Source organism: Idiomarina sp. 28-8, assembly GCF_000320945.2.
In the GTDB taxonomy this organism is placed as follows: Bacteria; Pseudomonadota; Gammaproteobacteria; order Enterobacterales; family Alteromonadaceae; genus Idiomarina; species Idiomarina loihiensis.
Map to the genome: position 1 here is coordinate 301,865 of NZ_DF266791.1, position 53,324 is coordinate 355,188.

General features: G+C 46.4%; 40 protein-coding genes, 2 tRNA genes and 1 pseudogene. 15 read left to right on the forward strand and 28 right to left on the reverse strand.

Features of this window, described 5'->3' with window-relative positions; translation table 11 throughout:
* Positions 1-114: 114 nt before the first annotated feature.
* Positions 115-2,568: an acyl-CoA dehydrogenase FadE gene (fadE, locus tag RJ32_RS09390; protein ID WP_034821602.1), complete on the forward strand. Its 2,454-nt coding sequence runs from the start codon at positions 115-117 to the stop codon at positions 2,566-2,568.
* A 103-nt stretch (positions 2,569-2,671) separates the two neighbouring features.
* Positions 2,672-4,240: an AbgT family transporter gene (locus tag RJ32_RS09395; RefSeq protein ID WP_034821604.1), complete on the forward strand. Its 1,569-nt coding sequence runs from the start codon at positions 2,672-2,674 to the stop codon at positions 4,238-4,240.
* Between the two features lie 5 nt (positions 4,241-4,245).
* Here the strand turns inward: RJ32_RS09395 and RJ32_RS09400 are convergent, their stop codons facing one another.
* The 4 genes from RJ32_RS09400 to rnhB form a co-directional block, all read right to left on the reverse strand.
* The gene (locus tag RJ32_RS09400; RefSeq protein WP_034821606.1) at positions 4,246-5,448 is read right to left on the reverse strand and encodes a multidrug effflux MFS transporter; all 1,203 of its coding nucleotides are present in this window, start codon (positions 5,446-5,448) and stop codon (positions 4,246-4,248) included.
* A complete protein-coding gene (locus RJ32_RS09405; RefSeq protein ID WP_034821609.1) occupies positions 5,448-7,253 on the reverse strand; it encodes a bifunctional UDP-sugar hydrolase/5'-nucleotidase in 1,806 nt (601 codons plus the stop codon). The genes RJ32_RS09400 and RJ32_RS09405 overlap by 1 nt, the downstream gene beginning before the upstream one ends.
* A 12-nt stretch (positions 7,254-7,265) precedes the next feature.
* Positions 7,266-8,201 (reverse strand): isopenicillin N synthase family oxygenase, encoded by a 936-nt coding sequence (locus RJ32_RS09410; RefSeq protein WP_034821613.1) that lies wholly within the window; start codon positions 8,199-8,201, stop codon positions 7,266-7,268.
* Positions 8,202-8,267: 66 nt separating this feature from the next.
* Positions 8,268-8,942, reverse strand: a complete 675-nt coding sequence (gene rnhB, locus RJ32_RS09415) for a ribonuclease HII (RefSeq protein ID WP_201029212.1) — start codon at positions 8,940-8,942, stop codon at positions 8,268-8,270.
* Here rnhB and RJ32_RS09420 point away from each other — a divergent pair.
* The gene (locus RJ32_RS09420) at positions 8,934-10,505 is read left to right on the forward strand and encodes an AbgT family transporter (protein ID WP_082815457.1); all 1,572 of its coding nucleotides are present in this window, start codon (positions 8,934-8,936) and stop codon (positions 10,503-10,505) included. The two genes, rnhB and RJ32_RS09420, sit on opposite strands and share 9 nt — an antisense overlap.
* Before the next feature lie 41 nt (positions 10,506-10,546).
* Here RJ32_RS09420 and RJ32_RS09425 read toward each other — a convergent pair whose 3' ends face one another.
* On the reverse strand, positions 10,547-11,842 hold the full coding sequence (locus RJ32_RS09425; protein ID WP_034821616.1) for a PAS domain-containing methyl-accepting chemotaxis protein: 1,296 nt from the start codon (positions 11,840-11,842) through the stop codon (positions 10,547-10,549).
* Positions 11,843-11,992: 150 nt separating this feature from the next.
* Positions 11,993-12,406 carry a VOC family protein gene (locus tag RJ32_RS09430; protein ID WP_034821619.1) on the reverse strand — a complete coding sequence of 138 codons (414 nt, stop codon included), beginning with the start codon at positions 12,404-12,406 and terminating at the stop codon, positions 11,993-11,995.
* A gap of 70 nt (positions 12,407-12,476) precedes the next feature.
* Between RJ32_RS09430 and RJ32_RS09435 the strand changes: the two genes are divergently transcribed.
* Both RJ32_RS09435 and RJ32_RS09440 read left to right on the forward strand, forming a co-directional pair.
* The gene (locus RJ32_RS09435) at positions 12,477-12,890 is read left to right on the forward strand and encodes a DUF3293 domain-containing protein (RefSeq protein WP_034821621.1); all 414 of its coding nucleotides are present in this window, start codon (positions 12,477-12,479) and stop codon (positions 12,888-12,890) included.
* 60 nt (positions 12,891-12,950) lie between these two features.
* Complete coding sequence (locus RJ32_RS09440) at positions 12,951-13,811, forward strand: DMT family transporter (RefSeq protein ID WP_268766516.1); 861 nt, start codon at positions 12,951-12,953, stop codon at positions 13,809-13,811.
* Here RJ32_RS09440 and RJ32_RS09445 read toward each other — a convergent pair.
* From RJ32_RS09445 to RJ32_RS09485, 9 genes are all read right to left on the reverse strand, one after another.
* The gene (locus RJ32_RS09445; protein WP_034821627.1) at positions 13,801-14,856 is read right to left on the reverse strand and encodes an endonuclease/exonuclease/phosphatase family protein; all 1,056 of its coding nucleotides are present in this window, start codon (positions 14,854-14,856) and stop codon (positions 13,801-13,803) included. The two genes, RJ32_RS09440 and RJ32_RS09445, sit on opposite strands and share 11 nt — an antisense overlap.
* A 412-nt stretch (positions 14,857-15,268) precedes the next feature.
* Complete coding sequence (locus tag RJ32_RS09450) at positions 15,269-16,846, reverse strand: dihydrolipoyllysine-residue acetyltransferase (RefSeq protein ID WP_034821628.1); 1,578 nt, start codon at positions 16,844-16,846, stop codon at positions 15,269-15,271.
* A 12-nt stretch (positions 16,847-16,858) separates the two neighbouring features.
* A complete protein-coding gene (locus tag RJ32_RS09455) occupies positions 16,859-17,836 on the reverse strand; it encodes an alpha-ketoacid dehydrogenase subunit beta (protein WP_034821629.1) in 978 nt (325 codons plus the stop codon).
* Positions 17,836-19,023 carry a thiamine pyrophosphate-dependent dehydrogenase E1 component subunit alpha gene (locus RJ32_RS09460; protein WP_034821630.1) on the reverse strand — a complete coding sequence of 396 codons (1,188 nt, stop codon included), beginning with the start codon at positions 19,021-19,023 and terminating at the stop codon, positions 17,836-17,838. The genes RJ32_RS09455 and RJ32_RS09460 overlap by 1 nt, the downstream gene beginning before the upstream one ends.
* Before the next feature lie 157 nt (positions 19,024-19,180).
* Positions 19,181-20,212 (reverse strand): succinylglutamate desuccinylase, encoded by a 1,032-nt coding sequence (gene astE / locus RJ32_RS09465; RefSeq protein WP_034821631.1) that lies wholly within the window; start codon positions 20,210-20,212, stop codon positions 19,181-19,183.
* A gap of 12 nt (positions 20,213-20,224) precedes the next feature.
* The gene (locus tag RJ32_RS09470) at positions 20,225-20,935 is read right to left on the reverse strand and encodes a DUF599 domain-containing protein (RefSeq protein WP_034821632.1); all 711 of its coding nucleotides are present in this window, start codon (positions 20,933-20,935) and stop codon (positions 20,225-20,227) included.
* Between the two features lie 129 nt (positions 20,936-21,064).
* The gene (locus RJ32_RS09475; RefSeq protein ID WP_034821633.1) at positions 21,065-24,241 is read right to left on the reverse strand and encodes an efflux RND transporter permease subunit; all 3,177 of its coding nucleotides are present in this window, start codon (positions 24,239-24,241) and stop codon (positions 21,065-21,067) included.
* Between the two features lie 5 nt (positions 24,242-24,246).
* Positions 24,247-25,476, reverse strand: a complete 1,230-nt coding sequence (locus tag RJ32_RS09480) for an efflux RND transporter periplasmic adaptor subunit (protein WP_034821635.1) — start codon at positions 25,474-25,476, stop codon at positions 24,247-24,249.
* Positions 25,477-25,596: 120 nt separating this feature from the next.
* Positions 25,597-27,564, reverse strand: a complete 1,968-nt coding sequence (locus RJ32_RS09485; protein WP_034821637.1) for a monovalent cation:proton antiporter family protein — start codon at positions 27,562-27,564, stop codon at positions 25,597-25,599.
* Positions 27,565-27,731: 167 nt separating this feature from the next.
* Between RJ32_RS09485 and RJ32_RS09490 the strand changes: the two genes are divergently transcribed.
* Positions 27,732-28,637 (forward strand): GGDEF domain-containing protein, encoded by a 906-nt coding sequence (locus tag RJ32_RS09490; RefSeq protein ID WP_034821640.1) that lies wholly within the window; start codon positions 27,732-27,734, stop codon positions 28,635-28,637.
* Here RJ32_RS09490 and tilS read toward each other — a convergent pair.
* The 9 genes from tilS to dnaQ form a co-directional block, all read right to left on the reverse strand.
* Complete coding sequence (tilS, locus tag RJ32_RS09495) at positions 28,603-29,949, reverse strand: tRNA lysidine(34) synthetase TilS (RefSeq protein ID WP_034821642.1); 1,347 nt, start codon at positions 29,947-29,949, stop codon at positions 28,603-28,605. The genes RJ32_RS09490 and tilS overlap by 35 nt on opposite strands.
* Before the next feature lie 6 nt (positions 29,950-29,955).
* A complete protein-coding gene (gene accA, locus RJ32_RS09500; protein ID WP_011234924.1) occupies positions 29,956-30,912 on the reverse strand; it encodes an acetyl-CoA carboxylase carboxyl transferase subunit alpha in 957 nt (318 codons plus the stop codon).
* Positions 30,913-30,927: 15 nt separating this feature from the next.
* The gene (dnaE, locus tag RJ32_RS09505; RefSeq protein ID WP_034821645.1) at positions 30,928-34,404 is read right to left on the reverse strand and encodes a DNA polymerase III subunit alpha; all 3,477 of its coding nucleotides are present in this window, start codon (positions 34,402-34,404) and stop codon (positions 30,928-30,930) included.
* Positions 34,405-34,482: 78 nt separating this feature from the next.
* Entirely contained in the window at positions 34,483-35,778 is a 1,296-nt protein-coding gene (locus RJ32_RS09510) for an NAD(P)/FAD-dependent oxidoreductase (protein ID WP_034821648.1), read from the reverse strand.
* Positions 35,779-35,878: 100 nt separating this feature from the next.
* Positions 35,879-38,068: a M3 family metallopeptidase gene (locus RJ32_RS09515; protein WP_034821651.1), complete on the reverse strand. Its 2,190-nt coding sequence runs from the start codon at positions 38,066-38,068 to the stop codon at positions 35,879-35,881.
* 207 nt (positions 38,069-38,275) lie between these two features.
* Positions 38,276-38,352 (reverse strand) — tRNA-Asp (locus tag RJ32_RS09520).
* 26 nt (positions 38,353-38,378) lie between these two features.
* A tRNA-Asp gene (locus tag RJ32_RS09525) sits at positions 38,379-38,455 on the reverse strand.
* A 140-nt stretch (positions 38,456-38,595) separates the two neighbouring features.
* The gene (locus RJ32_RS09530; protein WP_034821655.1) at positions 38,596-39,930 is read right to left on the reverse strand and encodes a TIGR03503 family protein; all 1,335 of its coding nucleotides are present in this window, start codon (positions 39,928-39,930) and stop codon (positions 38,596-38,598) included.
* Positions 39,915-40,622: a DNA polymerase III subunit epsilon gene (gene dnaQ / locus RJ32_RS09535; protein WP_011234929.1), complete on the reverse strand. Its 708-nt coding sequence runs from the start codon at positions 40,620-40,622 to the stop codon at positions 39,915-39,917. The genes RJ32_RS09530 and dnaQ overlap by 16 nt, the downstream gene beginning before the upstream one ends.
* A 51-nt stretch (positions 40,623-40,673) precedes the next feature.
* On the opposite strand from dnaQ, the gene rnhA reads away from it, so the two are divergent.
* The gene (gene rnhA / locus RJ32_RS09540) at positions 40,674-41,147 is read left to right on the forward strand and encodes a ribonuclease HI (RefSeq protein ID WP_011234930.1); all 474 of its coding nucleotides are present in this window, start codon (positions 40,674-40,676) and stop codon (positions 41,145-41,147) included.
* A 1-nt stretch (position 41,148) separates the two neighbouring features.
* Here rnhA and RJ32_RS09545 read toward each other — a convergent pair whose 3' ends face one another.
* Positions 41,149-41,538 carry a rhodanese-like domain-containing protein gene (locus tag RJ32_RS09545; RefSeq protein WP_011234931.1) on the reverse strand — a complete coding sequence of 130 codons (390 nt, stop codon included), beginning with the start codon at positions 41,536-41,538 and terminating at the stop codon, positions 41,149-41,151.
* Positions 41,535-42,305: a class I SAM-dependent methyltransferase gene (locus tag RJ32_RS09550; protein WP_034821659.1), complete on the reverse strand. Its 771-nt coding sequence runs from the start codon at positions 42,303-42,305 to the stop codon at positions 41,535-41,537. Before RJ32_RS09550 ends, RJ32_RS09545 begins: the two co-directional genes overlap by 4 nt.
* Before the next feature lie 74 nt (positions 42,306-42,379).
* Between RJ32_RS09550 and gloB the strand changes: the two genes are divergently transcribed.
* The 3 genes from gloB to RJ32_RS09565 are packed head-to-tail and all read left to right on the forward strand — an operon-like array spanning position 42,380 to position 45,339.
* Positions 42,380-43,141 carry a hydroxyacylglutathione hydrolase gene (gloB, locus tag RJ32_RS09555; protein WP_034821660.1) on the forward strand — a complete coding sequence of 254 codons (762 nt, stop codon included), beginning with the start codon at positions 42,380-42,382 and terminating at the stop codon, positions 43,139-43,141.
* A gap of 48 nt (positions 43,142-43,189) precedes the next feature.
* The gene (locus RJ32_RS09560; protein ID WP_034821661.1) at positions 43,190-44,824 is read left to right on the forward strand and encodes a LysM peptidoglycan-binding domain-containing protein; all 1,635 of its coding nucleotides are present in this window, start codon (positions 43,190-43,192) and stop codon (positions 44,822-44,824) included.
* A gap of 8 nt (positions 44,825-44,832) precedes the next feature.
* A complete protein-coding gene (locus tag RJ32_RS09565; RefSeq protein ID WP_034821663.1) occupies positions 44,833-45,339 on the forward strand; it encodes a hypothetical protein in 507 nt (168 codons plus the stop codon).
* On the opposite strand, the pseudogene ligA reads toward RJ32_RS09565, so the two are convergent.
* Positions 45,336-46,202: pseudogene (gene ligA / locus RJ32_RS09570) on the reverse strand (NAD-dependent DNA ligase LigA); the annotation flags it as partial. The gene RJ32_RS09565 and the pseudogene ligA sit on opposite strands and share 4 nt — an antisense overlap.
* 114 nt (positions 46,203-46,316) lie before the next feature.
* Here ligA and RJ32_RS09575 point away from each other — a divergent pair.
* From RJ32_RS09575 to RJ32_RS09595, 5 genes are all read left to right on the forward strand, one after another.
* Entirely contained in the window at positions 46,317-48,458 is a 2,142-nt protein-coding gene (locus RJ32_RS09575; protein ID WP_051018770.1) for a hypothetical protein, read from the forward strand.
* A 1-nt stretch (position 48,459) separates the two neighbouring features.
* A complete protein-coding gene (locus RJ32_RS09580) occupies positions 48,460-50,460 on the forward strand; it encodes a hypothetical protein (protein WP_034821665.1) in 2,001 nt (666 codons plus the stop codon).
* Positions 50,460-50,990 carry a hypothetical protein gene (locus RJ32_RS09585; protein ID WP_034821667.1) on the forward strand — a complete coding sequence of 177 codons (531 nt, stop codon included), beginning with the start codon at positions 50,460-50,462 and terminating at the stop codon, positions 50,988-50,990. Before RJ32_RS09580 ends, RJ32_RS09585 begins: the two co-directional genes overlap by 1 nt.
* The gene (locus RJ32_RS09590; RefSeq protein ID WP_034821671.1) at positions 50,990-52,369 is read left to right on the forward strand and encodes a site-specific integrase; all 1,380 of its coding nucleotides are present in this window, start codon (positions 50,990-50,992) and stop codon (positions 52,367-52,369) included. Before RJ32_RS09585 ends, RJ32_RS09590 begins: the two co-directional genes overlap by 1 nt.
* A gap of 236 nt (positions 52,370-52,605) precedes the next feature.
* The gene (locus RJ32_RS09595) at positions 52,606-53,019 is read left to right on the forward strand and encodes an antitoxin Xre-like helix-turn-helix domain-containing protein (protein WP_051018772.1); all 414 of its coding nucleotides are present in this window, start codon (positions 52,606-52,608) and stop codon (positions 53,017-53,019) included.
* 21 nt (positions 53,020-53,040) lie between these two features.
* Here the strand turns inward: RJ32_RS09595 and RJ32_RS09600 are convergent.
* A partial coding sequence (locus tag RJ32_RS09600; protein WP_034821676.1) for an ATP-binding protein occupies positions 53,041-53,324 on the reverse strand: 284 nt, incomplete at its 5' end.

Here is a 53,324-nt window from a genome sequence, read left to right on the forward strand (position 1 = left end):
TTTATATTGACAACAAAATTCAAACGCCCGTTCAATTTTTCCTTGAAAATATACTCCGGTTGATCTAACTTGCACAGTATCACTGGTCAGACCTCCAAATCGGAGTATTACATTATGAGTATTGCACTTTGGATTGTCGCTACTGTTATAGTCGCGGCTGCATTAATCTACAAACGAGCCAGCCTGGCTATGTTCAGCGCCGGTCTGGTTATTATGTTCGCTATTGGTAGCGCAATCGACATTGTTGGCCCGGTGCTTTGGGCTATTCTGGCAATTGTTCTGGTTCCGCTTAACATAGCGCCAATTCGTTTAAACCTGCTGACTAAGCCTATTCTTAGCGCATATCGCAAAGTAATGCCAGAAATGTCTGATACCGAGCGTGATGCACTGGAAGCCGGTACGGTCTGGTGGGACGGCGATTTATTCAGTGGTGACCCTGACTGGTCAAAACTTCATAAGGTACCTAAAGCCGAGCTAACGGCTGAAGAAAAAGCCTTTTTAGAAGGCCCATGTGAAGAAGTCTGCAAAATGCTGGACGACTGGGAAGTGACCCACGAATTAACAGACATGCCTGAGCACGTCTGGCAGTATCTTAAAGACGAGAAATTCTTCGCCATGATCATCAAGAAAGAATACGGTGGTCTGGAGTTTTCTGCCTACGCACAGTCTCGTGTTCTACAGAAGCTTGCCGGTGTCAGCACCGTGCTGGCCTCAACCGTCGGCGTACCTAACTCATTAGGCCCGGGCGAATTGTTGCAGCATTATGGTACCAAAGAACAGCAAGACCATTACCTGCCACGCCTAGCCAGCGGTGACGAAATTCCCTGTTTCGCACTAACCAGCCCGGAAGCCGGTTCTGACGCAGGCGCTATTCCTGACTCAGGTGTGGTGTGTAAAGGTGAGTGGAACGGCGAAGAAATTGTCGGTATTAAACTGAATTTCAATAAGCGCTACATTACCTTAGCACCAGTAGCTACTGTTTTAGGTCTGGCATTTAAAATGTACGACCCTGACAACCTTATTGGTGAAGAAGAAGAGCTGGGTATTACCTGTGCGCTTATTCCTCGCGACACCAAAGGTGTTGAAATTGGTCGCCGTCACTTCCCGCTGAACGTGCCGTTCCAGAACGGTCCTATCCGCGGTAACGACGTCTTCGTTCCATTAGATTACATTATTGGTGGACAGAAAATGGCCGGTAAGGGCTGGCGTATGCTGGTTGAATGTCTGTCAGTCGGCCGTTCAATTACCTTGCCTTCAAACAGTGCCGGTGGCATTAAGCAAATGGCTCTGGCAACTGGTGCTTACTCACGCATCCGTCGTCAGTTCAAATTACCTATTGGTAAAATGGAAGGTGTTGAAGAGCCAATGGCTCGCATAGGTGGTAACGCGTACCTGATGGATGCGGTGACTATGTTATCCACCAAAGGTATTGATTTAGGCGAGAAGCCTGGCGTTATCGGTGCCATTGCGAAATACCACATGACTGAGAAGCTACGTGCTTGCATGGACGACGCTATGGACGTTCACGGTGGTAAAGGTATCTGTTTAGGACCGAATAACTATCTTGGTCGTGGTTACCAGGGTGTTCCGGTCGCCATTACAGTAGAAGGTGCCAACATTCTTACCCGCAGTATGATGATATACGGCCAGGGCGCTATCCGTTGCCACCCATTTGTTTTGAAAGAAATGGAAGCCTCGGCTGAAAAAGGCCCGGATGCCTTGAAGAAATTTGATAAAGCCGTGTTTGGTCATATTGGCTTTGCCATCAGTAACTTTGTTCGTTCACTGTTCTATGGTTTTGGTGGTCACCGCCTGAGCTCTGTTCCGGCTAGCGACGAAACCCGTAAATACTACCAGCAGATGAACCGCTTCAGTGCCAACATGGCATTATTGTCAGACATTGCTATGGGTAAACTGGGTGGTAGTCTTAAACGCAAGGAACGAGTTTCTGCGCGCTTAGGTGATATGCTCAGCTACTTGTACATCGGTTCTTGTGTGCTGAAGCGTTATCACGACCAGGGTCGCATTAAAGAAGACTTACCGTTAGTTCACTGGGCTATGCAGGACACTCTGCATAAGTTACAGGAAGCACAGCTGGAAATGCTGGCGAACTTCGGTGGTGTTGGCAGCTTCATGCGCGCCGTTATGTATCCGTTAGGCCGTATTGCTAAACGTCCTACAGATAAAAACGATCATGAAATTGCCCGTATGCTTATGTCACCAAACGACGTTCGTACGCGTTTAGGTGAAGGCCAGTTCCTGAGCCCTGAAGGTCACTTTGGTTTCCTTGAAGAAACCCTGAAAAACGTGATTGCCTCAGAGCCACTGTACGACAAAGTTTGTAAAGCAGCCGGTAAACGCTTCAGCTTTACTCAATTAGACCAGCTGGCCGCTAAAGGTAAAGAGCTGGGCGTATTGAGTGACGACGAAGTTGCTCTGCTTGAGCGCACGGAAGTTGGTCGCCTGCGTACCATTAACGTTGATGACTTTGCTCCGGAAGATTTATTAGCCGGTCAGGCAGCATTCGATTATGCCCTGAAAAACCTTAAGAAAGACGAAGCTGCATAACAGCTGAAGGTTAACCTGCAAACGGCGCCCCTGATTTCAGCGGCGCCGTTTTTTTATGCTAGAATCCTACGCTGGTCTAAAACTTATAATAAAGGCGCGAGTTATGCAGTCTCCCAATAATGACTATAACGCGACCAGCAAACGAGGCTGGTTTACCCGTTTTCTCGACGGCGTTGAGTGGCTTGGTAACCTGTTACCCCACCCCATTACCCTATTCGCCGTTTTCTGCTTATTCATTATTTTCATTAGTGGCATCGCTGCTTATTTTGGTGTCAGCGCAGTAGACCCCAGAGATGGTGAAACTGTTATCAAAGCGGTCAGCTTGCTGAATGCTGAGGGAATACAACGCATTGTCACTAACCTGGTCACCAACTTTACCGGCTTCACGCCTTTAGGGACTGTGTTAGTTGCTCTTTTAGGTGTTGGTGTTGCTGAGCGCTCAGGCTTAATTTCTGCGGCTATGCGCGGGCTGGTCATGAAAGCCCCGCGGCGCCTGGTAACCGTAACCATTGTCTTTGCCGGTGTTATTTCTAACACAGCAGCAGAACTGGGCTATGTTGTACTGGTACCACTTGCTGCCATGATTTTCTACGGTCTGGGGCGTCACCCTTTAGCCGGTTTATCGGCCGCTTTTGCCGGGGTTTCCGCAGGCTACAGTGCCAACCTGCTAATTGGTACAGTAGACCCTTTACTGTCGGGTATTACTGAAGAAGCCGCTAAAATTATTGACCCAGCCTATACCGTTGGCGCAGAAGCCAATTGGTATTTTATGATGGTCAGTACCTTCTTAATTGCCATTATGGGCGCGTTGATAACCGACAAAATTGTCGAACCTAAACTCGGTAAATACAACAAAGACGAAGCCTCTATTGATTTGTCCGATCAATCCTCAATGGACCCTCTGAACAAACAGGAAAAACGAGGATTAATTTACGCCGGGTTAAGCGTTCTGGTTCTTGCCGGTATTCTGGCATTAACCGTTGTACCTGAGTGGGGTATTTTACGTCACCCGGAAACCGGTGATGTTAAAGGTTCGCCGTTCCTGAAAGGCGTGGTTGTTTACATCTTCTTCTTTTTCGCCATTCCCGGCTTCGTCTATGGTCGCACGGTTGAGACCATGCGAAACGATCGCGATGTTATCGATGCGATGTCGCACAGCATGAGCACTATGGGCATGTATATTGTGCTGGTATTTTTTGCGGCTCAATTCGTTAACTTCTTTAAATGGACGAATTTCGGGACTATTTTTGCCATTAATGGCGCGGAGTTTCTGACCAATATTGGCATGACCGGACCTATCATTTTCTTGTTCTTCATTATGGTCTGTGGCTTCGTTAACCTGATGCTGGGATCGGCTTCTGCGCAGTGGGCTATTACCGCTCCTATTTTTGTGCCGATGCTGATGCTGGTTGGCTACTCACCAGAAGTAATTCAGGCGGCGTACCGCATTGGTGACTCAGTCACTAACGTTATTACCCCAATGATGAGTTACTTTGGCTTAATATTGGCCGTTGCGGCTCGTTACAAGAAGGATTTAGGCATTGGCACTCTGGTTGCCATGATGTTGCCTTATTCTATGTTCTTCTTTGTTGGCTGGTCGGTGCTTTTCTTCCTTTGGGTCTTTGTCTTTGGATTCCCTGTAGGACCAGCCGCACCGACTTATTATAACTAAAAAGCTTATTCCGGCCGGCGCATTACGCGGTATGCAATTACTGCGAGTAAGCCGGCCACACCAATGACCCAGGCCATGGCATAATCAGTAAAGGAGCCTGCCTGACTCACCCCGGCAGAAACCAAACCCGCAATTAAAAACTGTAAGCTACCGGTTACGGCAGACGCCGAACCTGCGCGCTCTTTCTGTTCAGCCAAAGCCCCAGCCATAGCATTTGGGAAAACCATGCCTAAAGTCGAAATATAGGCAAATAACGGCAGCAATATTCCCCAGAAGCCGGCATTAAAATACGCCATAACGCACATTACAATGGACACCACGGCCAACACCGGTAAGGAAAAATTAAGGATCTTGCGTGAGGAGTGGTACTTTAGTAACCAGCCATTAAGCTGCGAAAAACCAATAATACCAATAGCGTTTAATCCAAACAGCCAACTGTAGTGCATGGGCTCAAGGCCAAAAACCTCAATAAACATCTTCGGTGAGCCGGTGATGTAGGCAAACAACCCCGACTGAGCGATAGCGCCCGTTAACGAATAACGCAGAAAAGAAGGGTCTCGCAAAACCGCCCAGTAAGTGCTGCCCGTATTTCGCATGCGCACGTCGTAGCGGCGCCCGCGGGTTTCCGGCAAAACAAAATGGATAGTCACGGCTGAAGCCACACCTAAGCCGGCGACAATTAAGAACAGAGCACGCCATCCCATCCATTCGGTTACATAGGCACCAAACAGAGGTGCCAGAATAGGCGCAACTCCCATTACCAGTATCAGGAATGAAAACACACGAGCCGAAGCCTGCGGGGTATACAAATCACGCACTACAGCCCTTGCAATAACGATACCGGCACAAGCCCCTATCGCCTGCAGAAAACGTAAAGCAATAAGCCACTGAATATCCGGCGCAAAAGCACAGCCAATGGATGTCACCACGTATATAGCCAAACCGATATACAGCGGGTTCTTACGCCCAAACTTATCGGTCGCCGTACCATACAATAACTGGCCAATAAAAAGCCCAAAGAAAAAAGCCGTCAGCGACAGTTCAACATGATGTGTATCGGTCGCATAGTCCGACGCAATAGCGCTGAAAGCAGGGAGATACATATCAATGGAGAGTGGCGCAAAGGCCGTCAATAACGCCAGAATAACAACTATAAAATCGAATCTGGCGTTATCGGAAACAGGGGCTGGCTCGAATGATCGAGCCATTATTTATCTCCCACAGGAACATACGACTGCGTGGCAAATTCTTGCGGACGCTTCAGAACCTCCTGCTCTCTGGCATAATCTACCAGTGACTGAGCATAATCTATTCCCGTATTGCGGGCACGTCCGCGCTCACTGACTCGATAAAAGGTGTCATAACCGTCCTGACCGCCTGCAATAAAGCTGTTTGTCACCATCACGTAGGTGGCTCTGGCGGTCATTGGCTGCCAACTCTTACTGCCTTTATCCCACACTTGCAGGTTAGACACGCGGCTGCCTTTCTCTTTAGTTAAGTCCACCGAGTAACGAATACCGGCACCATAGGGGTAAGCTCGAGTTGAACCACCATCAGAAATAGAATAAGCCAGCGCTTCCTCCATTGCCTGTTTGAACTCAGAGCCGCTCAGTTCCAGCTTAACCAGAGTATTCGCAAAAGGCAGCACATTGAAAGCGTCGCCCACTGTGAAGTCTCCCTGGCTAATACCAGAGCGGACACCACCACCATTTTGAATAGCGAAGTCAGCTTCCGGCACTGAGTTCAGGAAAGCTTCAGCAACCAGACGGTGAGCACCAGAACTCAGGATGTCAGCACAACCATCGCGTCTCGGCAGATCAATTTCCTGACTGCAAATTTGCTGTGGCACCTGCGCCAGCACTTCGGCAGAAAACTCTTCAACTTTGCCTTGATACTCCTGCAACATGCTTTGCAGCTCAGCGTCAGGTTCAACAAAGCTGAATACGTCACTTTCTTCCAGTGCGGTTTTAATCGGCTCGTAAGTTGTCACAATGCCGTCGCTGACCTGAATGTCGTCACTCAGCAGGTAATGCGGACGTCCGCCGCACTCTGCAATTTTGTCACCTTCAAATACCGCCTGCATCTCGCCAACCACCAATGAATATTGGTAAGCATGGCCAATACAAACTTTGTCGCCGTCAGCATTGGTCAGTTCGGTTGGATAAGGCCCGTCAGACTCCATACCAAAATCACTGAAATCGCCTAACAGCGTATGCGAATCACCACCAATAACAATATCCACGCCCGGTAACTGCTGCACCAGCTCTTTGTCCCGCTCATACTGGATGTGCGTTAGCAGCACTATTTTTTCGATACCCTGCTGTTGAATTTCCGCAATATACTTGCGCGCCGTTTCCAGCTCGTCTAAAAACTCAGTCGATTCATCGGGCTGCGATGACTTCTTCGTTTTACTGGCAATATCCAGACCTATAATGGCAATTTCTTCACCGCCACGTTCGACTATTGTGTAGGGCTGAAACATTTGCCATTCGCGCTCGGGGGTTAGAGCCGACTGCCCAACTTTTGGCTTAATATTTGCTCCAAGCTTCACGGTGGGACAGCTTTCAGTCCCCAACTCCTGCAGGAACTCGGCCAGTCCGGCATCGCCAGTGTCAAACTCATGGTTACCAATAGTGAAGGCATCGAAACAGACGTTGTTCATCATGCGGGCGTCGGCTTCACTGCCAAACAAGGTGAAATATAAGCTGCCTGTCAGGGCGTCACCGGCATGCAATGTCAGTACATTTTCGTTAGCCGCGCGTAGCTTTTTGATTTGCGCGCCAACACGAGGGAAACCGCCGGCTTCCACTTGCCACTCCTGCTCTCCCCACACTAAGGTTTGCCGTTTGGCGTCCAAATTAGAATGGTGGTCGTCAATGTGCAGCAACGTCAACCGAAACTCATTGCTTTCAGGCTCCTGCGGAGCAGATGCGCAACTGATTAATAATGCAGAAACAGTGACAGCAGCCACACCCCGAACTATGCGTTTTAGATTAAACTCGCCTGTTTTCACCAGCTGTTCCTTTTAGTCTTTTATCAAACCAATTTCACGTAAGCGCTGCATTAGATAGTCATCAGCTGTAATAGGTTCATCTCGCTGAGGGTTTTCATCTGAAATACAGCTTTCCAGCGGCGTGATCATCACATCCGGATTAAAATGTAAAAAGAAGGGTATTGAGTAACGCGACTTTTCATTAAATGGTGCCGGAGGATTAACCACTCGGTGCGTTGTCGATGGCAGTACATGATTCGTTAAGCGCTGCAGCATGTCACCCACGTTACAGATAATAGCACCTTCAATAATAGTTACCGGCACCCAGGTGCCGTCTTTCGCTAACACTTCTAAGCCAGGTTCACGTGACCCCACCAATAGCGTCAGGACGTTGATGTCTTCATGCGCACCAGCACGAACCGATGGCGTATCTTCATCAATAATAGGAGGATAGTGTAAAGGCCGCAAAATTGAATTGCCGTTATTCACTTTGTTGCGGAAAAAGTCTTTTGGCTGCCCCAAATAAACGGACAGAGCTTCCAGCACCTGATTACCAAGGTTATCCAAAGCCGCATAAATAGCCAGCATATCGTCTTTAAATTTAGGCAACTCTTGTGGCCAGACGTTTGGCAATAGCTGCGAGTACGGCGGCTCGCCTTCAATTTCACGACCCACATGCCAGAACTCCTTTAAGTCGACATGTTTGGCGTCTTTAGCCACTTCAGTACCAAAGGGCGTGTAGCCTCTGGCACCGCCCTGACCCGGGCGATGATATTGTTTTTTCACGTCTTCAGGTAAGGCAAACAATTCGCGACAGGTATCCAATGCTCGTTCAATAAGCGCGGTATCGACACCGTGCTGGGTTAAGGCAATAAAACCGTATTTTTCATAACCATTACCGACATCTTGAGTAAAAGCATCAAAATCATTCTGGTAACGGCGCATATCAACGTGCGGGATAGACTGCATGGCGAATTCCAACTTCCTGAAAGAGCTTAATGAATAGCCGTCTATTGTATGAATTTCCGGGTTAAATCACAAGTTAGCAAGGACCCGCTTAACCGGGTTAAAGCCTTTACGGTGTATAGGACACGGCCCGTACTTCTCTAATAATTCCAGGTGTTTGGGCGTACCATAAGCCTTGTGTTTATCAAATTCATACTGTGGGTACAATTCATGCCACTTGAGCATCTGCCTGTCCCGCTCTACTTTCGCTAAAATTGAAGCGGCAGCAATGCATTGTTCGCTGGCATCGCCGCCAACAATAGCTTTTGCCGGTACATTTAGCTCCGGAACCCGGTTACCGTCCACCAGCACCATATCGGGTTTTACCGGCAGTGCTTCCACGGCTCGCTGCATGGCTTTCATCGACGCCCAGAGAATATTAATGGCTTCTATTTCGTCGGGGTCAGACTGAGCAATAGTCCAGTACAGTGCTTTTTCTTTTATTTCCAGACTCAGCTTTTCACGCTTTTTCTCGCTCAGTTTTTTTGAGTCGTTAAGGCCTTCAATTGGGTTGTCCGGGTCCAAAATTACAGCAGCTGCCACAACCGGCCCGGCAATAGGTCCACGACCCGCTTCATCTGTACCACAAATCATTGACACTTTTTCACCTTGTTCGCTTTGTTCCACCTTACAATAATGGTTATGATACCTGCGCATAATAATTAGACCAATAAAATAACAACCAGGGGTTTCACCATGGCTCAATCTCCACAACCAGACCGTTCGCAAAAAGAAAAACCGGACAGTCTGTTAAATCGCCTTTTAGACGGCGTTGAAAAGGTCGGTAATAAACTGCCCGATCCGGCCGTCATGTTCTTTGGCTTATTAATCATTGTCTGGGTAATGTCGTGGCTGTTGTCCGGCGTGAGTTTTGATGAGAAGCACCCGCTTACGGGTGACTCTATTGGCGTAATCAACTTATTAAGCGGCACCGAATTTGCGGCTTTTCTTGCCAATATGGTTGATACCTTTATGGGTTTTGCCCCCCTGGGGGTTGTGCTGGTAGCTATGCTGGGTGTGGGTGTAGCCGAACGCTCGGGCTTTATTAATGTTGCCATAAAACTCATGTTGAACGTTACGCCGAAAATGTTGCTGACGCCGGTTTTGATTCTGGTTGCTATAGTCAGCCATACGGCAGTTGATGCTGGCTATGTTCTGGTTATTCCTTTAGGCGGTGTTATTTTCTACGCGGCCGGCAGACATCCGCTGGCAGGTATTGCTGCAGCCTTTGCTGGTGTTTCCGGCGGCTTCAGTGCCAACTTCGTACCTTCGGCAATCGACCCATTACTGCAAGGCTTTACTGAAAGTGCCGCGCAAATTATTGACGCCGACATGCAGTTAAACCCACTGAATAACTATTACTTTACAGCCGCATCGTCAATTGTCGTCGTTGCCATTGGCTGGTTCCTGACGGACAAGGTAGTTGAGCCCCGGTTACGCAGTGCCGAAATTGATGGTGACGCCGAAGATATGCCTGCGTTAGACGACGTCTCCCCGCGAGACCGCAAAGCATTTTATGCTGGCGTAATTACCATGGCGGTAGGTTTGACTCTGTTGTATTTCTCAGCAACGGCTGAAAATACTCCTCTGGCTGACCCGGCAACCGGTGAATTGGCATCTTACTCAGCACCTCTTATGGGTATGATTGTACCGCTAATTTTCTTGCTGTTTATTATCCCAGGTATTGTTCACGGTTATGTTTCCGGTAACTTTACCAACTCCCAGGACGTTATCGGCGCAATGACTAAGTCAATGGAAGGCATGGCCTACTATATGGTTATGGCGTTCTTCTGTGCCTTATTCATAAAAGCGTTTGGAGACTCACAACTCGGCACTTTAATTTCCGTTAAAGGCGCTAACTTCCTGGCCAGTCTGGAGTTGTCCGGTGGGGTCACTATGGTCGGTATCGTCTTCTTAGTAGCCTTTATTAACTTATTTGTCGGTTCAGCATCGGCTAAATGGGCCCTGATATCCCCTATTTTTGTGCCTATGCTAATGCAGTTAGGTTATTCACCCGACTTAACCCAGGCGGCGTATCGTGTCGGTGACTCATCCAGTAATATTATTACGCCGTTGCTGCCCTACTTCCCGCTGGTCGTTCTTTATTGTCAGCGCTATGTTAAAGGTACAGGCATAGGTACTTTAGTGGCAATGATGCTGCCATATACTGTAGCGCTCTTAATACTATGGTCTGCCTTCCTTATTCTCTACTGGACTCTTGGCTTTCCTCTGGGTATTCAGGCAAATTACGTTTACCCTGCGGGCTAAATGTCTAAGTGTAAACTCATGTGAAAAACCAGTGAGTCACCTTATGAAAGGTGGCTCACTGCATTTACAACGTTCGTCGCACCTTCGTCTATCTCTTCTATCAAGTTTTTCACTTTTTCAATTTGCTCTTTGCTCAGTTCAGCCATCTTTTGAATATCATCTATAGAAGTCGATATCGCCTGCGAAACTTCAGAACTGCGTTCCATAACACCGGAAATTTGACTGGTTGCCTGTGTCGTACGAGACGCTAAGTTTCTCACTTCATCTGCAACAACAGCGAATCCTCGTCCGTGTTCCCCGGCTCTGGCCGCCTCAATAGCTGCGTTAAGCGCCAATAAATTGGTTTGCTCTGCCAGTCCGTTAATCGTTTTCACAATGTCTTCAATACTCCGGGCTTGCTCATGAAGTTGTTCAATAACTTCATCGGTTTTATTACTTCTCGACAAAATCTCATTCGAGGTTTCTACAGAAACCTCTATCGATGCTTTACCGTCACTGACAATGGCAGCCGTTTGCTGAGAGGTAGAATAAGCCACCGCAGCGGCTTCCGCAGTTTGCTGAGCTTTCACCACACTGGCCGTTACGTCACTGGCAAATTTAATGACTTTTGTCACCTGCCCGTTTTCATCAAAAATGGGGTTGTAGCTGGCCTCAAGCCAAATCGCCTCCCCATGCTTACTCAGGCGTTTAAATTGCCCTGTTTTAAACTGACCATTACTCAGTTCTTTCCAAAAGCCGGGGTTTTCATCATAAAACGTCTGTTCACAAAACAAGCTGTGATGGCGCCCTTTTATTTCGTCTGCCCGGTAACCTAATGTATCTAAAAAGTTCTTATTAGCGCGAAGAATCTTGCCCGATGGAGAGAACTCTATTGTTGCCATAGACTTGTCAATAGCAGTACTAACAGCAACCTGATGTTCTAATTCTGAAGCTTCGTGGGTCACATCTTTAGCAATTTTGGTAATATATTCGACCTGCCCCTCCGAGTTCTTGATCGGAAAGTAAGAAGCTTCTAACCAAATAGCACTACCATCATTGCAAAACCTTTTAAAGCGTCCATGATGGGACTGACCCTGAGCCAGTTTATTCCAAAAACTCTGGTACGCTGTGCTTAACGCATACTCGTTATCACAAAAGATTTTGTGATGCTTTGACACTATCTCGTCAAGCCGATAACCCATGGCTTCCAAAAAGAGGTTATTAGCATTTAAAATATACCCTTGAGGGGTGAAATCAATCCGGGCGATATTACCATCAATGGCGTTTATCAGTTGCTCGTATTCACTCAGCTCTTTATGGGTTTGCGCAAGCTGATACTTCGTTTTTGAGCCAAACATGGGGCTTTCCTACTCATAATAAATAAAAAAATATTATAAGAAGATACGCTCAGCAAAATGATTCAGGATCATTGTTGAACGTTTTGTTGAGTGGAAATTTAGATAAATCTAAATATATCAATGGCTCGCTAATGAATTTTTTTACTTTTGCTATGCACTCCAGGCAGGGTTCCGGGTTACTTCCCAAATATGCCCATCCGGATCTTTGAAGAAGCCCCCATAACCACCCCAAAACAGGTCTTTTGCAGGTTTTAGAATATCGGCTCCGGCCCGTTCCGCTTCCACCATAACGTCGTCAACCGCAGTGCGCGACTTGACGTTATGGCTTAACAACACTTCATTCGCTGCACGGGCAACTTCAACGCCCATTTCTGCAGCAATACTTTTACGTGGCCATAAAGCCAGTCTGAGACCACTGGGTAATTTAAAGAAAACCACGGCGCCATGCTCAAACTCGTCACCTATAATGCCATCGGTTTCCCAACCCAGGCCGTCCCGATAGAATATAAGTGAACGTTTAAGGTCATCAACACCTAGAGTGATCACACTAATACTGGGGTTCATAGAACCTCTTCACGGTTAACGCTAAACTCTTGCTATGTACTCTACATAGCATCGATACTCGGGTCAAAACATGGATAAAGAACTGCTAAACAGCTATAAAAATACAGATTATTGGTTCGCAGTTGGAGAAAAGACAATCACTTTGACTATAGGTCAAAAGAATAATGCCTTTGACCGTTTATGTGAGCGCCTTGGTCAAACTACAGGCAGCTTTATCACAGCCTGTAACCCACAAAGCCAACTGCTTACAAAGAACGAAAATAAAAGCAGAAATAAGCAATTAGCGACTCGTTTAGAGCAAATGGCTGAAATTCACTGTTTTTCAGGAGAAGGTCAGGATCGCGACAAACAATGGCCCCCGGAAGCCAGTTTTATGGTCTTAGGCCTCAACCAGAAAACAGCCATTGACCTCGCACGAGAGTACCAGCAAAATGCCCTGGTCTGGATTGAATACCAACAAGCAGCAGTACTCATCGACGTATGAGTTAAGGGGTCACCATGCCATCACACCATAGCCGCTGATAAACAAGCCTTTGTTTATGCGATCATCGCCGTACTGTTATGGTCAACGGTGGCTACCGCATTCAAAATAACCCTGCAGTACATGACCCCATTGCAGATGGTTACTGCTGCCAGTAGTGTTTCTTTTGTCATTCTCGCGCTGGTCTGCCTTATTCAGAAAAAAACCAGCGAATTAATACTCGAGCTACGTAAAATGCCCTTGTATTACCTGCTCATGGGGCTTATTAATCCACTTATTTATTATCTGGTGCTTTTTCAGGCTTATAAACTGCTGCCGGCTTCCGAAGCTCAACCACTCAATTACACCTGGGCCATTGCCCTTAGCATTATGGCCGCTCTGTTTTTAAAACAAAGCATACGCCGTCGCGACTGGGTTGCCTGCGCCTTAGGTTATTTTGGAGTATTGGTTATTGCCACACGAGGTAATGTGCTGGAGCTTAGCTTCAGTGATCCCTGGGGCGTTACGCTGGCGTTAATTTCCACTTTCTTGTGGGCTGGCTACTGGATCCTGAATACGCGCCGTAACGCCGATTCTGTTGTTAGCTTAGTACTTTCTTTTGGCTTGGCCTTACCCATACTTATTGTCGCCAGCTTCATATGGAGTGACTGGTCGGCAATACCCTGGCAAGGCTGGGCAGCGGTAAGCTACGTAGGCTTATTTGAAATGGGAATAACCTTCCTATTCTGGTTAAAAGCCATGAAAACAGCCACCAATACGGCACTTATCAGCAACTTAATTTTTATTTCGCCGTTTATCTCGCTGTTGCTGCTCTCGGTCGTGATTGGCGAAACCATTTATCCAAGTACGCTAGTTGGGCTTATGCTTATTATTTTCGGACTGTTAGTTCAACGCATTCACTTTCGGCGTAAGCTTAAGCCATAGCTTTATTCACAATCTCATCAGCGGCTTCTTTGTCATCTTCATCCGGCGACGGACCATCACCAGCACCATTTTCTCCCGGTGCTAAAGCAAGCTCCGTCAGTAATGGAAAATGATCTGACCCAAACCCCGGTAAACGTGTCATTGAAACCAGAGCAAAATGGTGGCTGTGGAATATATGATCCAACGGCCAGCGGGCAAACCAGTATTCCGCGTGGAAAGTATTAAACATACCACGCCCAATACGAGGGTCTAACAAGCCACTAAGCTTGCGGAAAAGAAGCGTCGTGCGCGACCAGGCAACATCGTTCAAATCTCCAGTGACTATAGTCGGATATTTCTCCGGCTCAACCCGACGAGCGACCAGAACCAGTTCAGCATCCCGCTCTGCCGACTCTTCATTTTCAGAAGGGCTGGGTGGCGCAGGGTGCACAAAATGCGCTTTCACTTTCTGTCCACAAGGCAGCTCAATAAAACAATGTACCGACGGTTTATCGTCTTCAACCAGATACTCAACACTGACATCAGACAAAGCATAACGAGAATACACATGCATGCCATAGAGGTTATCCAAAGGTACCTTTACCGTATGCGGATAATCCGGTTCAATCGCATCCAGCTTCTCCTGCCACCAGTCATCAGACTCAAGTGTGACCAGCACATCTGGCGTAAAATCATGAACCAGCTTTAGCAAGCCATCACTATTATGGTTAGGGGTAAGAACATTCGCGGTCATAATGCGCAAGCGCCCGTTAGCATTACCCGGCCGGACCGCTTCAACTTCCTTAGGAAAGAAAAAGGTATAAGGCACAACCCACCAAAGCTGACAGACCAGACAACCAATGACGATGCCTAATGCCATTGCCGTAACGGAGTTCCAGTCACGTATAACAATGAGCCCTATGACCAGCAAGGCAGCTAATAACACCGACAGCTGCAAACGCGGAAAATCCAAACCACGTATCCACCAAACTTGAGCTCGGGACAATGGCGCCAGGGTAAGCACCAACAGTAATACCGCTAAGGAAAGATAAATGACTTCAAACATGCTGACTCTCAATACTTCTCAGATAAGAAAACAATAGCACAGCTAAACAAGGGAAGCCGATAAGAAGTGTTAAAGCTCCTACAGATAGTGCGTTTCGCTAGAAGTCAAAACCCTCTGATACAGGAGACGCAACAAGCTCATCCATGAGGGCTTGACGAAGGCCATCCATGGCCTTCGACACTCATGTATCAGAGGGTTTTAACTTCAGACGCTACGCCCACTATCCGTAGGATCTGCTAGCTTTATTTAACTTACTGAACGCAGATGTAGATAGCCAGAAACAAAAAAAGAGTTAGATAAAAGCGAAGGAACTGTGTGACGCCATGGATGGCGTCACACAAGCCCCCAAGGATGGGTTTACGGCGTGTTCCGAAGCTTTATCTAACTCTTTGTTTCTGGCTCAGCCTCTATCTCAGACCATGTTTACCAGCATGCTGGTTGGGTCTTCGAGGTATTCCTGCCAGAGTTTGTTGAAGCGGGCAATGGTGCCACCGTCGATAATACGATGGTCGCCTGACCAACTTACCGTCATTATCTTACGGGCAACCACGTTACCGTTGGCATCAAAGCGCGGCAGTTCCTGCACCTTACCTAAAGCGACAATCGCGGCTTCCGGCTTATTGATGATAGGAGTTGCCACCGTACCGCCAATAACACCGATGTTTGAAATGCTGATGGTACCGCCTTTCATATCGGCTTGCGGCAACTTGCCTTCACGCGATGCCTGAGTCAGACGAGTCACTTCATTAGCGACATCGATAATGCTTTTGTTTTGTACCTGTTTTACGTTAGGTACTAACAGGCCAATCTTGGTGTCAACGGCCATGCCAATGTTGTGATCATCAAAATAAGTGATCTCAGTACAGTCTTCATTCACCTGTGCATTCATCACAGGGAATTCTTTCAGTGCCAGCGAAAGAGCTTTGATAAAGAATGGCATAACAGTTAAACGAATACCCTTCTCTTTGTATTGCTCTTTTAGCTTTTCACGCAATGCGATTAAGTCAGTAACATCAAACTCATCAGCGTAGGTGAAATGTGGAATCGTACTGACCGAGCTCATCATCTGCTTAGCCATAGCCGCTTTCACACCACGGATAGCTTCAGTACGAGTACCACCGCTAGTAGCTGCTGACTTCTGCGGTTGCTGGCTATCGCTTGATGCCGCTGACTTCTGCTCACCCGATTTAAAGGCTTCAATATCTTTCTTCAGCACACGGCCTTTTTTACCTGAGCCAGACACTTCAGCAATATTAATATCGCTTTCGCGTGCCAGACGGCGTACTGCCGGGCTGGCAACTGCTTTGCCCTGACGCGCCTTCGCTGGCGGTTCGGCTTCCGCTTTAGGATCCGATGACGGAGTCTGAGACTTGGGCTCAACATGGCTGTGCGGAGCATTTGAACCAGGCTCCTGAACACCACCAGCAGGCTGCAATGCAAACAACGGCTTATGTACTTCCGCGATGTCACCTTTTTTGTGATACAGCTTAACCACGGTACCGTCGTCTTTAGCCGGAATTTCAACCGTTGCTTTGTCCGTCATGACTTCAACAACCGGCTGGTCTTCTTTCACTTCATCGCCTTCAGACACCAGCCATTCAACGATTTCACATTCAACAATACCTTCACCGATATCCGGCAAAATAAAGTCAGTTGTATCGCCGCCAGCTGAGGTTTGTTTTTTATCTGTCTTCGGCTCTTCTTTTTGAGCAGACGCGCTGTCTTTAGCTGGCGCCTCATCAGAAGATCCGTCAGCGGGTTTAATCGCAAACAACGGTTCGTGAACCTTAGCAATATCACCTTTCTGGTAATACAGCTTTTCCACAATGCCGTCGTCTTTGGCCGGGATCTCAACCATAGCTTTGTCAGTCATGACCTCAACTACAGGTTGGTCTTCTTTGACCTCGTCACCTTCGGCAACCAGCCACTCAACGATTTCGCACTCTACGATCCCTTCGCCGATATCGGGCAGAATAAAGTCTTTACTCATGTCGATGGGTCCTTAGTAGTTCATTGAGCGTTTGATCGCTTCATAAATCTTCAAGTGATCAGCCATGTACTCTTTTTCGTGACACAGCGGATACGGTACGTCGATACCGCACACTCGGCCAATGGGTGATTCCAGGTACAGGAAGCATTTGTCCTGAACGGTTGCCGCAATTTCGCTCGCGAATCCGCCGGTAATAGGCGCTTCCTGAGTGATGACCAAACGACCGGTTTTTAAAACCGATTCTGTAACGGTTTCAACATCCCACGGAGAAATAGTACGCAAGTCAATCACTTCGCACGAAACGCCGTCTTCTTCCGATTTTTCGACCGCTTTTTCAATCATTTCCATCTGCGCGCCCCAGCCAAGAACGGTAATATCTTTACCTTCTTTGACCACGTCCGCTTTGCCTAATGGAATGGTGTACTCTTCTTCCGGAACATCGCCTGTTGACGCGCGGTACAGCCGCTTCGGTTCCATGAACAACACCGGGTTTTTATCAAAAATGGCGCTCAGCAATAACCCTTTGGCTTCATAAGGGTTACGCGGCGTCACAATTTTAATGCCCGGTGTGTGGGCAAAATAGGCTTCCGGAGACTGTGAGTGATAATGACCACCCGCGATACCACCACCGTACGGTGTACGAATGGTTAAACCGCCCACGTTAAACTCATTACCTGAGCGATAACGGAACTTGGCCGTTTCATTCACTATTTGGTCAAACGCCGGAAAGATGTAGTCACCGAATTGAATTTCAGCAATGGCATAACTGCCCTGAGAAGCAAGACCATTGGCAAAGCCAATAATGCCCTGTTCAACCAACGGCGTATTAAAGTTACGCTGCTTGCCGTACTTTTCAGTTAAACCTGAAGTGGCACGGAATACACCGCCAAAGCCACCGGTGTCTTCACCAAAGCTGTATACATTGTCATGTTTGGCCATCGCCAGGTCTAGCGCGCTGTTGATGGCTTGTAATAAATTCATTTTAGCCATTAGTCCAGTCTCCCCGACGTTTTGCTGTAAGCATCCGGATACTTACGAATGTGTTCTTTTAACTCGTCTAACTGCTCTTTCAGCATGTCAGTCGGCTTGTCGTAAACATCGTTAATCAGTTCATCAACGTGCGGGACCGGTACTTTTTCTGACTCTTTCAACGCTGCCAGTACTTTCGCTTTCACTTCTGCGTGATGCTCTTCAACATGGTCTTTATTTAACCAGCCTTCGTTCATCATCCATTTCTGTAAGCGATCCAGCGGATCTTTAGCCTGCCAGTCAGCTTCTTCTTCACGCGTACGATAACCGGTAGGGTCATCTGACGTTGAGTGACCAGACATACGGTACGACATGGCTTCAATCAATACCGGTTCGTTTTCTTCTACAGCCAAACGGCGGGCTTCCTGAGTCGCTTTCAACACAGCAAACGCATCATTACCGTCAATACGTATGGTTTTCATACCATAGCCAATACCACGTGGTGCGATACCGTCGCCGCTGTATTGTTCACCTTGTGCCGGAGTAGAAATAGCATAACCATTATTACGACAGAAAAAGATAACCGGCACTTTATAGACCGAAGCCATGTTCAGAGCAGCATGGAAATCACCTTCTGACGCGGCACCTTCACCAAAATAACAAATGGTGCACTTGCCGGTTTTATCCATTTTCTGACCAAACGCATAGCCGGTTGCCTGTGGAATTTGTGTTCCCAACGGCGAGGAAATGGTCATAAAATTCAAGTCAGCACAGCCATAATGAACCGGCATTTGACGGCCTTTGCCTAAGTCTTTTTCGTTGGAAAACAGTTGATTCATGAACTGCTCAACGGTAAAGCCACGATACGCTAAGGCGCCCTGCTCACGGTATTGACCCATGATCATGTCACCGAAATCAAGCGCCGCCGCAGAAGCCACACTTGCAGCTTCCTCACCGCGGGAAGCAAGGTAAAAGCTGATGCGACCCTGACGTTGAGCGGCAATCATGCGTTCATCAAGAATACGAATAAATTGCATGGTGTCGTGAATTTTCACGATCAGCTCTTTATCGTATTCCGGCATGTCCGCATCTTTATGAAAACTGCCATCTTCTTTTAAGATTTGCAGCATCGGAATTGTGACAGAGTCTTTATCAAACCATTTCGGTTTCGTCACAATTTCTGTGTTGTGTTTTTTATCCTTGACCATAACCTTCTCTTTCGGTTTTAAGCTGGGTTGGAAATTGCCGCTACTTTACCTTTACGTAAAGTGACATGCAAACCACAGCCTAATGAAAACTGAGTGCGCTAAGTGTAAATAGAAACGAACAGTCATTAAAAAGTTCGGCAACTTAAGCTCATTGATTTCAGACTAAATCGAGCGAATCCGTTGGTACTCGTACTACGGTTAACAGCGCCCTGTGCCCCAAAGCCACTTTGGCGTTAGGGAAAATAATATGTTCCTCATTGTGCTGCGCATAACGCGCCTGGCCACCATCCCGAGCCAGTAACGCCCCTTTATTAAAAGAGGTGAAGTTAGCAACATCATCCGCAAAGTTTAGCTCAAAATCCGGCTGCGTGCGGTTAATGGTTTGTGCCTCTTTGAATACATAGTGCTGTTCTGGCTCGAAGGGACCAAATTCCAGCTCAGCTTCTCCAATCAATTTACGGAAAGAGGTTTCCGCTGCGGCAAACTGAGTTCGGTCGTTTTCGCCAAATGGCCGGACTTTACCCAGCTCAACTGTAAATGCACAAGCGTTAAACTGGCGAGCGCTGAAGTATGAGAATGTCGTTGTCGGTGCCTGGTTTAATAATACCGTATCAACTCCACAGGCAAGCAAAAACTGCAGTTGCCTGCGGCTATAAGGTGCACCATGAGTAAACGGATAGACCGCGAATTTCTCACGTTTAGAGTCGCGGATTGCAGTATGTAGGTCATAGTGGAAGCGCTCGCGCTGACCTTCCGGCGCTGACTGATAAAATCGTTCTACGTAACGCTCAATTTTAGCAGCACGCTCACGTTCCTTATTGTGTGTATCGCCCTGGCTGTGCGCTCCGCTGAACAACCGGTTCATATTTTCCTCAACAAAACGCTCACCTTTATTAATCGATGCCGGGTTTGCAATCAGAAACAGCGTGCGGTGCGTTACCCTCTGCTTTTCATTAATAATGTCATTAATGATGTCCCGGCATATTTCAATAGGAGCGGTTTCATTGCCATGAACAGCACAGGACAACACAATATCTTTGTATCCGGGATTGACCGGCGCAACTTCTAATACGCCGCTATCCCATACAGACAATTTTGTGCCATCGCTCAGTGTTAAGTCATGACCCTCGTTACAACCCCATTCATGTTCACAGGTCCAGGCAAGAAAATCAGAAAATACCTTATTCACAACCGTCTCCTATTATTTTTTCCCCGGCACATAACCCTTCGTTGCCAGCAATTCACGTAATACCCGCGAACGATATTCACGACGATAGAGTACCGCTACCACAACCGCGCTCGAAACAATCAATACGACGGGATGCAGAAACCAGGATAAATATGCTAAAGCGAAATAATATGTACGCAGACCCTTATTGTACTCATGTCCGGATTGATCCAGTACCTTCGCTGCATGCATGGCAAAACGTCGACGTTCTTCTTCGGGTTTATTGCCCTGATGATATTCGACTGAAGCTCCCAGCAGCACCGACACAAAGCCAAATTGGCGAATAGACCAGGTAAATTTAAAAAAGGCATAAATAAAAATAATGGCTAACACCGACAGCTTAAACTGCACCAAAATAGAACTGGTATCGGGGCTCATCGGAATTTCATTTAACACCAGCACAACTTCATCGGCATGGGCTAATACCGTAATAACACCGGCCAGCACCAAAATAGTAGAAGATGCAAAAAAAGTAACCGTTCGTTCAACGTTACCGATAAGCGACGCATCGGCAACTTGGTTTTCTTTGTGCATGACAGTAGTAAACCAGTCGATTCTTAGCGAGCACAAAATACTCGACAGACAATGCGTGGTTCTGGCTCGTTTGCGGGCAAACAACGAGTAGCCTATCCAGCAGAAAAAGAAAAATAGCAATGCGGCAAAATCAAGAAGTGACAGCAACATGTCAGCGTTTCCTCTGGAGTGGTTCAGTTTATAATTTAACAGTTTATTATGGTTAGTTTACCAGTTTATGACTGACCATACGATAAAGCCGGAGACTTAGCTCCGGCTTTCTTTTAGTGATGAGAGCACTTAGTAGTTTTCCAACGCCTCTTTAGTACTCATGTCCTTAGGTTCCGGTGGCTTAGCCAGCCCATACCAAGACAACATGGTACGTATGCCTCGTTTACTGTCGGCCAAAATTAAATACAAACAGGGTATTAACAGTAAGGTAATGACCGTTGCAAAGATAATACCAAAGGCCAGTGATATTGCCATTGGTATAACCATCTTAGCCTGCAGGCTCTTCTCCAGCACAATCGGAAGCAAACCGAAAAAAGTCGTTAAGGAAGTTAAGGTTATTGCGCGGAAGCGACGACAACCGGCATCGAGCACGGCCTTACGTAAATCCGTTCCAACTTCCCGGGCACGGTTAACGTAGTCAACCATGACCAGACTATCGTTGACCACAACCCCGGCTAACGCAATGATGCCGAACAAACTTAAGATGCTGACCGGCATACCAATAACCCAGTGCCCGATAACGGCGCCAATAACACCAAATGGAATCACTGACATAATAATAAGCGGCTGACTATAGGATTTTAGCGGAATTGCCATTAAGGCATAGACCGCAAACATTGCCAAAAAACCGCCAAGAGCAAGAGAGCCTGTTGCTTCAGCTTCATCCTGAGTCGCACCCTGGAGTTGGAAGTTAACACTAGGGTACTTATCCAGAATTGGTTGGATTTTTTGTTCACGAACTTCATTTACAACGCGGAAAGGTTCTACTGTATCTTTATCGACCCGCGCACGAACGTTCACAGAGCGTTGGCGGTCAATACGGGTAATGGTGCTATAACCCTCAGCGAACTCAATATCAGCCAATTCTGTAAATGGAATTTCAGAACCATCAGGACCACGCAGCTTCATATCCTGCAAGTTGCCAACGGACTCACGCTGGTCACGGGGGTAACGAACCATGACTTTAACTTCTTCGTCGCCTCGCTGTATGCGCTGGGCTTCAGCACCGTAGAAGGCATAGCGCACCTGAGTAGCCAGTTCAGCCAGATTAATCCCCATAGCAGTCGCTAACGGTTTGGTCTGCAGAAGAATTTCTTCTTTACCGTCGCCAAAGGTATCTTCAATATCAAATACCCCGTCATAGTCGGCAAGTTCCAGCTTAAGCTCATCAGCTGCGGCTTTCAGTTCATCCAGGTTTTCACCGACTAACTGAAACTCAATATCAAAGCCACTACCGCCACTCATGCTTCCCTGGAAATTAAGGGCTCGCACTCCAGCCAATTCGGGAACAGCTTCACGCCATTGGTTCACAATTTCAAACCCGTCTATCTGGCGGTCTTCACCTTTTTTCAGTTCTACAAATACCGTACCGGCAGTATTGCCATCCATCCAGATATTGGTATGACGGACAACGGCTTCACCGTCGTTTTCTTTAATCCGACTGTTCACGTCGTTGAGTGACTTTTCCACGCTGTTCAGGACTTCAATGGTGCGAGTTTCTGAGGTGCCGGGCTGCATCTCCACATTCGCCTGAATAAAATCGCTAGGAATATCCGGGAAGAAAACCCAACGTACAATACCGCCACTCATAAGACCGACCATCAGAATCAGCATACCGACAAAGGTTGCTAACGTTGTATAACGGTAGTGCAGACATTTTTTGAGGAACGGTCGATAGTAATTATCTACGAAAGACTTAATTGCATTCGCGAATTTATTGCGAAAACGTTGGAAAGCGTTGGCTTTTTCACCTTTCTGTTTGGAATACTTCATATTAGCGATGTGCGCTGGCAATATGAGTTTTGACTCCACTAAGGAAAAGGCCAAACAAAGAATAACGACCCAGGCAATAGACTCCCAAATAGCACCCATACCTCCTTCAACCGTCAACATGGGCACAAAGGCAACCATAGTTGTTAGTACGCCAAAGGTGGCCGGCATTGCCACACGCTTAGCTCCGGCAATAACGTTATCGATACTTTTACCGTTTTCCTCTATTTCGGTATAGGCACTTTCCCCTATGACTATCGCGTCATCCACCACTATCCCTAACACGAGTATAAAGCCGAACAGCGATATCATATTAATTGAGATATCAAACATCGGCAGCGGCATTAACGCAATGGTGCCTAAAAAGCACACCGGAATACCTATCATGACCCAGAACGCCAAACGCAGTTGTAAGAATAACGACAACATAAGGAAGACCAACAGCCCGCCCATCCACATATTATTCATCATTAAGTCTAAGCGGCCTTGCAGGTAATAAGACGAATCGCCCCACTTTGCTACCTGAACGCCGTCGGGCAGCTCTTCATTTTTTCTTTCCGTATAGCCCCGGACGTACTCTGCTATTTTAAGATCGTTCTGATCGCCCACTGACTGTACGCGGACAAAAGTTGCCGGCTTACCGTCAAAGCGGGTATAAGACTCTTCTTCAATAAAACCGTCTTCTACTTTGGCTATATCACCCAGAGTTAAACGCGTACCGTCAGCACGGCTTAATAAAACAATTTTCTCAAACTCACCGCCAACGTAAGCCTGGTTATTGGCTCGCAGTAAAATGTCACCGTTAGGGGTCTTTATTGAACCACCAGCAACATCAATTGAGGTTCCGCGAACCGCGTCAACAATTTGTGAGAAGGTCAGTCCGTAGCGTTCAAGATCCTGCTGAGAAATCTCAACCGAAATTTCATAATCACGGTCACCAACCACATCAACTTTGGTTATGCCGCCGACAGTCTTGAGCTCATCTCTGACTTCCTTCGCCAGCTCTTTACGGGAGCGCTCATCCAGGTCGCCATAAACCGACATCCAGATAACTTGTCGCTGTGGTCTTACCCGATAGATATTCGGTTTCTCGATTTGCTGAGGGAAGTTAGGAATGGCATCCACCAGCATTTTCACCTCGTCCATGACAACTTGCACGTCATAGTCAGGTTCAACTTCCAAAGTGACACTACCGCCGCCTTCGCGCGACTGAGAGGTCATCTCTTCGATACCATCAACATCCTCAATGGCATCTTCTATCAGCATAATAACGCCCTGCTCCACTTCCTGTGGCGCAGCACCGGGGAAAGGTACCTGGATACTGATAATATTCAGTTCAATTTCAGGAAACATTTGCTTGCGCACAGTAAATACTGACAGCGCGCCTGCAACCAGAATAATGATCATCAATAAATTTGCGGCTACCGAGTTGCGTGCAAACCACGCAATCAGACCGGTTTGTTTTTCAGTCGTCATGATGTTTACCCGCCTACATTTTCAGAGTCTTCGGCTTTTTTCTCACCGTTTTCATCTGTTTTAGCCGTTGTTTCCATTTGCTCTGGCAGTGGATCGCCGGGCAAACGTACCTTCATACCCGGTAACGCATTCTTCAGCTGCGTCAGCACCACTTTATCTCCACTTTCCAGTCCGGAGCTTATAAGGCTTGTATTGCCCTGAGTTCGCACAACCTCAACATCACGTTTTTCCAGCTCGCGACTCTCAGGAACAATCCAGACAGACCCATCAGGATTCAGTGCATAGGTAGGAATTTCCATAACTCCCTGAGCCACAGTGCCCTCAACTTTAGCCTGCACGAAACGCCCATAGCGCAAAGGAATAGGATGTGTCTCTTCACCCAGGTTGTAAGGGTCAGAAACTTCTACAACACCATAGATAACCCGGCTGTTTTCATCTAAAACGCCTTCTGTCCGAACCAGACGTCCCTGCCAGGTTGCCGACTCACCGGAAACCATAGATTCTAACTGCACTCGGGGCGCTTCTTCAGCAACGGCCGGATCAAGAATATAAGTCATATCAAGGTCACTTAATGGCAACCGGACTTCTGCGGTGCGGGTATCAAAAACCAGGGCTATTTGGCTGCCCGTTGACACAAACTGTCCCAGGTTAGCTTCTTTACTGCGAAGTACGCTGTCGTATGGGGCTTTTATGGTGGTCCGCTCTAAATCACGCTCTGCTTTGGCGACGTTAGCTTCGGCTGACTCTACTGCAGCAATGGCACTGGCCAGTTGCGGTTTGCGTAAGCCCAGTTCAGGAGCATTCCCTTCTTTAAATGCCGACCATTCTTCTTCAGCAACCCGGGCACGCGCTTTCTCTTGTTCTAACTCGGACTGAGCCTGTAACAAGTTAGCCCTAGCTTGCTGGGCTGCAACTTCATAATCAGACGGATCAACCTGAACCAGCATATCGCCTTTTTTGAAAAACCCACCGGCATGGTAATTCTCAGCAACGTCGACAATCTGTCCGGTCACTTCTGCAACCAGTGTGGTTGAATGCTTTGGCTTTACCGTTCCCTGAGAATCAACGATAAAGGTCATGTCACGAGGGCTCACTTCCAGAATTTCAACCATCGCAGCGGGTTTACTTGTATCTTTCTGTTTTGGCGGCTCCGCAGACATGCTTGCAAGTATCGATAAAACGATAGCTCCAACAATAATTAACGGCGGAATAAAGGCTCGTTTTTTAAATTTCATTTTTTATTGTTCTCATAATTGGTTAACTCACAGCATTACTATTGCTGTTAATAATGTAAAATGTTAGACGTTAACTGTTGCCAGTTGTGTGATTCCGGCACTAAGTTGTAACTGACTGTTTCAGCCTTCAAGTAACCACCGTTCCGCGGCCTCAACATAACGCGGTTTACCCACCAACAAGACCACGTCCTGCGGTTGTAATTCGGTATCACTATCAGGCTCCGGAATTTCCTCGTCGTCACGCCGTAAAGCTTTTAATTGCACCTGATGCTTGTCCCAGTCTAATTCATCAATGCGTTTGCCCGTCGCCCAGGCACCTTCCGGTAAGGTTAAAGCACGTAAAAACTCAAGTTTGTCAGCCAGTTCCGGTGTAATTTCAGTTTCATTCCCCTGAAAGAACCCATGCATTTCACCGTAGTGGTTACGCCTTTCTTTATCTAACCGCGCAAGAATACGACGTATTGGAATACCACTACGACTGAGCACGTGAGAAATAAGCATTAAGCTTGCTTCCAGTGTGTCCGGTACCACCTGCGATGCACCGGCTTCCTGTAACTGAGTCAATCTTGTATCGTCACGACTCCGTACAATAATGTAGGCCTCGGGGTTTAACTGGCGAAGCTCTTTTAGTACTTCAAGTGCGCGCAAATCATCAGCGAAACTGATAATAATCAGATCGACACTCTCGGCTCCTACCGCCCGTAAGATGTCTTTTCGGGCGCTGTCACCAAAGTAGACACGGGCGCCACCGGCAACGGCTTCCTGAACTCGCATGGGGTCATTATCTACAGCTATGTGAGTAATTCCCTCGGCGTCCAAAAATCGACTCATGGTTTGACCAACCCGGCCAAAGCCGCAAATAAGTACCTGGTTCTCCAACCCTTCACTGCCTGAGGTTCGTTGCTGCTCAATATCGACTAGAGGGTCAGGATGGCGGACGACCAGATTCACCAAAGATTTCAGACGATGAATCACAATGGGTGTTATCGCCATACTCAATACACCAATACCTATCATACTGGTGACTATCTCTTTACTCAGTAGACCATGACTGCTTGCCAAGGCGACAATGACAAAGCCAAACTCCCCCATTTGAAATAGCGAAATACCACTGCCCCAGGCATCTTCGTCCCGCTCGCCCATAAAACGTGCTACCGAGCTAATTAAAGCAATTTTAATAACGGCCATTACAATCAAAGCCAGCAGTATCCAGTGAAAATTCTGGACGAAACCATAAAGCTGAAGCTGCATGCCTATGGTCGTAAAGAACAAGCCCATTAAAATATCGCGAAATGGGCGAATATCGGCTTCCAACTGGTGTTTATACTGGCTTTCCCCCAGCATCATTCCGGCTAAAAAAGCACCTAACGCCATAGAAAGACCGAAAACATGAGTCATACCACCTGCAACCAGTGCGACCAGAAGTGTCGCCAGAACAAACAGCTCATCGGTTCTTTGCTTGGCTATTTCTTTGAATAAATAGGGTAAGACCCATTTGCCTATAGTCATGAGCACCGCAATGACAGCGGCCCCCTTCGCCAGAGCCAATAATAAGGTGTAGCCAATGTTGCCATTATCGGAGGCCAGTAAAGGAATAATAATAAGCAGTGGTACCACCGCTATATCCTGAAACAGCAAAATGGCGACACTCATCTGCCCGCGACGGGTTGACGTCTGTGCGCTTTCTTTTAATTGCTTGATAACAACCGCAGTAGAGGACAACGCCAGCGCTCCAGCAATAGCCAGAGATGCAGCCCATTCATCCAGCCAGATAAACCCAATAAGCAAAAAGATTAACAAGGAACCAAGAACCTGAGCCGCACCTAACCCGAATACCCACCGCCGCATCGCGATCATCTTCGGTAAGGAGAACTCAAGCCCCAGCGAAAACAGGAGCAAAACAATACCCAGCTCAGCAACCAAATGATAATCATCCGGGTCAGCTATCCAGCCCATAACATCGGGCCCGGCAATAATACCGGCAACCAAGTAGGCTAGAATTGCCGGCAATTTCACCCTTCTGAAGAGCCAGACAAGAATAACGGCAACCGCTAATAAAAGCAGAAGGCTGGAAAATGTACCGTTCATTCATAAACTCCTGGATTGCTTTGTTTTTATGAGTGTCAAAATAGTAACACTCTTTTGTTTCAGAAAAACTAGCTCTTATAACGTTTTGTAAAATATAGCTTTTCTATTTTTGGCCTAATATTTGCAAATAAATTTTCAATTATCAAATTCAGGCAAAAAGGTTTGTCATGCTAAACAGAGCTGTAGCAAAAACTGAGAGTAAGGCAACTGAGAACAAAACTCAGGCAATTATCAGTCAATTAACCTCATCGGCCGATTTGCAAAGCAAATCAACCCCGTTAACTGAACGGTTGCAGACATCTCTCGATTTGCATCAGGTATTATCTATTTACGCAGAATACATGGTTCAGCGTCTACCGGTAAGTGCCCTGCAATTTATCTCTGATGATCAAATTATTAATTTAATTGGCGATTACGAAAGTCTTGAGAGTGAATACTCGGTAATGCTTTATGCCGATAAGGAATACTTAGGACAAATGGTTTACCAATTCAAACGTCAACCATCCTATGTGAATAAAGTGCGCCTGGAACAAATGCACCGACAGCTGACTTTCCCTCTGCGTAACGCTATAGAGTTTTCGCGCTTAAGAAAAGTTGCGATACGGGACCATTTAACCGGCCTTGGTAACAGAGCCTTACTGGACGAAACGCTTGAGCACATCAGTGCACGTTTAAAGCGCGATAACAAACAGTCTCATATTGTCATGTTATTGGATATGGATGGCTTTAAAAACGTCAACGACCGTCATGGGCACCAGCAAGGTGATGAAGTACTGAAGCTGTTTGGCAATTTATTGCAGCAGCAACTGCGCGATACGGATCGGGTATTTCGCTATGGTGGCGATGAATTCGTATTAATACTGGAAAACACAAGGCTCGAACAAGCAGACGACGTTTTTCGGCGTATTCGGGATGCACTCGATAACGATATTAGCCTTGCCACTTTCAATATTGGCGTTAGCGCTGGTAGCCTGGTTATGGAAAGTTTTCATAGTCCCCAGGATATTATTGATGAAGCTGACAGACGCCTTTACGCCGCTAAAGTAGCCGGTAAGAATCAACACCTGAGCTAACCCAGTTTGGCTCAGGTAACTGAAGGCTGTCGAATTCTGTTTTCTCAATAACCTGATAGCTGAACCAGCCTAGTCCGGCCACCCACACGTACTGAGCGTTCAACTCAAGTATTGGTCGTCGGGCTCTTAACCACGGCGGAATTCCTGCCTGCTTCAACCAGTCTTTTAGTTTTTTGCGCCCCTGACGCCCAGGCTTTGCCAGCTTTTCTGAGGTTAACGAAAAGGTTAATCTCAACTCATTATTATTCGTCAGCAATGCATCTGGCACGCTTAATGTGCCCCACTCCCCCAAATTGACATTAGCCTCAGCTAACCAACAATCTGCCGGTAATTGCCCGGTATTGTTGTCACACCATAGTGCGTATTGAAAGTAGCGCACACTGTAGCCATCACACTGAACCTGCATTTGGCTGTCGTCTGTTGCGCTTTGAGCTTGTAAGCGAATTTGCTCCAGTTGCTCGTAACTGGGCAACGAATATTTTTGTTCTTGTAGCCAGGCTCGCAGTAACGCTCGCTGCATAGCAGCAGAATGATCACTGAGTAAACTTAAAGGAAAGTGGCTCTTGTGCTTCTGCGCTTTATGCAGTTTTTCCAGCAACAGTTCATCCATCACCTGCTGTTGCTCGGCACAAAGTTTTGCTGACCTCAGCACGCTAATCCCAAACTGTGGCCAGCGCTGCTCTAATAACGGCACCACTTTATGTCGCAAAAAGTTCCGCTCAATACGAGTGTCGTAGTTCGTATCGTCTTCAATCCAGGTTAATTTCTGTTGCCGCGCATAGCTTAAAATGTCTTCTTTACTGACACTGAGCAAAGGACGGCAGAGACGGCGGTTGTCCACCCATGGCTGAACAGCGGCCATTGAGGATAAGCCTTTTGGCCCGCTGCCGCGTTTTAATTGCAGAAAAAAGGTTTCAATTTGGTCATTGCGGTGTTGTCCAAGCAGTAATACCGCATCATCGTCGGTCAGCTCGGCCATTCTCCGGTAACGGCTTTCACGCCCGGCGGCCTCTTTGCTTTGCCGGTTTTCTACGGGCACATTAAGCGGCTCAAAAACCGTTTTTACACCATAGGCCTTAGCAGCATGCTCAATGGTCGACGACCAGTCAGCTGAACTGGGGTGAAAGCTATGATCTAAATGAATGGCTAAATACTGATACTGAGGGTTATGCTGACGAAAGCGCATCAGCAAGTCGAGGATAGTTTGCGAGTCAGCCCCGCCACCAAGGGCAGCAACTAATTGCTGCCCCGGCTTTAATGCAAGAGACTCTAAGCTTTCACAAAACAGGTCATAAAGACCATCTTTCATCATTGGTAATTAGCAGTAACCAAAAGACATAAGTTTACGATAACGCTGATCCAGCAGTTCCTCGTGGCTTAACCCCTGTAAGCTGCCTAAATCAGCAATCAGCTGACGCTTAAGGCGTACTGCCATTTCTTCCTGATGACGGTGTGCGCCGCCTAAAGGCTCAGGTATCACAGAGTCAACCAGACCCAACTCTTTACTTCGCTCTGCGGTTACCCCCATAGCTTCTGCTGCTAATGGTGCTTTGCTGGCACTTTTCCACAAAATAGAAGCACAACCTTCCGGAGAAATAACCGAGTACGTACTGTATTGCAGCATGTTAACGCGGTCACCGACACCAATAGCCAGAGCACCACCAGAACCACCCTCTCCAATAACAGTACAAACGATAGGAACGGTTAAGCGAGCCATCACTTTCAAGTTGCGCGCAATGGCTTCACTCTGACCGCGTTCTTCCGCACCAATTCCAGGATAAGCGCCCGGTGTATCAATGAAGGTAACAATTGGCATTTTAAACCGTTCTGCGGTTTGCATCAGGCGTAGCGCCTTACGATAACCTTCCGGCTTTGGCATACCAAAGTTACGACGGATCTTCTCTTTGGTTTCGCGGCCTTTTTGCTGCCCTATAACCATAACCGGAGTGCCGTCTAAACGCGCAATACCGCCAACAATCGCCTCGTCGTTAGCAAAAGAGCGATCACCCGCCATTTCGTCAAACTCGGTGAATATCATGCGAATATAGTCAAGCGTGTATGGACGCAACGGATGACGCGCCAGCTGTGCTACCTGCCACGCACCTAAATCAGAAAAGATTTTCTCTGTCAGTTCCTGACTCTTTGTGGTCAGCCGCTGCACTTCCTCTTCCAAGTTAAGATCCAGTTGTCCGCGGTTGCCAACAGACTTCAGTTCCTCGATTTGCGCTTCAAGTTCCGCAATAGGTTGTTCAAAATCCAGAAAATTAAGGCTCATTCGCTGTCATTTCCTTTAAAATTCAAGTGAAACTTGCTGAGTTCCCAGCAAATTCTGTAATTCGTATATTAATTCATCAGACGGATTCACATACCATTGTGCGCCAACATTTAAAGTGGCTTCAACACGTTCCGACTGATACCGCATTTTTATCGGACAAGTCCCTTCAGCAAAGGGCTGTAATAGCTTTTCCAGTTTTCCGGCAAGACCTTTAGCAAGCTGCTCATCCGTTACTGTAATTGCTAAATGCCGGAGATAAGTTTCCCGAGCCTGCTCAATTGCCATCACTTCTCTGGCAGTCATTGTATTGCTATTACTGAAGTTATCAAATCTGACCTCACCTTTTATCCACAAAATTCGGTCTTTTTCGAGCAATTCCTGATAACTTTCGTATTCATTACTAAATAAGCGTACATCCATGCGCGCTGTTTTGTCATCTAAAGTCACTATAGCAAAACGCTGACCTCTTTTATTGGTCAGTACTCTCACATCAATCACCAACCCGGCAATGGCAATACTCTCATCTTTGCGGGTGGGAGTAACATTGGACAAGGTACTATTAATGTAATGCTTGAGCTCTGCACGAAAACGGTTAATGGGGTGACCGGTTAAATAAAGACCCAGGGTGTCACGTTCGCCTTCTAACCAGACCGCTTCCGACCATTTACGTACGCTGACAAACTCCTGCTCAACCGCTTCAGGTTCGGTGGTGAGCACCCCAAACATATCCGACTGACCAATTTTTTCTGCATTCAAATGCTGTTCGGCCTGACGAATGGCTTTTTCCAACGTCGCCATTAATGAAGCGCGGTGAGGTCCTAAGTTGTCCATTGCACCAGCACGAATTAAGCGCTGTAGAATACGCTTATTCATTCGCTTTAGGTCAACCCGGCAACAGAAGTCGAATAAATCGCGAAACGGCCCGCCCTCTTCCCGGGCTTTGATAATAGACTCAATTGGCCCTTCACCCACACCTTTTATTGCGCCTATACCGTAAACCACTCGTTGCTGTTCATCTACGGTAAACTTATATTCGCCTTTGTTCACATCCGGCGGCAACAAATCCAGCCCCATGCGTTCGCATTCGTCCGCCAGAGTGACAATTTTGTCGGTGTTGTCCATATCGGCAGACATCACCGCAGCCATAAATTCTGCCGGAAAGTGGGTTTTCATCCATAAGGTCTGGTATGACACTAAAGCGTAGGCAGCCGAGTGCGACTTGTTAAATCCATAACCGGCAAATTTCTCTACCAAGTCGAAGATTTTCGTTGCCAGTTCAGGGTCGATATTATTCTTTGCAGCACCTTTAGCGAAAATTTCTCGCTGCTTTGCCATTTCTTCAGGCTTTTTCTTACCCATTGCACGGCGTAATAAATCTGCGCCACCCAAAGTGTAGCCCGCCAGAACCTGGGCAATTTGCATTACCTGTTCCTGATAGAGGATGACACCGTAAGTCGGTTCCAGTATTGGTTGCAAACTCTCATGCTGATACTCAGCATCGGGGTATGAGATTTCTTCCCTGCCGTGCTTTCGGTCAATAAAGTTATCAACCATGCCGGACTGCAGAGGCCCCGGCCGGAATAGCGCCACCAAGGCGATAATGTCTTCGAAAGAGTCTGGCAAAAGCTTTTTAATAAGCTCTTTCATGCCACGCGACTCTAACTGGAACACCGCCGTTGTCTCGGCTTTTTTCAACAGTTTAAAACACGCCGGATCAGTTAAATCAATCGACGTAATATCAATGGGCTCTTTGCCGCTCTTAGCATGACGGCGGTTCACCATATCAACCGCCCACTGAATAATGGTCAGCGTTCTCAGCCCCAAAAAGTCGAACTTAACCAGACCTGCTGACTCAACATCGTCTTTATCAAACTGAGTGACCGGGTTGTTGCCTTCGTCATCGCAATACAATGGCGAGAAGTCGGTTATTTTGGTTGGGGAAATAACCACGCCACCAGCGTGTTTACCAGCATTACGAGTCACACCTTCAAGAATACGGGCCATATCAATAATGGCCTTAACTTCTTCATCCTGGTCGTACGCGGCACCAAGCTGAGGCTCAATTTCAAAGGCTTTGGCCAGGGTCATGCCCGGATCGCCCGGTATTAATTTGGAAATTCGGTCGACAAAGCCATACGGGTGAGCCAATACCCGTCCGACATCGCGTATCGCAGCCTTAGCCGCCATGGTACCGAAGGTAATAATTTGCGAAACCGCTTCACGGCCATATAGGTCAGCAACGTGATCTATAACTTCATCCCGACGCTCCATACAGAAGTCGACATCGAAATCCGGCATGGAAACCCGCTCAGGGTTAAGGAATCGTTCGAAAAGCAAGTCAAATTCAAGCGGATCCAAATCCGTTATTTTAAGTGCATAAGCCACCAGAGAGCCTGCACCTGAACCGCGTCCCGGGCCTACGGGGATGCCGTTATCTTTACTCCACTGAATGAATTCCATAACGATAAGGAAATATCCGGGAAAGCCCATATCGTTAATAACGCCGAGTTCGCGCTTGAGTCGTTCGTCGTACTCTGGGCGCTTTTGCTGTCGCTCTTCCGCGTCAGGAAACAAAAACTCTAAACGTTCTTCCAGCCCTTCTTCCGAAACTTTGATTAAAAACTCTTCCGTTGTCAGGTCGCCAGTGGGAAACTTAGGCAGGAAGTATTCGCCCAAACGCACAGTGACATTACAACGCTTAGCTATTTCAACAGTATTTTCTATTGCTTCAGGAATGTCAGAAAACAACTCTGTCATTTCTTCGCTGGAGCGCAAATATTGTTGTGGTAAATATTTCTTTGGCCGGCGTTTGTCTTCTAGTTGATACCCGTCGTGAATAGCCACACGAATTTCGTGAGCATCAAAGTCTTCTTCTTTCAGGAAAACCACTTCATTAGTAGCGACAACGGGTAGACCGGTTTCTCCGGCTAAAGCCACCGCTTTATGTAAATAGGTTTCTTCCTGAGGTCGACCGGTGCGCACCAGCTCCAGGTAATAGCGATCAGGAAAATATTGCTGATAGAAATCGAGGGCGGCATCCAGCTGACTGTCGTGGCCTTTAATTAGAGCCTGCCCTACATCGCCCTGACGGCTTCCGGACAATAAGATAATGCCTTCGTTATGCTCCTTCAGCCAGTCTTTATCGATAACCGGCTTACCTTTAATATTACCGCGCAAATAAGCTTTTGAAATAAGCTGAGTTATCTGCTGATAACCTTCGTTATCCATTGCCAGTGCGGTCAGGCGGAAAATTTCAGATTCAGGATAGTCAGCCTGCACCCAGAAATCGCACCCTATTAATGGCTTTAAGCCCAATTGATGCGCCTTTCCATAGTAGCGAACCAGACCACAAAAGTTCATTTGGTCGGTAATAGCTAAAGCAGGCATACCCGCTTCAGCAACAGCCTCACAAATTGGACCAACTTTCGCCAGTCCGTCTATCATGGAAAAGTCGCTATGAACTCTTAAGTGAACAAAATTTGGTGCAGTCATTTTACGGATACAGTCTGGCTTTTTTCATTATCATTTTAGGGTCGTTATTGTGCCTTAAGCAGCCTCTGAAGTATATCGTCAGTGTAACTTCAGTCGCGGTTTTACAACATGGTTAAGTTTGTCCACCATTAACAACAAAAACATCTTCCACCAACCGTGTAAGGCTCTTTGGTGCATGCGGTATAAACTGGCGTAAGCCCAACGCGCTAAAGTGCCTTCAAGCGACATTGACAGACTTTTACTTTGCATTAAATTACCCACCGCCGAAAAACGGCTCAGTGAGACGAGCGAGCCTCTGTCTTTATACTTAAAGGCTTTCGCCGGTTTGTTGCGGTACTCACGCACAATGTTCTGATATAAACATTCAGCCATCTGATGTGCTGACTGAGCTCTTGGTGGTACCCAACGTTCATCGTCTATGCGGCAACCAGCACAGTCGCCTATGGCATAAATGCTTTCGTCAGAGACCGACTGGAGATACTCATTTACTTCAATTTGATTGTTTTTGCGAACTTTCAGACCCCATTCACTGACAAAATCGGGAGCCCGGACACCGGCTGCCCATACCATTAAGTTAGCACTGATATTCTCTCCTTCAGACAACACCAGAGTGTTTTCTTTTACTTCAGTAACCGGATTACCCAATATGACTTCAACACCCAGCGATTTCAGTTTCTTCTCTACCGATGCTGACAAACGCTCAGGCAACGCGGGCAATAATCGTTTACCGGCTTCAACCAAGCGAACTTCAAAATGTTTTTGATCAAGGAAAGAAAGACCATAAATAGATAACAATGACACCGAATGAATGAGTTCAGCAGCCAGTTCTACTCCGGTTGCCCCACCGCCCACAATAGCCAGTGACAATTTCGTATTTTCGCCGTCTTCGATCGACTGATTTACCCGTAAAAACTCATTTAGTAAATGTTCATGGAACTCATCCGCCTGACGCAGTGAGTCCAGAAAATAACAATGATCGCTAACGCCGGGGGTTCCAAAGTCTGCGGTAACACTGCCAATGGCAAGAATTAATCTATCGTATTGAATACTGCGCGGCGCCAACACTTCATGGCCCTGCTCATCTGTTATCGCCGCCAGTTGAATAGACTTTTCGTCTTTATTCACAGCCTCTAACGTACCGACCAGAAACTGGAAACCTTCGCGGGCACTTTGTCCGCGGTAATCCAGTTCAGCCAGCCGCGAGTCCAGAGCACCTGAGGCTACTTCGTGCAACAACGGCTTCCATAAGTGAGTACTGTTTCTGTCAATTAGCGTTATCTTTGCTTTCTTCTTGCGACCCAGCTTTCTTCCCAGCATCGTCGCCAATTCTAATCCGCCTGCACCACCACCAACTATGACAATCCGTTCTTGCATTTGTGCCTCGCCTATCTGCAGATAATAAAAAAGCCACTGACGATGATAACGCCAGTGGCTTTAGATAACGACTGTTCAGTCGAAATTATTTCAGTACGACTTAGTCGATACTAGGATCCGTTAATCCGCGACGTTCAAGCAAGGCTTCAACAGTCGGCTCCTGACCACGCCAGTCGATGTACTGTTGCATAGGATCTTTACTGCTGCCTTTTGACAGAATTTCTTTACGGAAAGCCTGGCCATTTTCAAGGCTCAAACCACCGTTATTGCCCATGTGTTTAAACGCATCGGCTGCCAACACTTCACTCCACATGTAAGCGTAGTAACCTGCTGAGTAGCCGCCGGCAAATACGTGAGCAAAGTAAGTTGAACGGTAGCGTGGTGGTACGGCTTCAATAGCTACACCGTTTTTCTCCAGCGCGGCCTGCTCAAACTTCTCAATGTCGCTAATTTCTGTACCCGGCTCCACTGTATGATACTCAAGATCCAGTAACGCAGCGGAAATATACTCTAAAGTATCAAAGCCCTGGTTAAAGTTACGTGCATCCAGTACTTTTTGCAGTAACTCGTCAGGAATCTGTTCACCCGTTTCGTAATGCTTTGCATAATTTGCAATAACTTTCGGGTTCAGCGTCCAGTCTTCCTGGAAAGTTGAAGGGAACTCAACGTAGTCACGCGGCACAGACGTACCTGCCTGAGATGGATATTTCACGTCAGAGAACATGCCGTGCAACGCATGGCCCATTTCATGGAACATGGTTGAAACTTCATCAAAGCTTAACAAGGTTGGTTCACCCTCAGGCGCTTTAGTGATGTTCATGTTATTCAAAATGACCGGCTTCTGGTTCATCAATTCAGACTGAGTACGGAACGAGCTCATCCAGGCTCCACCGCGTTTGCTGTCGCGAGCATAATAGTCCGCATAGAACAAACCTAAACTTGAGCCGTCTACGTCTTTCACTTCATAAACAACAACATCATCCTGATAAACAGGGATATCGTTACGCTCTTCAAAAGTGATGCCAAACAATTGGTTCATTGCATAGAACACGCCGTCTTCCAGAACACGATTAAATTCGAAGTATTTTTTCACTTCGTCAGAGTCAATCGCGTATTTTTCTTCGCGAACTTTCTCTGCGTAGTAGAACCAGTCCCAAGGTTTCAGTTCATGCTGTTCGCCTTCAGCCTCAATCATCGCACGAATCTCTTCGGCTTCGCTTTCAACGTTGCTTACAACTGCAGGAACCAGATCACGCAACATTTTTTGAGCGGCTTCTGGATTACCGGCCATGTTTTCTTCAAGAACGTAATCACCCCAGGTGTCATAACCTAATAGATTCGCCTTTTCTGCACGCAACTGAGTTAGCTTTGCAACCATTGGGCGAGTATCGGTCTCGGTATTTCCTGTGCCACGGTTTGAGGACGCTTCCCAAATGCGCTGACGCAATTCGCGGTTTTCAAGATCAGTCAAAATAGACTGACGTGTTGTGTTAGTTAAAGTAATGGCGTATTTACCCGGCATATCACGGCTTTCAGCCGCACTCGCCAAGCTACTGATTTGACTATCACTTAAGCCGGCTAATTCTTCTTTAGAATCAACGACAATCACGTTTTCCTTGGTCAACTTCATTAAGCTGTTGCGAAATTCTGTTGTCAGGCTGGAAAGTTGCGAATTAACATCGCGAATCTGTTGTTGCTCATCTTCATTTAGTTCAGCACCAGCACGGACAAAACCTTTGTAGGTGTCTTCTAATAAACGTTCTGACGCAGTATCCAGCTCTAATTCGTCACGTTTGTCATGAAGTGACTTAATTCGGGCAAACAATTTAGCGTTCAGACGAATATTATCGCTATGAGCCGCTAACTTCGGAGCTAACTTACCCTGCAGCTCGCGAATTTGTTCATCACTATTGGACGATGACAGGTTGTAGAAAACTGATGAAACACGGCCAAGGATCGCACCCGATTTTTCCATCGCTACAATGGTATTCTCAAATGTTGGCTCTGCTGAGTTATTTGCAATGGCTTCAATTTCAGCCATGTGCTCTTCCATACCCTTTTCAAACGCAGGCTCAAAATGTTTGAACTCAATGGCATCGAAGTCAGGTGCCTGATACAGCAGAGGGCTGGGTTTGTAGAATGGATTGGTTTCTTTTGCTTGTTGACTGCTGTCTTTAGAAGCTTCAGTTGAAGCAGTTTTGTTCTCAGTTGTCGATGAGTCATTTGCATCACTGCAAGCTCCCAACGATACTGCCGCACTCACAGCTACAGCCAGTAAAGTTTTCCGCATGGGTATCTCCCGTTGTCTATGTTTATCATTGTGATTTTGGTGACAATACTCTAGCCCTGTGGAGGCTCAGGCTCAAGAGCTAAACGGCAAAAAGCATGATCTTCGGGGTAAAACTTAAGATGGATAAAAAATACAACAAACGAAAGAAAATAAAAAAGATAATTAATTTAGATTTTACAGGGGGGATTACTAAGAGAGAGAGAATAATGGCGGAGTGGACGGGACTCGAACCCGCGACCTCCGGCGTGACAGGCCGGCATTCTAACCAACTGAACTACCACTCCGCAAAAATTCTTTGAGGCGTACTAAATGGCGGAGTGGACGGGACTCGAACCCGCGACCTCCGGCGTGACAGGCCGGCATTCTAACCAACTGAACTACCACTCCGCATTAGTACTACACGTTGAAGTCTCCCTCAACGCGGCGTGCATATTACGAGTGAGGGGCAAATGAGTCAACACTTTTTTTAAAGATTTTAACCGACTGTCTGATTTATATTCAGATCTGTGCTTTTTTAACCACAAAGGTCACTTTTTACCACTTTTCTCTGGTTTTTCAGCTTCCGCTTCATCGCTCTCAACGGCAACTTTTTTCCGACGAAACTTAAACCACCACAGCCCAACTAAAGCTAACGCAATGAGAACAATATTAACAACAACAATAATGATCAGATTGGTCATCGCCTGTTTTTGCTTGGCCTCGCGTTCTAGTCTTGCCTGTTCACGTTGACGCTCAAGCTCTATTTGCTGTCGTTCAGCCAGCTCTGCGGCTGTCGGTTCAGGTGGAGGCGGTTCCTTTGCAATAAAACTAAAGTCATCAATTCTGGCTTCAAACTCACGCCCCCCGACACTAGTGGCAAAAATATCTAAGTCTATAAGGTGTTTACCAAAAGCCAGGTTAGCAATTTCGACACTATGCGGAAAACCCTCTATCTGGCTGACCGTAAATTTACGAACCTCTCCGTTAGGAAAGCTGGTCTCACCATTAATCACCAGGCTCTGTGGATCTATCCAGTCTTCATTAACACGAACGACTAATTGATGATTATCGTCCACAGACTCTGACTGAATAACATTAAATTCAACTGGTAACGGCTTAACCTCAACAGGGCCTGATTCAAACACTCGTTGATACAGCGGGGTGGTCATTTCATAAGTGGCCATCCACTCACCCGGTACAACATCCAGATTAAAGAAACCGGTAAATATACCATCACCCGCTCTTTCGTCATGCCCTCGCCCGTCGTCTTCAAATTGTGCCACACGTGACGGATTCGAGCCGAAGTTATCAAAGTCTGAGTTATTGGTACTGACAAATAGAACATCCAGCAAAACGGTCTGACGAAAACGTGAAGTTTTAACCACTTCGTCGCCATTATAGAGTTTTCCTTCTACTTTCAGCTCTTCGTTCTGAAATAATGGACTCGGTAAAGGCTCAGCTTCAAAGCGAATATCAGAAATAACTAAGGCTTTATTTTCTTCATCGATGCGACCAGCCGCCTGCCAGGGACCAGGCTGAGGTTCTTTTATCCGGATAATGTCAAAGTTAGGATCGGTATACCAAGTTACTTTTTCCGCTGGATAACGAGTATCGTACCACTTGCTCCCATCAGGCTTAATAATAACCAGGGGCTTGCTGCCCGGCTCGCGGAAAAATAACAGAGTAATCTCTTCAACGTTCTCGTCTATGCGGAAACTTTGCCCTTTAATTGGCAATTTATTAGTAAGATCGCCTTCAATAAGGCTCATCGCACGCTTTTCAACTTCCTCCTTCGAGTCAGAATCAACCGTGCTAAAACTCTGTACCGCGTAGGCTGATGAGCTACTTATTAAAACCAATAATACTGCTAAGAGTCTTGCCACAGACAATGTCCACCTTCTTCTTTGACTCGCGCCAAACGCTCCTGATGTAATGCTTCTTCATCGGCCGTTGCCCGTAAAACCTTTAATGCGGGACGATTGGTTATTCGTTGATGTTCCACTTTTTGTGAGCCACCCTGATTGTCTTTTCCGTGGCTGGCCAGGTTTAATGCCGTTTGCCCACCGGTCATCATCAAATAGACGTCAGCAAGAATCTCGGCATCCAGTAAGGCGCCGTGCAGTTCACGCGCAGAGTTATCAACGTCGTAGGCGCGGCATAGTGCATCCAAACTGTTTCTTTGCCCCGGGCGCATTTCACGGGCAAGCTGCAAGGTATCGAGTACCGAGCAGAAATCATTGGTCAGGCCAACCGCCGGGCGAATACGACTAAATTCAGCATCCATAAAGCCCACGTCAAATGGCGCATTATGAATAACTAACTGAGAGCCTTTAATAAATTCAATGAAATCTTGCACCACCTGAGCGAATACGGGCTTGTCGGTTAAAAAGTCATTGGTTATACCGTGAACTTCAATTGCTTCCTGCTCGACCACCCGCTCCGGATTAATGTAAACATGAAAATGATTACCGGTTAATTTGCGATTAATAAGCTCCACACAGCCTATTTCAATAATTCTGTGTCCCTTTGCAGGGTCAATTCCGGTAGTTTCTGTATCTAATACGACCTGACGCATGGTGAAATCCTGATATACTCGCTGGAAACAAAGGATATAGTAGCAAGTAACATGTCGAACTCAAAAACTGTTCATTTATATACTGATGGTTCTTGTCTGGGAAACCCGGGGCCGGGTGGCTATGGCGCTGTACTGGAATACGGGAAACATCACAAAGAATTAAGTCAGGGGTATCGTCTGACCACCAATAACCGCATGGAGATGCTGGCTACTATCGCTGGCCTGCGCGAGTTAAAGCGCTCCTGTCATGTCATACTGACTACCGACAGCCAGTATGTGAAACAAGGTGTCGAGCAGTGGATGCATCGCTGGAAGCAAAACGGCTGGCGTACTTCTGCTCGTAAAGCGGTTAAAAATAAAGACTTATGGCAACAACTGGACGAAGAAGTTAACCGTCATAAAGTTGAATGGAAATGGATTAAAGGCCATTCCGGGCATAAACAAAATGAGCGTTGTGATGAACTGGCCCGCGACGCCGCAACGCGCGAGCCTATGCTTGAAGATGAAGGATTTGGGGGCGAGTAAATTACTCGCCGGCAACTACCGGCAGTTTATTTTCCTGCCAGGCGCTCATGCCGCCATCTACGCTATAGACATTATCCAGCCCCATGCGTTGCAAGCTCTCTGCCGCCAGAGCTGAACGACCACCGGTTCGACAAATAAGGTACAAAGGCTTTTCGGCGATGCGTTCCAGAGCATTGTCATATCCAGCCACATCAGGGTGCTGATTTAGCTGCATTTCCAACACACCACGGGGCATGTTCACCGCTTGTCGAATGTGCCCCTGCCCATATTCAGCCGGTTCTCTTACATCAATAACGCGCGCGCCCTGCTCTATGGCCTTTTGTAGTTCTTCGGTGTTTACTTCTTTGACGTTCGATTTCGCTTTTCCACATAACTCTTGTGCTGTAATCATGATTTACCTCTTATTTGTTTATTAGACTTTGAAAAATGTTTCGTCGTCATTGCTGTTGCTGCCTGTCTTCCATTAACCGCAAGCTGCTTTCTTTGAGCTGACGGTTTTAATCTGTTAATCAGAGTTTGTTTTCGTGCCACTATGAAATAAGCTGCGCGCAGTCCTGGTATCAGGTTGCTTAGCTTCGTCGACCAGTCACTTCCCCGGTGTTCGCTATGGTGCAGAAAATTCGAAACATAAAATTCAGACTCCAGAATTTCGAATCCCAATAATTCCAGCCAGTCCTTAACTCTCACTGGCGTAAAGTACCTTCCACACCATGGAAAGCTCTTTTTATGGCGAATGAAAAAGCCACTGGCTACTGCCGGACTATAGGGGTTAAACCCCGTAAGTATTAATACGCCATCATCATCCAGTACTCTCGTAACCTCCCTAAGTAGCTGGTGCGGATGCCGACAAAATTCAAGGACAAAAGGAGCAACTAGGTTATCGACACTGTCTTCCTTCAAAGCCAGCTCCGTTAATTTGCTGCGAACCGCTACGTCACTACCTGTGCCGACAGTCAGCCACTGAGCTCCATTTTTAATACACTCGTTAAGCCCCGGACTCAAAGAGCCTATAGCCACGGTTTTTCCTGGTTTCAACCGTCGCTGATGAGCGCGAATTAACTCAGCCGTCTGTTCCATCATGTAGTGCCCGCAAGCCATTTGCTGCCAGTCCCCGGGAGCCGCTAAATCAATTTTCGAATATGCTGGTTTAATTAACACGGCTAATTCCTGTATTATGAACTTATCTTCAACTTACTCGCTGGGTTTCTCATCCTAGCGTTATAGGGGTTAACATGCGAGTGCACGCTATTGAAGCTTTCGACGACAACTACATATGGGCAATTGAAACCAACGATAAAAACAAGGTTATTATTGTAGACCCCGGCGAAGCCCAACCCGTTCAACAATGGTTGGAACAAAATAGTAAAAGTATTGAGACTATTTTAGTCACTCACCACCATTACGACCACACTGGTGGCATAGCTGAATTAATAGAACAGAGCCCGTGTCCGGTCATCGGTCCGGAAAACCCAGAGATAAAAACGCTCACCAAGACAGTTACAGAAGGCGATGAGCTGACCGTTGGAGGTATTCAGTGGCAGGTATTAACCACTCCGGGACACACACTGGACCATATCAGTTTTTATACTCCCGGCTTTTTGTTTTGCGGTGACACACTGTTTTCCGGTGGCTGTGGCCGTATGTTTGAAGGTACGCCAGAACAATTTACGCAGTCGTTATTAAAGCTGCGTAAGCTGCCGGGCGAAACTCGGGTCTTCTGTGCCCACGAATATACTCAGGCGAATGTAAATTTCGCATTGAAAGTTGAGCCAGAGAACGCTGTGCTGCAAAGTTACGCTGAAAAGGTCAGAATGTTACGTGAACAAGAGCAAATAACTCTGCCAAGCACGCTGCAACTAGAGTTAGCCATTAATCCTTTTCTCCGGTTTGACCAAAAAAGTGTTATTGCAGCAGCAAATAAGCATGCAGAAAGTGTAAAAAATAGCCCCGAGGATGTTTTTTATACAATTAGACAGTGGAAAGATAATGCGTGATTCTTTAAACTCCTCAAGATTTTAATAATTATCGGAAGTAGATTACGCATGATAAACAGCGAGCAAAAGAAGGTATGGTTAAAGTATTGTATGGTGGCCAGTGGTTTGGCATTAAGCGGCTGCCAGAGCACAATGCTGTTTAGTAATAATGAACCGGTAAATACAAAAAACGAAACTACAGAGCTTAAACTGACGGTCATTCCGGAAGAAGTGATCAGTCGGCACGCCGAAGAAGAAATCAAAATCAGCGAACCTGTAAAGCTTACCCCGCAAGAGCAGGAAGATTTATGGGTGCGTATTCGCCAGCAATTGAGCTTTCATGTGCCTGATGTACCCAGAGTGCAAAGCCAGCGCAACTGGTATGCCAGCCACCCGGAGTATTTAGACCGCGTTGCTAAACGCGCTGAACCTTACCTGCATCTCATTGTTGAAGAGCTGGAAAAACGTGATATGCCAGTAGATCTGGCTTTATTGCCGATAGTCGAAAGTGCTTTCGACCCGTTTGCTTATTCGCACGGCAGTGCCTCTGGTGTCTGGCAGTTTATTCCGGGTACCGCGCGTCAATATGGTTTGGATATCAACTGGTGGTACGATGGTCGTCGCGATGTTTTTGCCGCAACACACGCTGCACTCGATTATTTACAGGCACTTCATCGATACTTCGACGGTGACTGGATGCACGCACTGGCAGCCTATAATTCAGGTGAAGGCCGAGTTGCCGCTGCAATTCGCAAAAATGAGCGTCTGAACAAACCAACTGACTTCTGGAATCTATCGCTACCTCGCGAAACTCGCGCATACGTGCCCAAGCTATTAGCTTTAGCAGAAATATTAGCCAACAGTGAAGAGTATGGTGTGGCATGGTACCCGATCGAAAATCAGCCAAAGCTTGAGGTTGTTGAGACACCAGCACAAATCGACCTAGCATTAGCTGCTGATATGGCTGATATGCCTCTGGATTTACTGCACCAGTATAACTCTGGTTATAACCGCTGGGCAACGGCGCCGAACGGCCCACATCGTTTACTTCTGCCTAATCAAAATGCGGATAAGTTTAAACAGGCTTTGGATAAAACAGAGCCAAAAGACTGGCTGAGCTGGACCCGCCACGAGGTTAAATCGGGTGAGAGCCTGCTCGTTATTTCCAAAAAATACAATACCTCTGTTGACGTGATACAGCAGGTTAATGATATCAGCAGTGATATCATCCGCGCAGGCGATCATTTGTTAGTGCCAGTTGCCACACTCGATATCGACAATTACACATTATCGCAAGATCAGCGCCGCGAGGACCGTCAAGATCAGAAACGTTCAGGTAAACGTATTGAACACGTCGTTCAGTCTGGCGATACGCTCTGGGATCTCAGTCGCGCTTATCAGGTAAACCTTCGTGATTTGGCTCGCTGGAACTCAATGGCTCCGGGGGATTATTTAAGGCCAGGACAAGAACTCGTGGTTTGGACGAAAGCCGAGCCATCTTCGACGATACAAAGCAGTATTAACAGTATCATGCGTAATATAAGATACCGTGTGCGTAGCGGTGACTCATTAGCCAGGATTGCTGATAAATTTAATGTCACCATTCGTCAAATTGAACAATGGAACAACATTCAACGCAATCGTTATCTACAACCCGGACAAATGCTTAAGTTAAAAGTAGATGTTACCGAGGTGAGTAGTTGAGGCAACCTATGAATAGCGTAAAATACTTTTTTTTCCTTGCAGCGCTACTATTTAGCGCTCAAACTTTAGCCGACTGGAAAGCCGAAGGTAGTGGTAAAGTCATTTATCCATCAGGCCGTACGGAACCTTTAACCTTTGGTTTTGAGTATAAAAAGGTTTATGACACCATTATTTTTACTGCCGGCAAGTCGCAAATGCGTACGTCCGAAATGCCGCCAAATTACATTCTTAATCTGTTTGTAAATAAGCAGGGACAGGTTTATGTCGCAGAGTTTGCTAATGGTTTCTTCAAAGGTTTCGAGCTCAATATTGGTGATCACAAAGTCAGCATGAATCACCGGCAAGAGTTTGATGAAGATGAACCACTGAGTCATCTGCGAGTGCAGATTGATGACCGTAGCTATCTGCTGGAAACCACACACCCGACTATCCGGTTCGAGTTTGATGAAGAAAAAGGCATTGTCGATATCAATGGCTCAGGCCTTCTAAAAGACCTGAGCGTTAAAGGACGTTAGTCGCTGAGCAGCTCAGCTAACGCATTCTCATCTAATATATCAAGCCCGAGAGACTGGGCTTTGGTCAGTTTTGAGCCGGCATTTTCCCCGGCAACCAGCGCGGTTGTCTTTTTAGAAACACTGGAAGCAACTTTCGCCCCTAAGGCTTCTAAAGCAGACTTCGCCTCGTCACGAGTCATAGTCGACAAAGTACCGGTAATAACATAGGTATTGCCCGATAAGCGGTCACTTTGCACGGAGCTTGCCTCCTCACCCTCAGGCCAGGAAATAAACTCACGCAATTCCGCAACCACCTGCTGGTTATGGGCTTCATGGAAAAAAGCCACAATATGCTTAGCGACAACAGCACCGACATCCGGAACTTCCTGTAGCTGTTCACTTTCAGCAGCAATTAAAGCATCCAGGTTTTTGAAGTGGTTCGCCAGCGCGTTTGCCGTCGCTTCCCCGACTTCCCGAATACCTAATGCATAAATAAAACGGGCTAAAGTTGTTTCCTGTGTCGCTTTAATGGCATTTCGAAGATTTTCTGCAGATTTAGCGCCCATTCTCGGCAAAGTTGCCAATTCAGCTTTGGACAGACGATAAAGATCGGCCGGCGATTTTATCCAGTCCCGCTCTACCAGTTGCTCGACAATTTTATCGCCTAGTCCATCAATATCCATGGCTTTGCGGGAAGCAAAATGTTTAATCGCTTCCTTTCGCTGAGCCGCGCAATACAGACCACCGGTACAGCGGGCAACGGCTTCGCCTTCAACGCGTTCAATATCGGATTGACAAATCGGGCAATGCTGAGGAAATTCAATTGCCTTCGTGTTTTCAGGACGTTTATCTTTTATGACGCTGACCACTTGCGGAATAACGTCGGAGTGTCACTTTCAACTTGTAACAAATTAAGCCTTATCGCCCAGTCGCTATTGTAATTTTTCAAATTATTCCTAGGTTATGTCTAGTTGACACGTTCAAATAGGGTTTTAAGTATGTCGAATTTCGAGAACTTGAATGGAATCTGTGCGGATTTAAGCAAGGAATGTTTAGCTATTATCCAGCATCATTTCAGTAATCTTCCACACAAGAGGCGTTCCGAACTTGCGATACCCCTTAGTCACTACATCCGAGTTCTTTCAACTCCCTTAAATAGCGATGACGGCGCAGCTCTTTCAAAAGCCCTTACATTTATCCGCAACCACCTGTGTTCAAAATACGTACGCCTTGTGGCGGTGAGAAAATTATATGAAATTAGAGTGCTGCTGGATGAACTTGTTAAGAACGAGATTATTTCGAGCAACTTCATCTTTCCATCCGCCCCTCGAAATGCCGAAGAGCACAACGCCTACAAGTTACAAAAATTACCAAAGACGTACCTGAGCCAAATAAAAGCTGAACCACTTTCAGCGGACGAAGAGTTTGAACAAACCCTGTCAGAGACCTGCACAACCGAGATTGCCAAACGCCTCAAAGAGCATGTCTATAATTTTAAGCACGCTAAACACCACAGAAACCCTTTATCCAAGTTTCTTAAACAAATAAGCAAAAGCCATTTGTCCTGGAATCAACAACCAAAGGTTATTGAAGGTGAGCTTCTTAAATTCAGGAATTCAGAACTGAGTGAAAATAGCCGAGCTACTACCTACAGCAGATTTCAGAACGTCAAGAATGCATTCATTGTTTTAAAAGATCATGGATTAATACCGAAAGAAACAGATCTTCCAGGCAATCTTCGTCGAGATACCAATACGGAGAGAGTCAGAACGGACAACCCGTTGTTGAGTTCAACGTATATCTACGATGAACGTAAGATAGAGACGTTCCGCAATACCGATGATTTTATTGAAGGACTAGCTGGTCAGCTCAGAAGTAATTTGGATATCCTGCTCCAGGAAGCTCGCAGAACGGTTTGGCAGGCGTATCAGAAGTTCGCCAACAAAGATGTGCTTATCGCTAACAGCCAACGGTCTGAGCTTTTAAAAACAAAAGATTTCAAAATTCCATCGGTAACTAAAATCAATCGCAGGAACCGCCTCAATCCAATTACTAGATCAGCCCCTCTACCGGACGAAAATCTTTTCTTTTACTTCGATCACTTCTTTGACCAGTTCACAGGACAAGATCCAACACCAAAGATGAACGGGCTGAGCCTTACAGACGAGGTTAGAGCTCACTTACCGTTAACCGTCAAAGTAGCATCGGCTATGCAAGTCATTATCATTGAAGAACTGGGAATCAACCCCTACTCACTTTACAAAGTGAAAGTTTCTACAGATGGGCGTGGACATGAGTTCGTTCAAGTAACCGATAACGGATCGGTCAGAATAAAGACTTCAAAACCTCGGGCTCGCCGATCGAGATCGACGTACGCATCAGGGACACTGGAGGAGCTCAGCTCAATAGAAGAGCATAAGATTAATGCTGCGGTCTGCCTTCAAATGGCTCTTAACATGACTGAGCGATGCAGAATCAGCACGCAACAGAACTCCCTCTGGCTCTGTAAAACCAAACAATCGTTAGTAAGACCAAGGCCCGAAAGCTTTCAGAATGCATTTAATCAGATGAGAGATCATGTTGCTTTAAAGAGCCCCTGTCTGAAGTTCGCTTCGCTCAAGAAAATTAGAACAAGCAAAGGTGTGTGGATTTATCTGACCTCTAACGGTAACGCTTTAAAAACGGCAGCCTACCTTGGAAACACTGTTAAAACGACTCTCCATCGATACATCCCTCCCTACCTCTCGGAACTAGTTTATCGCTCAAAGATACGATCTTTTCAGAACATATTATTGTACATGAGCGTTGCGAACGAACAGGTACCAGAAAAAGACTTTAGGAAAGCCTCTCCTGACCGCGTATTAGATCTTAAAACAGCATTTTCCTACCCTCATATGGGAGGGAGACTCCATCAAGCCCTAACCTCATCTGACGAAAGCGCAACGGAAGAGCCCCCAATATTTTTCTGTGTTTCGCTCAGAAATATCAAGCTAGCACTTAAATATCTAAACCACGGAAACGACGAAGCACTTAAGCTCCATTGTCGAGCTGCAATCCAAAAGATCGCGGAAGGTCCGGTGATAATGAAACAGCTTTTGAGGCAAGCAGAAAAGCAACTAAAAGAAGCAGGAGACATTTGAAATGGAAAGGACCGGAATCAATCCCTTCAAAGAAATTAATGACTCAAACGAAATCATTGAAAATCCGTCTGAGCTTCACTACACCAAGCCGTCCTGGATGATCAATAACGACGTATACGACACAACCTGGAAGGTCGCAGTCGTGGGTATCGAAGTAGACTACAGTAGTGACCTAAATCTGGCTCGAACAATAACATTCTCAAAGCCCGTTTCAGAAAATTCGTTATTAACAGAGCCTTCAAATAAGCACCTTCTAAAGGATATTCAGAATAGCTTGCTTTACCTGGATACCAAAGGAAAAATAACACGACCGAAACGAATTGCAAGCGTCCTTAACTCTGTATGTCACCTCATTAAGCATGCTAATGAAGTAAATTCAAAACTCAATAAGCCAAAAATAAAGCTGCTTTCTCAAATTCGCTTTGATCATCTAAAGGGTTACTTATTAGATTTTCAAGTCGAAGAACAACTGTTTAGTCAAGCTCTTGAATATATATCGGGTCGATACGAATCTCGAAACCAGATCAATTGGGAAGAAGTTAAAATTAAATTCGATCTTAGTTCAAGAAGTCTTCTATCCCTGAAAGGAAGATTAATAGGCTTTTTAGAAGATAGTCACCAAGACTTTCAGGCAACAAAAAAATATAAAAAACAGCATCAAGACGCGCATAGAAATTCATTTGATGTAGAAGAGCACTTATTGCCTAGTGAAAAAACGATTTCTAATGAAATCTCCAAACTAGAAGCGCTTTTTACAGCTCGACCGGCCCAAGTGTATAAATTTCCTCACTCTTCGATGAACCTTTTTGCAGGAGGTGAATTGATTTTTGAAAACATGCTCAGTACCCAAAGAACTGCACTCATTCCAGCTCATGTTTGCTTTCATGCCATCTCTTCCTCGCTAACATTTTGTCGAAAATATGGAGAAGCACTGCGGGAGTATTTTGCAAACTTAGCTAGAGCCGAAAAGACTCTTTTGGATTCTATTGGAGTGGGAAAGTACCAGCATTCATTTTCAAGCGTCCAGCAGGATGTCTTTGAAAAAACGGTTCTTCCTGATGTTCTCAAAGAGCTAAAAGCCTCCTGTTACCCACTAAAAAAGCCGGGCGAGCCTGGAGAGACGGATAACCAGCTCTTTTTGTATAAGGCGACACGTTTATACACCGCTGCAATTTTTACTCTTCTCGCCACATTTACGAGCGCAAGACTAAGCTCACTTTTAGGTCTGTCCCGAGATTGTTTCGTCCAATCGCCAATGGATGGGTTGTTCGATATTATACTACGAATTCCAAAAAGCTCCGAACGATGGCAACTTGAGCAGGTTCATCGCCCGATTCCAGATCTCATCTATGATTATGGGCTTGAATTCGCTTCATTTTCCAGTCAAGTTGAAGACAGAAGAGGTCTCTTTGCAGAAGATTCTGAGTCTTTTTTATTCAGTAGAAGCACTACCCCACGCTCACTCACTACTTCCCTATTATTTAGGGGAACTGCTGACGCAAAAGTACACTTACAACCCATTTCCGGTGACACGATATATGACTACTTGTCGGAATTCACGGACTGGAGTCAGTCCCCGCTAATCGACGGAAGGAGATGGTATCCAAGACCTCACCAATTTCGCCGCTTCTTTGCTGTTTTATACTTCAAGTTCACCCAGGACTCAGGTTTAGAAGAACTATCTTGGTTTATGGGACATGCTGGTTTAGACCAGACATTTCACTACGCTGAAGTTTCTCCCACCGACGAATGGATTGATGAGGCCGAATCGACAATTGCAAAGATTGCATCTTCAGTTCATAAGCCAATAAACGCAGATGAAGAAATCCAGAAAATTGTTAGGAAAGCTAGGCAATCTTCCAGCGTTACCACTGTTATCGAGCCTTTGGCTCGCGAACTCATTGAAAAGCATAAAGCTAAAACCAAACAACAAGTGCGCTTCCACAAGATTGATGGTGATGACGTCTTCTTTTATTTTACTCAATCCGAGGAAAGCCACTAATGTCCAAGTTCAAACCGGGTCAAACGTCCGACCGAATTCGGAAAAGGAAAAGTGATATCACAAGGTCTATGCTCGCTAAGGCTGATCTAATTAATTTGATACGAACCATTGATGACGTTCCATCAAGCCTCGAATTGAAGGGCAACTATATTTCTGAAGCTTCAGTGTACAAATGGAGCGATGATAAACTAGGCGATATCCTATCGTTTTCGCGAAATACAGCCTACGCAGAGCATAATGCACAGGCACTCAAGGTACTGCTAAAGTCGCTTAAGAGAGCAAATGACAAGCTTGCCGTCAAACAAAGCTCTAAGAGCTCTAAATACCATCATAATCGCGACGATGATGCTCTTTCCATGCTCCGCAAAGAGAATGAAGATTTAAAGACTGCCTTGGCCGAGGTCTACCGTTCATATCTTCAAGTCATCGATAATTACGAAGAGGATAAGCAAGCGGACGAATCGTTCCGGTCGTTAATTTTGGAACAGGCACGAGTGCTTGGCAAAAAACGACTCTGGCAAGTTAAATAATGTCAAAAGTCGTAGTCGCTAAAGAACCAGATTTGAGCTTCCTTTTAACAAACAGGAGACTCGCAGATCGTAGTACGTGCCAACTTCCCCTCATCCTGATGAAAGGAGGTCACTTTAACTGGACTGCCAACGCATTTTTAACCGAGATCGGAGGTGGCCCTAAGGTGTACAACATCAAACCTCTTGCTCCCACGGTCGTAAAAAAGGCTTATAGCCTAAACATATTCTGCGCATTCTTGGAGGATGAAAACCTCACTATTCGCGAGGTCGATGATAGCGCCCTCTACGAATTCGTTGACTGCCTAAAAGATAGGGGCGTAACAGACTCAACAATCATCTCTCACGTCAGATTGGCTCTTCAGTACATATCTTTCGTTTCTGACCGCCATCCAGAAGATATTTTGGCGACATTTGAAAGCGACGCGACGGCTGATTACAAAGTACACATGGAAGAAAAGAAGTTTAAGAAAGGACACCGCGAGATCACATATCTGACACACCATTGCCTTGAAGGACTTATTCATATCGATGCAGGGATAGAATACATCCGAGATTATGAATTAGAAAAATGGCTAGATGCGATCAATTGTACGACTTTTCACCCTGAGATCGATGAGTTCTTGCTTACTCGATGGCAGGCGTTCACAACATTGCTGGAGATTACCGGGTCGAGAATTACTGAAGTTCATAAAATAAGTCGGTCATCGATAAAAAAAGCCGCCGAATCCCTTTTGGATACTAATAAGACCCCTGTCATTAGAGATATCCCAATTATGAAGGGTAAATACCGAGGGAGAACACGCGAAGTCAGAGTGTCGCAGGATGATCTACAAATTGTACTTTGGCACATAAACCTCATAGAACGAACTTTCCCGAATATTACTCACGATTCCATTTTCGTGGACTCAAGAAGCGGAGCAGAACTGAAAGCTTCCTACCTAAAAAACTACGCAAAAAAAGTTATCAACGGGAGTAAATACTGCCGGGACCTGAGACACGTCACGAATCACTCTTTTCGCCACAGGTTCATAACATTGACTGTAGCCAAGGAGCTACGCAAACTGTCTGCTGCTGGCAGTTTCCAGAACATTTTAACAGTGGCTGCTACCGCTTGCCGTAAAATTACCATGCACGCGTCGAATGACACATTGTCGAGATATGTTCACTTGGCAAATGAAATCAATTTCCCAGGCTCATCTGAGCAAATCGATGACTGCAAGGAGTCGACACCAGTTAAAGTTAGACTTCAGCAAATATTTAAAATAGCTGATAGCTATAAGTCGAGGGAAATGAGTGACAAGGACGCACTCGATTCAATGCTGGAAACGATTTCAGAGCTTCAAAAGCTTCCCTCGCTTAAGTCGCAGGGACCTTCTTAAAGATCATCACTAGCTCTATTGAAAACCCATTTTACTCTGAGCTAGGAATCTATCTATTCCAACTAGGCCTCTCTCGTTCACCAGAGTCCTTTTCCTGGCTGACTTTCTGCTTTTCAAAACCTCACCAGAGCCATCCTCCGTTAGCTTCGCAGGTCTGTATATGTGGAAGGAATTCAACTAAACCTGTGCTACTTTTATTTGTGTAGCACATTCACAATTAACCAACTGGAGTTTTTATGGAGCTGCGTGAATACATCCCAGTTTCATGGCCTCCAAATATTTGGGCGGAACTGGGTCTTCCAAACGAGGACGCTCAACTGCGCGAACAAGTCATGAAGGGGCTCCCGATAAAAGTTCTCTACTTGTTGTCTTCCTTGATGGGGGTAACCCAGGCAAGCATGCGTGATACGCTCCGTATCCCCTCAACAACCTTCCAGCGTCGAAAGAGAGATGGTCGCTTTACCATGAATGAAAGTAATCGGCTGTACAGCCTCATAGAGGTGTTCTCCCGAGCAACCGATCTATTTGAGGGTGATCGCAAAGCAGCTGTCGAGTGGATGACTAAAAAAGTCCGTGGTCTTGGGCATGAACGTCCTATTAATATGCTTGTCAACGGTAATCTAATTTTGACCCACTTAGCGGTAAAGTAAAATTGACCCACCCTTAGCGGTTTACTCATTAATCTGCTGATTCGTTACCGGTACTATTCCGGCCGTTTTTTTCCCTCGTAACCGATAGCTGTTTCCGGCAATCTGCACGATGTGTGCATGATGCAGTAACCGGTCGAGCAGTGCCGCTGTCAGCGTCTGGTCGTCAGCGAAGGCCGTTGACCATTGTGAGAACGGTAAGTTACTGGTAACAATAACGCTGCCGTGCTCATAACGCTTGGCTATGACGTTAAAGAACAGATTCGCTTCTTCACGTCCGAAGGGTAAATAACCGATTTCATCGATAA

What these genes read in the sequence shown, in the direction of transcription:
- fadE (WP_034821602.1), top strand. Translation starts at nt 115, where the DNA reads ATGAGTATTGCACTTTGGATTGTCGCTACTGTTATAGTCGCGGCTGCA.
- RJ32_RS09395 (WP_034821604.1), top strand. Translation starts at nt 2,672, where the DNA reads ATGCAGTCTCCCAATAATGACTATAACGCGACCAGCAAACGAGGCTGG.
- RJ32_RS09400 (WP_034821606.1), bottom strand. Translation starts at nt 5,448, where the DNA reads ATGGCTCGATCATTCGAGCCAGCCCCTGTTTCCGATAACGCCAGATTC.
- RJ32_RS09410 (WP_034821613.1), bottom strand. Translation starts at nt 8,201, where the DNA reads ATGCAGTCTATCCCGCACGTTGATATGCGCCGTTACCAGAATGATTTT.
- RJ32_RS09420 (WP_082815457.1), top strand. Translation starts at nt 8,934, where the DNA reads ATGGCTCAATCTCCACAACCAGACCGTTCGCAAAAAGAAAAACCGGAC.
- RJ32_RS09425 (WP_034821616.1), bottom strand. Translation starts at nt 11,842, where the DNA reads ATGTTTGGCTCAAAAACGAAGTATCAGCTTGCGCAAACCCATAAAGAG.
- RJ32_RS09430 (WP_034821619.1), bottom strand. Translation starts at nt 12,406, where the DNA reads ATGAACCCCAGTATTAGTGTGATCACTCTAGGTGTTGATGACCTTAAA.
- RJ32_RS09435 (WP_034821621.1), top strand. Translation starts at nt 12,477, where the DNA reads ATGGATAAAGAACTGCTAAACAGCTATAAAAATACAGATTATTGGTTC.
- RJ32_RS09445 (WP_034821627.1), bottom strand. Translation starts at nt 14,856, where the DNA reads ATGTTTGAAGTCATTTATCTTTCCTTAGCGGTATTACTGTTGGTGCTT.
- RJ32_RS09450 (WP_034821628.1), bottom strand. Translation starts at nt 16,846, where the DNA reads ATGAGTAAAGACTTTATTCTGCCCGATATCGGCGAAGGGATCGTAGAG.
- RJ32_RS09455 (WP_034821629.1), bottom strand. Translation starts at nt 17,836, where the DNA reads ATGGCTAAAATGAATTTATTACAAGCCATCAACAGCGCGCTAGACCTG.
- RJ32_RS09460 (WP_034821630.1), bottom strand. Translation starts at nt 19,023, where the DNA reads ATGGTCAAGGATAAAAAACACAACACAGAAATTGTGACGAAACCGAAA.
- RJ32_RS09470 (WP_034821632.1), bottom strand. Translation starts at nt 20,935, where the DNA reads ATGTTGCTGTCACTTCTTGATTTTGCCGCATTGCTATTTTTCTTTTTC.
- RJ32_RS09475 (WP_034821633.1), bottom strand. Translation starts at nt 24,241, where the DNA reads ATGACGACTGAAAAACAAACCGGTCTGATTGCGTGGTTTGCACGCAAC.
- RJ32_RS09480 (WP_034821635.1), bottom strand. Translation starts at nt 25,476, where the DNA reads ATGAAATTTAAAAAACGAGCCTTTATTCCGCCGTTAATTATTGTTGGA.
- RJ32_RS09485 (WP_034821637.1), bottom strand. Translation starts at nt 27,564, where the DNA reads ATGAACGGTACATTTTCCAGCCTTCTGCTTTTATTAGCGGTTGCCGTT.
- RJ32_RS09490 (WP_034821640.1), top strand. Translation starts at nt 27,732, where the DNA reads ATGCTAAACAGAGCTGTAGCAAAAACTGAGAGTAAGGCAACTGAGAAC.
- tilS (WP_034821642.1), bottom strand. Translation starts at nt 29,949, where the DNA reads ATGATGAAAGATGGTCTTTATGACCTGTTTTGTGAAAGCTTAGAGTCT.
- accA (WP_011234924.1), bottom strand. Translation starts at nt 30,912, where the DNA reads ATGAGCCTTAATTTTCTGGATTTTGAACAACCTATTGCGGAACTTGAA.
- dnaE (WP_034821645.1), bottom strand. Translation starts at nt 34,404, where the DNA reads ATGACTGCACCAAATTTTGTTCACTTAAGAGTTCATAGCGACTTTTCC.
- RJ32_RS09510 (WP_034821648.1), bottom strand. Translation starts at nt 35,778, where the DNA reads ATGCAAGAACGGATTGTCATAGTTGGTGGTGGTGCAGGCGGATTAGAA.
- RJ32_RS09515 (WP_034821651.1), bottom strand. Translation starts at nt 38,068, where the DNA reads ATGCGGAAAACTTTACTGGCTGTAGCTGTGAGTGCGGCAGTATCGTTG.
- dnaQ (WP_011234929.1), bottom strand. Translation starts at nt 40,622, where the DNA reads ATGCGTCAGGTCGTATTAGATACAGAAACTACCGGAATTGACCCTGCA.
- rnhA (WP_011234930.1), top strand. Translation starts at nt 40,674, where the DNA reads ATGTCGAACTCAAAAACTGTTCATTTATATACTGATGGTTCTTGTCTG.
- RJ32_RS09545 (WP_011234931.1), bottom strand. Translation starts at nt 41,538, where the DNA reads ATGATTACAGCACAAGAGTTATGTGGAAAAGCGAAATCGAACGTCAAA.
- gloB (WP_034821660.1), top strand. Translation starts at nt 42,380, where the DNA reads ATGCGAGTGCACGCTATTGAAGCTTTCGACGACAACTACATATGGGCA.
- RJ32_RS09560 (WP_034821661.1), top strand. Translation starts at nt 43,190, where the DNA reads ATGATAAACAGCGAGCAAAAGAAGGTATGGTTAAAGTATTGTATGGTG.
- RJ32_RS09565 (WP_034821663.1), top strand. Translation starts at nt 44,833, where the DNA reads ATGAATAGCGTAAAATACTTTTTTTTCCTTGCAGCGCTACTATTTAGC.
- RJ32_RS09575 (WP_051018770.1), top strand. Translation starts at nt 46,317, where the DNA reads ATGTCGAATTTCGAGAACTTGAATGGAATCTGTGCGGATTTAAGCAAG.
- RJ32_RS09580 (WP_034821665.1), top strand. Translation starts at nt 48,460, where the DNA reads ATGGAAAGGACCGGAATCAATCCCTTCAAAGAAATTAATGACTCAAAC.
- RJ32_RS09585 (WP_034821667.1), top strand. Translation starts at nt 50,460, where the DNA reads ATGTCCAAGTTCAAACCGGGTCAAACGTCCGACCGAATTCGGAAAAGG.
- RJ32_RS09590 (WP_034821671.1), top strand. Translation starts at nt 50,990, where the DNA reads ATGTCAAAAGTCGTAGTCGCTAAAGAACCAGATTTGAGCTTCCTTTTA.
- RJ32_RS09595 (WP_051018772.1), top strand. Translation starts at nt 52,606, where the DNA reads ATGGAGCTGCGTGAATACATCCCAGTTTCATGGCCTCCAAATATTTGG.